Annotated in this window: 57 protein-coding genes (1 of these 57 only partly in view); 27 read left to right on the top strand and 30 right to left on the bottom strand. The window is 70.0% G+C overall.

The genetic code is table 11. The features are described from left to right. Positions 1–167, top strand: the 3' portion of a protein-coding gene (locus AB0M59_RS36145) for a thymidine phosphorylase (RefSeq protein WP_364624418.1). Its footprint begins 1,117 nt before the window's first position; 167 of the gene's 1,284 nt are visible here — the last part of the coding sequence; its start codon lies beyond the left edge, outside the window; its stop codon occupies positions 165–167. A 134-nt stretch (positions 168–301) separates the two neighbouring features. Here AB0M59_RS36145 and AB0M59_RS36140 read toward each other — a convergent pair whose 3' ends face one another. Then, entirely contained in the window at positions 302–1,426 is a 1,125-nt protein-coding gene (locus tag AB0M59_RS36140) for a PA containing protein (RefSeq protein ID WP_364624416.1), read from the bottom strand. Between the two features lie 213 nt (positions 1,427–1,639). On the opposite strand from AB0M59_RS36140, the gene AB0M59_RS36135 reads away from it, so the two are divergent. After that, positions 1,640–2,734, top strand: coding sequence for an adenosine deaminase (locus AB0M59_RS36135; protein WP_364624414.1), 1,095 nt, complete (start codon positions 1,640–1,642; stop codon positions 2,732–2,734). Positions 2,735–2,845: 111 nt separating this feature from the next. Beyond that, entirely contained in the window at positions 2,846–4,051 is a 1,206-nt protein-coding gene (locus AB0M59_RS36130) for an MFS transporter (RefSeq protein ID WP_364624551.1), read from the top strand. A 148-nt stretch (positions 4,052–4,199) separates the two neighbouring features. On the opposite strand, the gene AB0M59_RS36125 is transcribed toward AB0M59_RS36130, so the two are convergent. Next, positions 4,200–5,459 carry a primosomal protein gene (locus AB0M59_RS36125; protein ID WP_364624412.1) on the bottom strand — a complete coding sequence of 420 codons (1,260 nt, stop codon included), beginning with the start codon at positions 5,457–5,459 and terminating at the stop codon, positions 4,200–4,202. A 151-nt stretch (positions 5,460–5,610) separates the two neighbouring features. Between AB0M59_RS36125 and AB0M59_RS36120 the strand changes: the two genes are divergently transcribed. Further along, positions 5,611–8,115 carry a DUF3516 domain-containing protein gene (locus AB0M59_RS36120; protein ID WP_364624410.1) on the top strand — a complete coding sequence of 835 codons (2,505 nt, stop codon included), beginning with the start codon at positions 5,611–5,613 and terminating at the stop codon, positions 8,113–8,115. Between the two features lie 65 nt (positions 8,116–8,180). Here the strand turns inward: AB0M59_RS36120 and AB0M59_RS36115 are convergent, their stop codons facing one another. Then, positions 8,181–8,747: an NAD(P)-binding domain-containing protein gene (locus AB0M59_RS36115; RefSeq protein ID WP_364624408.1), complete on the bottom strand. Its 567-nt coding sequence runs from the start codon at positions 8,745–8,747 to the stop codon at positions 8,181–8,183. A gap of 67 nt (positions 8,748–8,814) precedes the next feature. On the opposite strand from AB0M59_RS36115, the gene AB0M59_RS36110 reads away from it, so the two are divergent. After that, positions 8,815–9,138, top strand: a complete 324-nt coding sequence (locus AB0M59_RS36110) for a helix-turn-helix domain-containing protein (protein ID WP_364624406.1) — start codon at positions 8,815–8,817, stop codon at positions 9,136–9,138. Here the strand turns inward: AB0M59_RS36110 and AB0M59_RS36105 are convergent. Then, entirely contained in the window at positions 9,044–9,700 is a 657-nt protein-coding gene (locus AB0M59_RS36105; RefSeq protein WP_364624404.1) for a hypothetical protein, read from the bottom strand. The two genes, AB0M59_RS36110 and AB0M59_RS36105, sit on opposite strands and share 95 nt — an antisense overlap. A gap of 276 nt (positions 9,701–9,976) precedes the next feature. Next, positions 9,977–10,957 (bottom strand): sugar-binding domain-containing protein, encoded by a 981-nt coding sequence (locus AB0M59_RS36100; RefSeq protein WP_364624402.1) that lies wholly within the window; start codon positions 10,955–10,957, stop codon positions 9,977–9,979. 128 nt (positions 10,958–11,085) lie between these two features. On the opposite strand from AB0M59_RS36100, the gene AB0M59_RS36095 reads away from it, so the two are divergent. The 5 genes from AB0M59_RS36095 to ugpC are packed head-to-tail and all read left to right on the top strand — an operon-like array spanning position 11,086 to position 16,294. Continuing rightward, positions 11,086–12,090 carry a zinc-dependent alcohol dehydrogenase family protein gene (locus tag AB0M59_RS36095; protein ID WP_364624401.1) on the top strand — a complete coding sequence of 335 codons (1,005 nt, stop codon included), beginning with the start codon at positions 11,086–11,088 and terminating at the stop codon, positions 12,088–12,090. Beyond that, positions 12,083–13,417 (top strand): sugar ABC transporter substrate-binding protein, encoded by a 1,335-nt coding sequence (locus AB0M59_RS36090; protein ID WP_364624399.1) that lies wholly within the window; start codon positions 12,083–12,085, stop codon positions 13,415–13,417. The genes AB0M59_RS36095 and AB0M59_RS36090 overlap by 8 nt, the downstream gene beginning before the upstream one ends. Then, a complete protein-coding gene (locus AB0M59_RS36085) occupies positions 13,417–14,349 on the top strand; it encodes a sugar ABC transporter permease (protein ID WP_364624397.1) in 933 nt (310 codons plus the stop codon). Before AB0M59_RS36090 ends, AB0M59_RS36085 begins: the two co-directional genes overlap by 1 nt. Then, positions 14,346–15,218 carry a carbohydrate ABC transporter permease gene (locus AB0M59_RS36080; protein ID WP_364624395.1) on the top strand — a complete coding sequence of 291 codons (873 nt, stop codon included), beginning with the start codon at positions 14,346–14,348 and terminating at the stop codon, positions 15,216–15,218. The genes AB0M59_RS36085 and AB0M59_RS36080 overlap by 4 nt, the downstream gene beginning before the upstream one ends. A gap of 2 nt (positions 15,219–15,220) precedes the next feature. Then, positions 15,221–16,294, top strand: a complete 1,074-nt coding sequence (gene ugpC, locus AB0M59_RS36075) for a sn-glycerol-3-phosphate ABC transporter ATP-binding protein UgpC (protein WP_364624393.1) — start codon at positions 15,221–15,223, stop codon at positions 16,292–16,294. A 75-nt stretch (positions 16,295–16,369) separates the two neighbouring features. On the opposite strand, the gene AB0M59_RS36070 is transcribed toward ugpC, so the two are convergent. From AB0M59_RS36070 to AB0M59_RS36055, 4 genes are all read right to left on the bottom strand, one after another. Next, positions 16,370–17,521, bottom strand: a complete 1,152-nt coding sequence (locus AB0M59_RS36070) for an IS481 family transposase (protein WP_364624391.1) — start codon at positions 17,519–17,521, stop codon at positions 16,370–16,372. A gap of 170 nt (positions 17,522–17,691) precedes the next feature. Beyond that, positions 17,692–17,886 (bottom strand): ferredoxin, encoded by a 195-nt coding sequence (locus AB0M59_RS36065; RefSeq protein WP_285482497.1) that lies wholly within the window; start codon positions 17,884–17,886, stop codon positions 17,692–17,694. A gap of 39 nt (positions 17,887–17,925) precedes the next feature. Continuing rightward, positions 17,926–19,125, bottom strand: a complete 1,200-nt coding sequence (locus AB0M59_RS36060; protein WP_364624389.1) for a cytochrome P450 — start codon at positions 19,123–19,125, stop codon at positions 17,926–17,928. Positions 19,126–19,138: 13 nt separating this feature from the next. Then, on the bottom strand, positions 19,139–20,362 hold the full coding sequence (locus AB0M59_RS36055) for a cytochrome P450 (protein WP_364624387.1): 1,224 nt from the start codon (positions 20,360–20,362) through the stop codon (positions 19,139–19,141). A gap of 179 nt (positions 20,363–20,541) precedes the next feature. Here AB0M59_RS36055 and AB0M59_RS36050 point away from each other — a divergent pair, with 179 nt between their 5' ends. After that, positions 20,542–21,192 (top strand): helix-turn-helix domain-containing protein, encoded by a 651-nt coding sequence (locus AB0M59_RS36050; RefSeq protein WP_364624385.1) that lies wholly within the window; start codon positions 20,542–20,544, stop codon positions 21,190–21,192. Positions 21,193–21,235: 43 nt separating this feature from the next. Here the strand turns inward: AB0M59_RS36050 and AB0M59_RS36045 are convergent, their stop codons facing one another. Continuing rightward, positions 21,236–21,499: a hypothetical protein gene (locus tag AB0M59_RS36045; protein ID WP_364624383.1), complete on the bottom strand. Its 264-nt coding sequence runs from the start codon at positions 21,497–21,499 to the stop codon at positions 21,236–21,238. A gap of 25 nt (positions 21,500–21,524) precedes the next feature. On the opposite strand from AB0M59_RS36045, the gene AB0M59_RS36040 reads away from it, so the two are divergent. Then, positions 21,525–22,124 (top strand): hypothetical protein, encoded by a 600-nt coding sequence (locus AB0M59_RS36040; RefSeq protein WP_364624381.1) that lies wholly within the window; start codon positions 21,525–21,527, stop codon positions 22,122–22,124. Here AB0M59_RS36040 and AB0M59_RS36035 read toward each other — a convergent pair. The 7 genes from AB0M59_RS36035 to deoC all read right to left on the bottom strand — a co-directional run bounded on the left by AB0M59_RS36035 (position 22,121) and on the right by deoC (position 27,774). After that, positions 22,121–22,519, bottom strand: coding sequence for a hypothetical protein (locus AB0M59_RS36035; protein ID WP_364624379.1), 399 nt, complete (start codon positions 22,517–22,519; stop codon positions 22,121–22,123). The genes AB0M59_RS36040 and AB0M59_RS36035 overlap by 4 nt on opposite strands. Before the next feature lie 56 nt (positions 22,520–22,575). Next, the gene (locus AB0M59_RS36030) at positions 22,576–23,322 is read right to left on the bottom strand and encodes a hypothetical protein (protein WP_364624377.1); all 747 of its coding nucleotides are present in this window, start codon (positions 23,320–23,322) and stop codon (positions 22,576–22,578) included. A gap of 21 nt (positions 23,323–23,343) precedes the next feature. Further along, positions 23,344–23,655 carry a hypothetical protein gene (locus AB0M59_RS36025; RefSeq protein WP_364624375.1) on the bottom strand — a complete coding sequence of 104 codons (312 nt, stop codon included), beginning with the start codon at positions 23,653–23,655 and terminating at the stop codon, positions 23,344–23,346. Between the two features lie 33 nt (positions 23,656–23,688). Next, the gene (locus AB0M59_RS36020) at positions 23,689–24,384 is read right to left on the bottom strand and encodes a YbaB/EbfC family nucleoid-associated protein (RefSeq protein ID WP_364624374.1); all 696 of its coding nucleotides are present in this window, start codon (positions 24,382–24,384) and stop codon (positions 23,689–23,691) included. A gap of 123 nt (positions 24,385–24,507) precedes the next feature. Further along, the gene (locus AB0M59_RS36015; protein WP_364624372.1) at positions 24,508–25,374 is read right to left on the bottom strand and encodes an aldehyde dehydrogenase family protein; all 867 of its coding nucleotides are present in this window, start codon (positions 25,372–25,374) and stop codon (positions 24,508–24,510) included. Beyond that, positions 25,367–26,800: an aldehyde dehydrogenase family protein gene (locus tag AB0M59_RS36010; RefSeq protein ID WP_364624371.1), complete on the bottom strand. Its 1,434-nt coding sequence runs from the start codon at positions 26,798–26,800 to the stop codon at positions 25,367–25,369. The genes AB0M59_RS36015 and AB0M59_RS36010 overlap by 8 nt, the downstream gene beginning before the upstream one ends. After that, entirely contained in the window at positions 26,800–27,774 is a 975-nt protein-coding gene (gene deoC, locus AB0M59_RS36005) for a deoxyribose-phosphate aldolase (protein WP_364624369.1), read from the bottom strand. The genes AB0M59_RS36010 and deoC overlap by 1 nt, the downstream gene beginning before the upstream one ends. A 161-nt stretch (positions 27,775–27,935) precedes the next feature. On the opposite strand from deoC, the gene AB0M59_RS36000 reads away from it, so the two are divergent. After that, positions 27,936–28,508, top strand: a complete 573-nt coding sequence (locus AB0M59_RS36000) for a Uma2 family endonuclease (protein ID WP_364624367.1) — start codon at positions 27,936–27,938, stop codon at positions 28,506–28,508. Here AB0M59_RS36000 and AB0M59_RS35995 read toward each other — a convergent pair. Together AB0M59_RS35995 and AB0M59_RS35990 are read right to left on the bottom strand one after the other, a co-directional pair. Continuing rightward, positions 28,505–29,497: an IS481 family transposase gene (locus tag AB0M59_RS35995; protein ID WP_364624365.1), complete on the bottom strand. Its 993-nt coding sequence runs from the start codon at positions 29,495–29,497 to the stop codon at positions 28,505–28,507. The two genes, AB0M59_RS36000 and AB0M59_RS35995, sit on opposite strands and share 4 nt — an antisense overlap. Before the next feature lie 125 nt (positions 29,498–29,622). Further along, positions 29,623–30,237, bottom strand: coding sequence for a DUF1707 domain-containing protein (locus AB0M59_RS35990; RefSeq protein WP_364624549.1), 615 nt, complete (start codon positions 30,235–30,237; stop codon positions 29,623–29,625). Between the two features lie 85 nt (positions 30,238–30,322). On the opposite strand from AB0M59_RS35990, the gene AB0M59_RS35985 reads away from it, so the two are divergent. Genes AB0M59_RS35985 through AB0M59_RS35975 form a run of 3 tightly spaced genes read left to right on the top strand, consistent with a single transcriptional unit; the run spans position 30,323 to position 32,326 of the window. Then, positions 30,323–30,745, top strand: coding sequence for a protein-tyrosine phosphatase family protein (locus tag AB0M59_RS35985; RefSeq protein ID WP_364624363.1), 423 nt, complete (start codon positions 30,323–30,325; stop codon positions 30,743–30,745). 5 nt (positions 30,746–30,750) lie between these two features. Then, positions 30,751–31,374 carry a uracil phosphoribosyltransferase gene (gene upp / locus AB0M59_RS35980; RefSeq protein ID WP_155549038.1) on the top strand — a complete coding sequence of 208 codons (624 nt, stop codon included), beginning with the start codon at positions 30,751–30,753 and terminating at the stop codon, positions 31,372–31,374. Positions 31,375–31,378: 4 nt separating this feature from the next. Then, positions 31,379–32,326, top strand: coding sequence for a pentapeptide repeat-containing protein (locus AB0M59_RS35975; RefSeq protein WP_364624361.1), 948 nt, complete (start codon positions 31,379–31,381; stop codon positions 32,324–32,326). On the opposite strand, the gene AB0M59_RS35970 is transcribed toward AB0M59_RS35975, so the two are convergent. After that, on the bottom strand, positions 32,308–33,714 hold the full coding sequence (locus tag AB0M59_RS35970) for a hypothetical protein (protein ID WP_364624359.1): 1,407 nt from the start codon (positions 33,712–33,714) through the stop codon (positions 32,308–32,310). The two genes, AB0M59_RS35975 and AB0M59_RS35970, sit on opposite strands and share 19 nt — an antisense overlap. Before the next feature lie 70 nt (positions 33,715–33,784). Here AB0M59_RS35970 and AB0M59_RS35965 point away from each other — a divergent pair, with 70 nt between their 5' ends. Both AB0M59_RS35965 and AB0M59_RS35960 read left to right on the top strand, forming a co-directional pair. Continuing rightward, on the top strand, positions 33,785–34,354 hold the full coding sequence (locus AB0M59_RS35965) for an RNA polymerase sigma factor (RefSeq protein ID WP_364624357.1): 570 nt from the start codon (positions 33,785–33,787) through the stop codon (positions 34,352–34,354). Next, positions 34,351–35,610: a hypothetical protein gene (locus AB0M59_RS35960; protein WP_364624355.1), complete on the top strand. Its 1,260-nt coding sequence runs from the start codon at positions 34,351–34,353 to the stop codon at positions 35,608–35,610. Before AB0M59_RS35965 ends, AB0M59_RS35960 begins: the two co-directional genes overlap by 4 nt. Here the strand turns inward: AB0M59_RS35960 and AB0M59_RS35955 are convergent. Then, positions 35,583–36,200 carry a TetR/AcrR family transcriptional regulator gene (locus AB0M59_RS35955; RefSeq protein ID WP_364624353.1) on the bottom strand — a complete coding sequence of 206 codons (618 nt, stop codon included), beginning with the start codon at positions 36,198–36,200 and terminating at the stop codon, positions 35,583–35,585. The genes AB0M59_RS35960 and AB0M59_RS35955 overlap by 28 nt on opposite strands. A gap of 84 nt (positions 36,201–36,284) precedes the next feature. Here AB0M59_RS35955 and AB0M59_RS35950 point away from each other — a divergent pair, with 84 nt between their 5' ends. The 8 genes from AB0M59_RS35950 (at position 36,285) to AB0M59_RS35915 (ending at position 44,860) form a co-directional block, all read left to right on the top strand. After that, positions 36,285–36,686, top strand: a complete 402-nt coding sequence (locus tag AB0M59_RS35950) for a MerR family transcriptional regulator (protein WP_155549043.1) — start codon at positions 36,285–36,287, stop codon at positions 36,684–36,686. A gap of 50 nt (positions 36,687–36,736) precedes the next feature. Then, positions 36,737–37,660: an aldo/keto reductase gene (locus AB0M59_RS35945; protein ID WP_364624547.1), complete on the top strand. Its 924-nt coding sequence runs from the start codon at positions 36,737–36,739 to the stop codon at positions 37,658–37,660. 147 nt (positions 37,661–37,807) lie between these two features. After that, positions 37,808–39,349 carry an NAD(P)-binding domain-containing protein gene (locus AB0M59_RS35940; protein WP_364624351.1) on the top strand — a complete coding sequence of 514 codons (1,542 nt, stop codon included), beginning with the start codon at positions 37,808–37,810 and terminating at the stop codon, positions 39,347–39,349. Continuing rightward, positions 39,349–40,422 (top strand): alpha-hydroxy acid oxidase, encoded by a 1,074-nt coding sequence (locus tag AB0M59_RS35935; protein ID WP_364624349.1) that lies wholly within the window; start codon positions 39,349–39,351, stop codon positions 40,420–40,422. The genes AB0M59_RS35940 and AB0M59_RS35935 overlap by 1 nt, the downstream gene beginning before the upstream one ends. Beyond that, positions 40,419–41,684, top strand: coding sequence for a cytochrome P450 (locus tag AB0M59_RS35930; protein ID WP_364624347.1), 1,266 nt, complete (start codon positions 40,419–40,421; stop codon positions 41,682–41,684). The genes AB0M59_RS35935 and AB0M59_RS35930 overlap by 4 nt, the downstream gene beginning before the upstream one ends. Continuing rightward, a complete protein-coding gene (locus AB0M59_RS35925; RefSeq protein ID WP_364624345.1) occupies positions 41,681–42,961 on the top strand; it encodes a cation:proton antiporter in 1,281 nt (426 codons plus the stop codon). Before AB0M59_RS35930 ends, AB0M59_RS35925 begins: the two co-directional genes overlap by 4 nt. A gap of 64 nt (positions 42,962–43,025) precedes the next feature. After that, the gene (locus tag AB0M59_RS35920) at positions 43,026–43,673 is read left to right on the top strand and encodes a response regulator transcription factor (protein ID WP_364624545.1); all 648 of its coding nucleotides are present in this window, start codon (positions 43,026–43,028) and stop codon (positions 43,671–43,673) included. Further along, a complete protein-coding gene (locus tag AB0M59_RS35915; protein WP_364624343.1) occupies positions 43,670–44,860 on the top strand; it encodes a HAMP domain-containing sensor histidine kinase in 1,191 nt (396 codons plus the stop codon). The genes AB0M59_RS35920 and AB0M59_RS35915 overlap by 4 nt, the downstream gene beginning before the upstream one ends. Positions 44,861–44,951: 91 nt before the next feature. On the opposite strand, the gene AB0M59_RS35910 is transcribed toward AB0M59_RS35915, so the two are convergent. The 9 genes from AB0M59_RS35910 to AB0M59_RS35870 form a co-directional block, all read right to left on the bottom strand. Further along, positions 44,952–46,256 carry a hypothetical protein gene (locus AB0M59_RS35910; RefSeq protein WP_364624341.1) on the bottom strand — a complete coding sequence of 435 codons (1,305 nt, stop codon included), beginning with the start codon at positions 46,254–46,256 and terminating at the stop codon, positions 44,952–44,954. Between the two features lie 32 nt (positions 46,257–46,288). Continuing rightward, on the bottom strand, positions 46,289–47,578 hold the full coding sequence (hisS, locus tag AB0M59_RS35905; protein ID WP_364624339.1) for a histidine--tRNA ligase: 1,290 nt from the start codon (positions 47,576–47,578) through the stop codon (positions 46,289–46,291). 24 nt (positions 47,579–47,602) lie between these two features. After that, positions 47,603–47,992 carry a hypothetical protein gene (locus AB0M59_RS35900; RefSeq protein ID WP_364624337.1) on the bottom strand — a complete coding sequence of 130 codons (390 nt, stop codon included), beginning with the start codon at positions 47,990–47,992 and terminating at the stop codon, positions 47,603–47,605. Between the two features lie 86 nt (positions 47,993–48,078). Further along, complete coding sequence (locus AB0M59_RS35895) at positions 48,079–49,242, bottom strand: amidohydrolase family protein (RefSeq protein WP_364624335.1); 1,164 nt, start codon at positions 49,240–49,242, stop codon at positions 48,079–48,081. A 1-nt stretch (position 49,243) separates the two neighbouring features. Then, positions 49,244–50,371 carry an MAB_1171c family putative transporter gene (locus AB0M59_RS35890; RefSeq protein ID WP_364624333.1) on the bottom strand — a complete coding sequence of 376 codons (1,128 nt, stop codon included), beginning with the start codon at positions 50,369–50,371 and terminating at the stop codon, positions 49,244–49,246. Further along, positions 50,368–50,889, bottom strand: coding sequence for a hypothetical protein (locus tag AB0M59_RS35885; RefSeq protein WP_364624331.1), 522 nt, complete (start codon positions 50,887–50,889; stop codon positions 50,368–50,370). The genes AB0M59_RS35890 and AB0M59_RS35885 overlap by 4 nt, the downstream gene beginning before the upstream one ends. Next, a complete protein-coding gene (locus AB0M59_RS35880; RefSeq protein WP_364624329.1) occupies positions 50,886–51,290 on the bottom strand; it encodes an XRE family transcriptional regulator in 405 nt (134 codons plus the stop codon). Before AB0M59_RS35880 ends, AB0M59_RS35885 begins: the two co-directional genes overlap by 4 nt. A gap of 310 nt (positions 51,291–51,600) precedes the next feature. Then, a complete protein-coding gene (locus tag AB0M59_RS35875) occupies positions 51,601–52,053 on the bottom strand; it encodes an NAD(P)H-dependent oxidoreductase (RefSeq protein ID WP_364624327.1) in 453 nt (150 codons plus the stop codon). Continuing rightward, entirely contained in the window at positions 52,053–53,687 is a 1,635-nt protein-coding gene (locus AB0M59_RS35870; RefSeq protein ID WP_364624325.1) for a phospho-sugar mutase, read from the bottom strand. Before AB0M59_RS35870 ends, AB0M59_RS35875 begins: the two co-directional genes overlap by 1 nt. Positions 53,688–53,717: 30 nt before the next feature. On the opposite strand from AB0M59_RS35870, the gene AB0M59_RS35865 reads away from it, so the two are divergent. Beyond that, entirely contained in the window at positions 53,718–54,878 is a 1,161-nt protein-coding gene (locus AB0M59_RS35865; RefSeq protein ID WP_364624323.1) for a nucleotide disphospho-sugar-binding domain-containing protein, read from the top strand. The last annotated feature ends 97 nt before the right edge of the window (positions 54,879–54,975 follow it).

Genomic DNA, 54,975 nt, shown 5'->3' with positions numbered 1-54,975 from the left:
AGCCCGGTTCCCGGGTGACGGAGGGTGACCCGCTGCTGGAGCTGCACACGGACACGCCTTCCGCGGTCCCCGCGGCCTTGGCAGCCCTCGAAGGCAGCTTCATTGTCGCTGACTCGGCCCCGGAGCCGGGCCCGATCGTCCGGGAGACGATTCGCGGCACGGTGTGATGATCATCGCGAAGATGATCATCCGACTGAGTGACACCCACGGAGCTTTCACGTGAAAGCGAGCCGGAGCGTGGGACTCCACAACGAAAGAGGCCCCCGCCGGATCCCGGCGGGGGCCTCTTCGTGGGGCTGGGTTACTCCGTGGCTTCTTCCGAGCCTTCGCCCGGCTTGGCCTTCGCGTCGGCCGGCTTCGGCGCGCGGCCGTTGCGGGAGCTGCGACGCGGCTGGCGCGGGGCCGGGGGCGGCGGGGAGATCTGCTGCACCGCGGGGCCGCCGCCGAGCATCAGCTCCGCGAACGTCGCCATCGCCTCGTCGAGCTGGCCGCCGATGCGGCGGACGCTCTCGTCGTTGCTCTTGCGGACCAGCGTGTCGACCGAGTCGGTGTCCGGCTGCTTGGACAGCGTGCCCTCGACCTTGGACAGCCCGGCCTTGAGCGCGCCGTCGAGGTCGCCGATGCCGGAGAGGAAGCCGTCCTCCACCTTGTCGAGGCGGCCGGCCATGTCGTCGAGGCGGGTGGTGACCGCTTCGAGCCGGTTGCCCAGCTTCTCCAGGCGGTCCGAGGCGTCGATCATCTCGCCGGTCTCGGTCAGCGCGGTCTTGAGCGCCTCGGTGTTCGCGCCGATCCGCTCGCCGGTGACGCGGTCCAGCTCGCCGATGCGCTCCTGCGTCGTGCGGCTCAGCTCGTCGACCTTGCCCCGCAGCTCGTGGTCGGCGTGGTCGACGCGGTCGCGCAGCGACCCCTCGGCCTGCTCGATCCGCTCGCGGACCGGGCCGCTCACCGACTGCGGGATCGAGTCGAGCTTCGCGTCCTGCTTGTCGAGGTGGCTGCCGACCTCGTCGATCCGGCGGTGGATGTTCTGGAGCTTGTCCTCGAGTCCGTCCATCCGGCCCGCGACGCCCTCGAAGCGGGCGGCCATGCCGTCGAGCCGCCCGTCGAGCTGCGCGAACGGCTTGGCCAGCTTGTCGACGATGCTCTCGACGGCGCGGGTCAGCGCGGCGATCGCGTTGTCCTGGTTCTCGAGCCGGGACATCGTCTCGTCGAGGCGCTCGGCCAGGACGCTGACCTCGGTGCGGTCGGGCATCTCGGACAGCCGCTTGCGGACCGCGCCCAGCGAGTCCACCGGCGCGAGGCGGGCGTAGATGTCGTCGAGCGCGTCGAAGATCTGCTGCTGCTCGCTCTCACGCACTTCGGCCGCGCGCACCAGCATGTTGCGCATCCGGTCGAAGGACGGGGCGGCAATGTGGTTGTCAGTGGTCACTGCTGTGTGTCCTTCGTCGGCGGGGAAATGGGAGGGACGTGCCACGAAGCTTAACGATTGCGAAATTGCTGTGCGTATGGCCCCCGTGAAGCGCGTATTACGGAGGCTGCCCCCGGATGGCCGATTCGTCGCATGATCGTCAACGCTGAGCGTTGACCCGAGCCTGAGAGTTACGGCCATGTAGGGGAATGACAACGAGGTTACCGTTGGGGGATGCCTGACGAAAGCCCTGTTCTGACCAGCGAGACACTCCGCCGCGCGCCGAAGGTCCTCCTGCACGACCACCTCGACGGCGGCCTCCGCCCGGTCACCGTCGCCGAGCTCGCCGAAGCCACCGGCTATGCCGGTCTGCCCACCACCGACCCGGCCGAGCTGGGCAGCTGGTTCCGCCGGGCGGCCGATTCCGGCTCACTCGTGTCCTACCTCGAGACCTTCGCGCACACCTGCGGAGTGATGCAAACGGAGGAATCCCTGGTCAGGGTCGCCGCGGAAGCGGTGGAAGACCTGGCCGCCGACGGCGTCGTCTACGCCGAGGTGCGCTACGCACCGGAGTTGTTCGTCGAACGCGGTCTGTCACTCGATGCGGTGGTTGAAGCCGTCCAGGCGGGGTTCACGGAGGGCACACGGCGCGTGGCCGCGAACGGCGGCAGCATCCGCGTCGGGACGTTGCTCTGCGCGATGCGCCAGCACGCCCGGGCCCTCGAGATCGCGAACCTTGCCGTCCGCTACCGCGACGCCGGCGTCGTCGGCTTCGACATCGCCGGCCCCGAAGACGGATTCCCGCCGACCCGCAATCTCGACGCTTTCGAGTATTTGCGCCAGAACAATGCGCATTTCACCATTCACGCCGGCGAGGCATTCGGACTTCCGTCCATTTGGGAGGCGATTCAGCACTGCGGGGCCGAGCGGCTCGGCCACGGCGTGCGGATCGTCGAGGACGTCAAGACGGACGCGGACGGCACGGTCCACCTTGGACGGTTGGCCGCGTACGTCCGCGACCGCCGGATCCCCCTGGAGATCTGCCCGTCGTCGAACGTCCAAACAGGCACCGTGCGCTCGATCGCCGAGCACCCGATCGCGCTGCTCAAGCGGCTGCGCTTCCGGGTGACCGTGAACACGGACAACCGGCTGATGAGCGGATGCACGATGACCAGCGAATTCGCCGCGCTGCACGAGGCCTTCGGGTATGACCTCGACGACTTCCGGTGGTTCACCATCAACGCGATGAAATCCGCGTTCATCGATTTCGACGCCCGGCTCGCGCTGATCGACGACGTCATCAAGCCCGGTTACGCCGCGCTGAGCTGACGTCCGCGCCTTCGGACCGCTGCCACCCTCGCGGTGGTTGCGGTCCTTAGGCATGCCAACTATCGTTCACTATATAGGAAGCTCATCTCATAAGTTGAGACGGTGAAGACGATGGCGCAGGTCGCGAGGGGTTCGGTCGAGCAGCTGCAGGCGAGTTCACGACGGTGGCTCATCCTCGCGCTCGGCCTCGCCGCGCAGACCGCGAGCTGCTCCTTCCTCTACGGCATCCCGTTCCTGGTCCCGGTCATGCGGGACGCGGAGGGGCTGACGCTGGCCCAGGCCGGCACGGTCGTCGCGGCACCCAGCATCGGCCTGTTGTTCACCCTGATCGTGTGGGGCGCGGCTGCGGACCGTTACGGAGAGCGTCTGATCATGGCGCTCGGACTGGGTGCTTCGGGGTTACTCCTGGTGTACGCCGGGGTCGGAACTCACCCGGTCGGGCTTCTCTTTGGTGTGTTCTTGGCAGCCGGAGCGTGTACGGCTTCGGTGAACGCGGCGAGCGGCCGCGTCGTGATGGGCTGGTTCGCGAAGTCCGAGCGCGGGGTCGCGATGGGGATCCGCCAGACGGCCCAGCCGCTCGGTGTCGGCGTCGCGGCGCTCGGGCTGCCGCCGCTGGCCGCGCACTTCGGGTACCGCGCGGCCATCCTGCTGCCGGCCGGGCTCGCCATCGCCGTCGCGCTGCTGGTGGCGTGGCTGGTCACCGACCCGCCGCGGCCCCCTCGATCGGCTACGGCGGAGAAGCCGCCTTCGCCGTACCGGCACGCGACGCTGTGGCGGGTGCACGGCGCGAGCGCGCTGCTGGTGGTGCCGCAGTTCGCGGTGTCGGCGTTCGCGCCGGCGTACCTGGTGGCGGTGCAGCACTGGAGCCCGCTGGCGGCGGGCTGGTTCCTGGCGGTGGTCCAGGTGCTGGGCGCGGCGGGGCGGCTGGGGTCGGGCTGGTGGTCCGACCGCGTGGGGAGCCGGCTGCGCCCGATGCGTCAGCTGGCGGTCTTGAGCTGCTTCGTGATGCTGCTGGTGGCTTTGGGCGACGCGACGTGGCTGTGGCTGGTGTTGCTGGCCTTGGCGCTCGCGGGGATCATCACGGTGGCCGACAACGGGCTGGGCTTCACGGCATCGGCGGAGCTGGCCGGCCTGGCGTGGTCGGGCCGCGCGATGGGGACGCAGAACACGGGCCAGAACATCGCGGCCTCGCTGACGCCGCCGCTGCTTGGCCTGGTGATCGGCGACAGCAGGTACGCACTGGCCTTCTGCGTGGCGGCGGTGTTCCCGGCGCTGGCGGTGCTGGTGGTCCCGGCCCGCGCGGAGCCTCGAGACTGACCGGCTCCCGGTGTCTTGAATGACTCATTCAGGTCGCCGGAGGTCCTGAATGACTCATTCAAGACGTTCAGTCCGGGCGCACCGCGGGCCCGGACACGACGAAGGCCGCCTCCCCAACCACGGGAAGCGGCCTTCACCCGAGCAAAAATCAAGCCACCGTCAGGCGGTTCTCGAACCCCTCGACGAGCTTCCGCCAAGCGCTCTGCTCGGCGTCGAACGGCTTCGAAGGCTCGAGGCGCGTCGGGTCGGGACGCAGGACGAACGACACCAGCCAGCCCAGGCTTTCGTTGCCCGCCAGGGCCGTCTCGGCCGAGTCGTCGCCCGCCCAGTCCGCCGCGTCCGTGATCAGCTCGACCGCCAGCTCCAGCTGTGTCGGGTCGATCGCCTCGGGGCCCTCCGCGATGTCCGCGTCCAGGCCCGTCAGGACGTACGTGTTCTCGGCGTCGACCTCGACCTCGAGTTCGCCCGCCGTCGCCTTCGCCAGGACCTCGTTCCAGGTGGACACGTCGGCGAGGTCCGTGTCGCCCAGGTCCTTGCCGTCGGCCAGCGCGCGGGCGAGGGCCTTCTCCGACGTGAACACGTCGATCTCGCCCTCGCTGCCGAGGAACACCGGCGCGTCGTCGAGGTAGCAGCGCAGCGTGTAGTACTCCGCGCCGGACGTGATGATCTTGATCGGGTCGATGCCGACCTCGGCCCAGAAGCCGACCGGGGCGTCGTCCTCGTCTTCGGAGTCTTCGTCCGAATCGGCGTCGATGGCTTCGAGGTCCTCTTCACCCTCGGCGCCGGCCTCGGCCTCCGCGGACTCCTCGTGGAACGCCGCCAGCTCCTCGGCCGTCTGCTCCAGCACCTTCTCGTCGACGTCCGGCGCGGTCACCAGGCCGTCGATCGCGTCGAGCACGGTGTCCCACTTCTGCGACACCGTCTCGGACAGGTCGTTCCAGACCTGCACGCCGACGCTCCCGGTGAACGGGAGGGTGCCCTGGTCGAGCAGCGAGAAGCCCTCGGTCGAGTCGAGGATCTCGTGCACCTCTTCGAGGTCGCAGACGTCGGCGAGCGAGCGCACGATGCCGACGATCTCGGCCAGCTCCGCGATGTGCCAGATGTCCGGCTCTTCGGCGACGAGCTCCGGCACGCCGACGAGGTCGTAGGTGTGGTCCTCGTCCGGGATCAGCTCGGGCACGTTCAGCGACGGCACGGCGTCCCACGCCGGGTGGTCGAGCAGGTCGTGCCGCTCGGACGTGCGGACGAAGGCGGCCAGGTGAGCGGCGTCCGGGAAGGCGTACAGGTCGTCCTCGTCGCCGAGGAACGCTTCCCACTCCTCGCCGTCTTCCCGCCAGCGCGGGGCCCACAGGGTGACGACGTCGCCCTGCGGCAGCCCGAGTTCGATCGGGATGATGTCCTGTGCCATTCCTAAACCCTCCGGATTACCGCCCGTGTGCGCGCGAGACCGAATGTATCCCCCGGTCGATGCGCGGTAACGCGAAGCCTACGGGTTTACCACTCGCGATGCGATCGCCCCTGCCGACTTTGCGACGAGCGGATGGCACGATGGACTCCTGATGACTCTCACAGACCTCCTGCCTGCGGATCCCGACCCCGACGCCCTCTTCGAAGCCTTCACGACCTGGACGGCCGATCGGGGCATCGAGCTGTACCCGGCGCAGGAGGAGGCGGTGATGGAGGTCGTCTCCGGATCGAACGTCATCCTCTCGACGCCGACCGGCTCCGGGAAGAGCCTCGTCGCCGTCGGCGCGCACTTCACCGCGCTCGCCCAGGGCCGCCGCAGCTACTACACCGCGCCCATCAAAGCCCTGGTGTCGGAGAAGTTCTTCCAGCTCATCGAGATCTTCGGCGCCGACAGCGTCGGCATGATGACCGGCGACTCCAGCGTCAACCCGGACGCGCCGATCATCTGCTGCACGGCCGAAATCCTGGCGAACATCGCGTTGCGGTTCGGCGCCGAGGCACCGGTCGGGCAGGTCGTCGCCGACGAGTTCCACTTCTACTCCGAGCCCGACCGCGGCTGGGCGTGGCAGGTGCCGATCCTGGAGCTGCCCAAGGCCCAGTTCGTCCTGATGTCGGCGACCCTGGGCGACGTGTCCTTCTTCGAAAAGGACCTCACCCGCCGCACCGGCAAGCCGACCGCCGTCGTCACATCAGCGCAGCGCCCGGTGCCGCTGACCTTCCGGTACGCGCTCACCCCGCTGCACGAGACGATGTCCGAGCTGCTCAACGGCGGTCAGGCGCCGGTCTACGTCGTGCACTTCTCACAGGCCGCGGCCATCGAGCGGGCGCAGACGCTGATGAGCATCAACGTCACGTCCAAGGCCGAGAAGGAAGCCATCGCCGAGCTGATCGGCGACTTCCGGTTCGCCGCCGGGTTCGGCAAGACGCTCTCGCGGCTGGTCCGCCACGGCATCGGCGTCCACCACGCCGGCATGCTGCCGAAGTACCGGCGGCTGGTCGAGACGCTCGCGCAGTCGGGGCTGCTGAAGGTGATCTGCGGGACCGACACCCTCGGCGTCGGGATCAACGTACCAATCAGGACAGTGGTCTTCTCGGCGCTCACCAAGTACGACGGCGTCCGCCAGCGCCACCTCAAGGCGCGCGAGTTCCACCAGATCGCCGGCCGGGCCGGGCGCGCGGGCTACGACACCGACGGCTACGTCGTCGTGCAGGCGCCCGACCACGTCGTCGAGAACGCGAAGGCCCTGGAGAAGGCCGGCGACGACCCGAAGAAGAAAAAGAAGATCGTCCGGAAGAAGGCGCCGGAAGGCTTCGTCAACTGGACCGAGAGCACGTTCGACCGGCTCATCGCGGCCGAGCCCGAGCCGCTGACGTCCAGCTTCAAGGTGACGCACTCGATGCTGCTCAACGTGATCTCGCGGCCGGGCAACGCGTTCGACTCGATGCGCCACCTCCTGGAGGACAACCACGAGGACCGGGCGTCGCAGCGCAAGCTCATCCTGCGCGCCATCGCGATCTACCGCGCGCTGCTCGCCGCCGGCGTCGTCGAACGACTGTCCGAACCGGACGAGCAGGGCCGGATCATCCGGCTCACCGTCGACCTGCAGTTCGACTTCGCGCTCAACCAGCCGCTTTCGCCGTTCGCGCTGGCCGCGATCGACCTGTTCGAGCTGGAGTCGCCGAGCTACCCGCTCGACGTCGTGTCCACTGTGGAATCCACTGTGGACAACCCGCGGCCGGTGCTGTCGCAGCAGCAGTTCAAGGCGCGCGGCGAGGCCGTGAACGCCATGAAGGCCGAGGGCATCGAGTACGACGAGCGGATGGAGCTGCTCGAGAACGTCTCGTACCCGAAGCCGCTGGAGGAGCTGCTGCAGGGCGCGTTCCACAGCTACCGGCAGGGCCACCCGTGGGTCGACGACTACGAGCTCTCGCCGAAGTCCGTGGTGCGCGACATGTACGAGCGCGCGATGAACTTCGTCGAGTACATCGGGTTTTACCAGCTGGCCCGGTCGGAAGGGCTGGTGCTGCGCTACCTCACGGACGTCTACGACTCGCTGCGCCACACGGTGCCGGACGAGGCGAAAACCGAACCGCTGCAGGACCTCATCGAATGGCTCGGCGAGCTCGTCCGGCAGGTCGACTCCAGTCTCCTCGACGAGTGGGAAGCGCTGCGGCACCCCGACGAAGAAGGTCCGGTGTCGACGCGGCCGCCGGAGCTGCCGCCGGCCGTCACGCGCAACGAGCGCGCGTTCCGCGTCCTGGTGCGCAACGAGCTGTTCCGCCGGGTCGAGCTGTTCGCGCGGCGCGCGTGGAACGTGCTGGGCGAGCTGGACGCGGCGTCCGGCTGGGACGCCGAGGCGTGGGAAGACGCGATCGAGGACTACTTCGAGGAGTACGACACGCTGGGCGCCGGCGCGGACGCGCGCGGGCCCGCGCTGCTGCTGATCGACCAGCAACCGGACGTGTGGAAGGTTCGCCAGATCTTCGACGACCCGGCGGGCGACCACGACTGGGGCATCAGCGCGGAGATCGACCTGGCGGCGTCCGACGATGCGGGCATGGCCGTGGTGCGGGTGACCGAGGTGGGCGCGCACTAGCTGTGGTGCCCACGCCCGGCGAGTACGGGACCGACGCCACCGCCATCGAGTACGGCCTCTGATGCTCAGCCGGCGGGCGCGAGGATCGCCTGCGCGTCTTCGCCGGCGAACCACAGGCCGATGACGAACGCCGCGGTGGCTTCCAGCAGCGCGGCGCGGTCCAGGCCGCCGCCGTGCATGGGTTTGGCGCCGACGTCCCGGACCAGCGTGCTCACCGCTTCCAGCGCCGCCGGGTCGTCGCCGCACAGGGGGACCGCGAGGGTCCGGGGCGGGTTCCGCCAGATGTCCACGTGGGCCAGGTTGAACGCCTTGACGACGTGGGCTTGCGTGGCGATCCGCGACGCCACCGGGGTGCCGGTCAGGCCCGGGTGGTTGGTGCAGTCCACCAGGACCTTGCCGGCGAGCGGGCCCGCCTCAGCCAGTACCTCGCCGATCGCTCCGGCGGGGATCGCCAGGAGCAGCACGTCGGCCGCCGACGCCACCTCGCGCCAGGTGCCGCTGGACGCCCCGAGCCGTGCGGCGAACGGCTCCGCGCCGGACCGGCCGGCCACCGTCAGCTCGTGCCCCGCGCACGCCCAGTGCGCGCCGAGCGCCTCGGCCATCCCGCCCGTGCCGAAGATCCCGATCCGCATGCGTCCTCCTTGTGCTTGGCTGTACGAGCACGACGGTAGGGACCCGGGAAGGAACCGAACAGTAACCATGGACTTCCTCGCCGACTGCCGGACGCGGCTCGCCTTCGACCTGGTCGCCAACACCTGGAACCCCGTGGTGGTGTGGGCCCTGCGCGACGGCCCCCGCCGGCACGTCGACCTCCGGCGCACGATCGGCGGGATCAGCGCGAAGGTGCTCACGGAAACCTTGCGGCGCCTGGAGTTCGACGGTCTCGTCGAACGTCGCGAAGTGGCGTACGCGCTGACGCCGCTGGGGATCACGTTGCTGGGGCCGATCGAGGGGTTCGGGCAGTGGGCCGCCGAGCACGGCGACGACGTCGTCGCCGCTCAAGACCGAGCACGATCAGCATGACCAGGGACAACGCGGGCAGCGGGTAGCCGACGAGGATTCCCGCGACGACGTCGACCACGGGCGCGGCGATCCCGGCGGTGAACACCCAGGCCGGCGCGGTCGGCGGCTTCGCGGCCGGGGACCACGACGTCTTCTTCCCCGGCTTCGCGATCGAGAGCCACGCCTGGAACGACAGCGCGCTCGCCATCAGCGACGCGCCGATGATCTGCGTCCCCGTGGCCGTGGCGGTGTCCGCGGACTCCCGCAGCGCGGGGGAAAGCAGGAAGATCCCCGCGTAGAGCTGGACGAAGGTCAGGACGAACTTCGTCAGCACCCACCAGTGCCGGAAGTAGCCCCACGCGGTCGCCCCGGCGAGGAGAAGGCCGGTGAACGCGGAGACGTTCGCCATCGGCGCGAGCAGGACGGAGTCGAGCCGGTCGGCCATCGACGTCGCGGCCGCGTTCGGCGTCGTGACGGCGAGGGACATCAGCACGACGAGGGCAAGGGCCTGGCTCATCCAGGCGACGGACGAAACGACGTGCAGCCAGACGACGGCTTGGCGCCAACGGGGAGAAGTCTTCACGCGGTCCAGGCTCGCCGAGCGGCCGCGACGGCACATCGGGCGCGACCCGGGTTTCGTCCCGGAGCCGGGGTGGCGCCGGCTGCACCCGCCGGAGTACGGCACCGGACGGGTCGTACCGCCGGGGGAGTAGGGCCGGAACCCGGAACTCGCGTGATCAGCGACGGAACTCGCGTGATTGAAGCCGGAACTGGCGTGATTGAAGCCGGAACTGGCGTGATGGGACGGGCATCTCGCGTGATTGAGCGGGCATCTCGCGTGATTGGCGGCGCATCACGGTCAGTGCGGCGGGTTTTTGGCTGCCAGGGCCAGTAGCGGGACCGCGGCGGCCGCGTCGGTGATCAGGGTCGAGACCATGCCGGACCGCAGGACCGCGTCCACCGCCGCCGCTTTCGGCCGGCTGTAGCCCAGGGCGATCACCTCCGGTACCGCCGTCAGCTCCTCGTGGCTGATCGCCAGCACGTGGTGCGCCAAGCCCGTCGACAAAGCGTTTCCGGAAGCGTCGAACAGCCGTGCCGCGACCTCCGCCGTCGCGCCGCGGGCCGCGATCGCCGCCCGCTCGGCCTCGTCCAGGGCGTCGTACACCGTCGACTCGCCCGGCTGCCACGCGCCGATGCTGACCACCGCCTTGGTCAGGTGGCGGAACTGCCCGAACGTCTCCGCGATGCCCGGCTGGCGCCGCAGCGTCTCCGTGGTCCGGCGGTCCGGCAGCACCAGCGGGCCGAAGATCGGGTACGCGTCGCCGCCGGACACCGCCGTCACGCGGCTGACCGTCTCCACCGAGCGGCCGCGCATGTCCATCCCGGCCTGCACGCCGCAGAGCTGGACGATCGGGCACCGCGGCAGCGCCCGGATCGCCTCGGTCATCGCGTTCACCGACCGCGCCCACGAGAGCCCGACGACGTCGGTCGGGCGGACGATCTCCTCCAGCAACCGGGCCGCCAGCGTCCCGATCTTGGCCCGGACGACCTCCCGTGGTTCGCGCTCGGGTGAGCGTTCGAGCACCAGCGCCTGCTTCAGGCCGTAGGCCGAACGGACCTCGTCCGACAGCGCGAGGTCCACCGGTGCGGGCAGCGAGAACTCCACTCTCACCAGGCCGGACTCCATGGCCGTGTCGAGCATGCGAGCCACCTTGAACCGGCTGACGCCGAACTCGTCGGCGATCTCCAGCTTGGAGCGTCCCTGCACGTAGAAGCGCCGGGCGATGGTGGCCAGCTGCATCGCTTCGGTCAGCGACGGCGACTTCTTGGACGCGCTCATATGAGCACTATAGCCCGAAATCTGCCCGAAAGGTTGACGTAACACCGAGGTCAGTCCTGTAATGCCTTCACATGTTCTCGACGCCATAGGTCACCGCTGCTCATATGAGCGCGAGAAAGGGGCAAGGCATGCGTGCCGCCATCGTCGACCGGCCCGGTGAGATCAGGGTCGGCGAGGTGCCCGATCCGAAACCCGGAGAACGCCAGGTCGTCGTCAAGGTCGGAGCGTGCGGGATCTGCGGGACCGACCTGCACATCGCGGACGGGCACTTCCCGCCCACGCCGTATCCCATCGTCCCCGGGCACGAGTTCGCCGGGGAGATCGTCGAGCTCGGCGCGGACGTGCCGGGCGAGTGGAAGGTCGGCGACCGCGTCGCCGTCGACCCGTCCCTGTTCTGCGGCTACTGCGGCCCGTGCCGCGCCGGCCACGGCAACCTCTGCGCGAACTGGGGCGCCACCGGCGACACCGTCAACGGCGCCTTCGCCGAGTACGTCGCCGTCCCGTCGTCCACCTGCTACCGCATGCCCGACTCGATGACCTGGGAACAGGGCGCGCTGGTCGAGCCCGTCTCCTGCGCGGTGCACGGCGTGCGCCGCGTCGGGGTCGAAGCCGGAGAGCGCTTCCTCGTGGTCGGCGCCGGCACCATGGGCCTGATCATGCAGCAGCTGCTGCAGCGTTCCGGCGCGCAGGTCACGGTCGTCGACCGCAACGAGGCCCGGCTGCCGAGGGCCACCAGCCTCGGCGCCGTCGCCACCGCGTCGGATGTCGGTGAGCTGAACGGCGAGAAGTTCGACGTCGCCGTGGACTGCACCGGCGCCGCCCCCGCCATCGAAGCCGCGTTCGACTCGATCCGCCGCGGCGGCCGGCTGCTCGTCTTCGGTGTCGCACCGGCGGAAGCCCGCGTCGCGCTTTCGCCGTTCCGCATCTACAACGACGAAATCACCATCGTCGGCTCGATGGCCGTGCTGCACAGCTTCGGCACGGCGCTCGACCTCGTCGGCAACGGCGCGATCGACACCGGCTCGCTGCTCACGGACACGCTGCCGCTGGAGCAGTACCCCGAGGCGCTCGCCAAGATGCGCAGCGGCTCGGGCCTGAAGGTCCAGGTACTCCCGGGAGGCGGCCGTGCGTAAGCTCCTCACCCTCTTCGCCGCGACGTCCTTGCTGGCCACCGGCTGCGCCGGGGCCGGCTCGGTCGGCACCGGCGGAAGCACCCTCGTCATCGCGATCGTGTCCAACCCGCAGATGAAGGACGCGATCTCCCTCGCGCCGGAGTTCGAGAAGGCCACGGGCATCAACCTGAAGTTCGTCTCGCTCCCGGAGAACCAGGCCCGCGCCAAGATCACCGCGTCGACCGCCACCGAGGGCGGCGAGTTCGACGTCGTCATGATCAGCAACTACGAGGCCCCGCAGTGGGCGGCCAACGGCTGGCTCGAGAACCTCGAGCCGCACATGGCGGCCACTCCGGGCTACGACGAAGGCGACTTCATCCCCAGCATCAAGCAGTCGCTGTCGTACCAGAACCAGATGTACGCGGTGCCGTTCTACGGCGAGTCGTCGTTCCTGGCCTACCGCAAGGACCTCTTCGACAAGGCCGGGATCAGCATGCCGGCCAAGCCGACCTGGCAGCAGATCGCCGACTACGCCGCGAAGCTCGACGACAAGGCCAACGGCGTCGCCGGCATCTGCCTGCGCGGCAAGCCCGGCTGGGGCGAGAGCCTCGCGCCGTTCACCACGGTGGCCAACACCTTCGGCGCGCAGTGGTTCGACAAGGACTGGAACGCCAAGCTGACGTCGCCGGAGTTCAAGGAAGCCGCGAACTTCTACGTCAACCTGATCCGCGACCACGGCGAGGTCGGCGCCTCCAGCGCCGGGTTCTCCGAGTGCGGCACGCGCTACACGCAGGGCAACGCGGCGATGTGGTACGACGCCACGGTCATGGCGGGCACCAACGAGGACCCGTCGAGCAGCAAGATCGTCGGCAAGTCGGGTTACGCGCCGGCCCCGGTCGTCAAGACGCAGGCCAGCGGCTGGCTCTACACCTGGGCGCTCGGCATCCCGAAGGTCGCCAAGGACAAGGACGCGGCCTGGAAGTTCATGGCCTGGATGACCGACAAGGCGTACGTGCAGAAGGTCGGGACGACCTACGGCTGGAACCGCGTCCCGCCGGGCGTGCGCCAGTCCACGTACGACATCCCGGACTACGCCAAGGCCGCGCAGGCCTACGCGAAGCCGACTTTGGACGGCATCGCGGACGCGAACCAGCAGAAGGCCATGGCGAACCCGGTGCCCTACCCCGGCATCCAGTTCGTCGGCATCCCCGAGTTCCAGGACCTGGGCACCCGGGTGAGCCAGCAGCTGTCGGCGGCGATCGCCGGCCGCGAGTCGGTAGACGACGCCCTGAAGCAGTCCCAGGACTACGCCCAGACCGTGGGCGACTCCTACAAGGCGGTGCAGTGATGTCCACGCTCTCCGTAGACACGCCCAAGTCCCAGACGCACGCGAAGGCCGAGGAGAAGAAAGGCCTGAGCACCGCGGCCAAGCGGCGCCTGCCGCTGCTGCCCGCGCTGATCTTCGTCATCGCGGTGACGCAGCTGCCGTTCCTGCTCACCGTTTTCTACTCGTTCCAGTCGTGGAACTTGGTCCGGCCGGGCTCGCGGCACTTCGTCGGCCTCGACAACTACATCGACGTCTTCAGCGACACGACGTTCCTGGTCGCGCTGCTCAACACGGTGCTGCTGACCGTGGTGTGCGTGCTGGTCGCGCTGCTGCTGGGCCTCGGCCTGGCGATCCTGCTCGACCGGAAGTTCTTCGGCCGCGGCGTCGTCCGGACGCTGCTGATCACGCCGTTCCTGATCCTGCCGGCGGCCGGCGCGCTGCTGTGGAAGACGACGGTGTTCGACCCGACCTACGGGTTGCTGCACTTCGTCTTCGGCACCGACACCGATTGGCTTTCGCAGTTCCCGCTGGCGTCGGTGATGGCGCAGATCGTGTGGCAGTGGACGCCGTTCATGATGCTGCTCATCCTGGCCGGCCTGCAGAGCCAGTCCAAGGAGGTGCTCGAAGCGGCCTCCGTGGACGGTGCGAGCCGGTGGCGCACGTTCGCCTCGATCACGCTGCCGCACCTGTCCCGGTTCCTGCAGCTGGCGACGCTGCTGGGCGCGATCTACATCGTGAACAGCTTCGACGCGATCTTCCTGATGACGCAGGGCGGTCCGGGCGTGGCCAGCACCAACCTGCCGTACTACATCTACCAGCGCGCGTTCGAAGGCTTCGACGTCGGCCAGTCGTCCGCCATGGGCGTGATCGTCGTGATCCTGACGATGATCGTCGCGACCTTCGCACTGCGCTTGATGTTCCGCACGTTCTCGGTGGACGGAGGCATCAAATGACCACCCTCGAGACGCGTCCGTCGGCGGCCACCACCGCCCCTCCGGCACGCAAGCCGAAGCGCAAGGCCGGCCCCGGTGTGCTCACGGCCGTCACCTGGATCATCGCGATCCTGTTCGTCTTCCCGCTGCTGTGGATGATCCTCACGGCGTTCAAGCAGGAAGCCGACGCCTACACCGACCCGCCGAAGCTGTTCTTCAGCCCGACGTTCGACCAGATCGCGAACGTGCTGAAGGGCGGATTCCTGCCCTACGTGTCGAACTCCGCGTTCGTCACGGTGCTCTCGACGCTGCTGGTGCTGCTGCTCGGCATCCCGGCGGCGTACGCGCTGTCGCTCGCGCCGGTGAAGAAGACGTCGAACGCGCTCGGCTTCTTCCTCTCGACGAAGATGCTGCCGATCGTGGCGGCGATCATCCCGCTGTACATCATCTCCCAGAACACCGAGCTGCTGGACACGGTGTGGGCCCTGGTCGTCCTGTACACGTCGATGAACCTGCCGCTGGCCATCTGGATGATGCGGTCGTTCTTCCTGGAAGTGCCGCACGAGATGATCGAGGCCGGTCGGATCGACGGCGCGAACCTGCCGACGCTGCTGCGCAAGATCATCATGCCGGTGGTCGCGCCCGGGATCGCGGCGACCGCGCTGATCTGCGTCATCTTCTCCTGGACCGAGTTCTTCTACGCGGTCAACCTGACGGCGGCGCGCGCCGGCACCGTGCCGGTCTTCCTCGTCGGGTTCATCACCAGTGAGGGCCTGTACTGGGCCCAGCTTTCCGCCGCCGCGCTGCTGGCTTCGCTGCCGGTGATGATCGTCGGCTGGATCGCGCAGAACCACCTCGTCCGGGGTCTGTCGATGGGAGCGGTGAAGTAGTCATGGCAGCTGTCAGTTACGAACAGGCGTCGCGGATCTACCCCGGTGCGCACGCGGTGAAGGCGGTCGACCGGTTCGACCTCACGGTGCCGGACGGCGAGTTCCTGGTCTTGGTCGGGCCGTCGGGCTCGGGCAAGTCGACGGCGCTGCGGATGCTCGCGGGGCTGGAGGACATCGACGAGGGCGCCATCCACATCGGCGACCGCGACGTCACCAACCTGCCGCCGAAGGATCGGGACATCGCGATGGTGTTCCAGTCCTACGCGCTGTACCCGCACATGACGGTGGCGGACAACATGGGCTTCGCGCTGAAGCTGCGCGGATTGTCCAAAGCGGACATCGACGCGAAGGTGGCCGAGGCCGCCAAGATGCTGGATCTCTCGAAGTTCCTGGACCGCAAGCCGAAGGCGTTGTCCGGCGGGCAGCGGCAGCGCGTCGCGATGGGCCGGGCGATCGTGCGCGAGCCGAGCGTGTTCCTGATGGACGAGCCGCTGTCCAACCTGGACGCGAAGCTGCGGGTGGAGACCCGCGCGAACATCGCGAAGCTGCAGCAGCGCCTGGGCACGACGACCATCTACGTCACGCACGACCAGGTCGAGGCGATGACGATGGGCGACCGGGTGGCGGTGCTCAAGGACGGCGTCCTGCAGCAGTGCGCGTCCCCGCGGGAGCTGTACGAGAACCCGACGAACTCGTTCGTGGCCGGCTTCATCGGCTCCCCGGCGATGAACTTGGCGACGCTGCCGCTGACCGACTCCGGCGTTCGTCTGGGTGACGTCGACCTGCCGCTGCCGAGGTCGGTGCTGTCCGCCGCGGGGGACTTGCGTGAGGTGGTCTTCGGCGTCCGCCCGGAGTCGCTGGAGCTGGTGTCCGAGGGCGGCTTCGAGCTGGTGGTGGAGCTGGTCGAGGAACTGGGCGCGGACGCGTACCTGCACGGCAAGGTGGGCGACGACCGCTTCGTCGTCCGTGTCGACGGCCGCACGCCGCCCCGGATGGGCGACAACGTCCGGGTGGGCTTGCGCGGCGAAGGCGAGACCCACGCCTTCAACCCGGAGACGACGCTCCGGCTCGGGTAGGCCCAGACCGGTCGTGAGTGAGAAACAGTGTTCTAACCCTGTGTGCTGTCTCAGGACCTCACAGACAGATATGTCTCAGGACTTCTCGGACAGTTTCTGGTTGGTGAGGCGTTGGTAGCGTACCGATCTGTCTAGCGTGAGCTGGCGGGCGACCGTGTCGTCGATCATGACGGTGACCCGGTCGCCTTGCCAGTAGACGGTGGCGGTGCGGTGGGCCCAGGCGCGGCCGAGGACGATGGAGCAGCCGGAGAACGCGATCACGCCGGTGGCCGAGACGGGTCGGGTGGCCATGCCGCTGTGCCGGCGAGGACCGGTGGCGGGAACGGCTTTAGGGCGGGCGTTGTAGCGCTGCTGGGGTGTCTGCCCTGTGAGGCTTTGGTGGCGGCGGTGGTTGTAGATCTGCCGGTATTCGTCGAGAAGTTTTTGCAGCTCGGCGAGGGTTTCGGCGGGTGGTCGGGCGGCGAGCCATTTCTGCAGGGTCTGGTGGGCGCGTTCGTCTTTGCCGCAGGTTTGGGGGTGGTGTGGGGTGGCGGCGATGCTGGTGATGCCCAGTTCGGCGAGGTGGCGTTCGAGTTCGACCATCCGGCCGCGGTGTTTGCCGGTGAAGGCCAGCCCGTTGTCCGACAGCAGCCGGACGGGCAGGCCGTGCCCGGCGAAGGCCTGTTGCAGCGCGGCCCAGGTGGCGGCGGTGGTTTCGCCGGTCGCGGCGTAGGTCCCGACGTCGAGGCGGGAGTGGTCGTCGAGGATCTGGATGATGCAGACTTTGGTGCCGTCGGCGAGGTAGTGCTCCATGTCGTCGATCTGCCAGCAGCCGTTGGGGTCGGTGTATTCGAACCTGCGTCGGGTTTTCGGTCTCTTGCGTGGCTGGGCCACGATCTGGCCGTGGTCGCGCAGGATGCGGTGGATCGAGGCGCGGGAGGGCAACGGCAGTTGCCCGGTGTCTTCGAGTCGCCAGCGGATGGAGATGGGGCCGTTGTCGAGGCCTTCGTCGGCGAGTTCTTTGCGGGCCCGCAGCACCGCCTCGGCCACCGGTGCGCCCAGAGCGGTCGGGTGGTGGTGTGGGGCGGTGCTGCGGCGGGTGAAGCCGTCGGCGCCTTCGGTGCGGAACCGGTTGAGGTATTTGTAGAAGGTGCCTCGGGATAGGCCGTGTTGGTGGCAGAACTGTGCCACGTTGATCTTCTCGCCGTGAGCGACCCGGGCGATCGCGGCGACGAACTCAGGATCCATCGAAAACCCTGCTCTGCCCATCGACGCATGATCACCACATAGGCCCTGGTCATTACGTCGACAGGCCGGTCAGTGTCCGCGATGTCCTGAGACATCAACTGTCGGCGATGTCCTGAGACTCAACACAGTGTTCTAACCCTGTTTCTCACTCACGACCAGCCGCGGCAGACTCACTCCTGCAGGGAGAGGGCCTGGCTGGGGCAGACGTGCACCGCTTCGCGGGCCTTCTCGACCAGCGCGCCCTCGGGCTCCTCGTTCAGGACGATGACCGTGCCGTCGTCCTCGCTCTGGTCGAACAGTTCGGGCTCGGTGAGCACGCACTGACCGGCGCCGACGCACTTGCCGGTGTCCGCGATGATCTTCATGGTTCTTCTCCTGTGGTGGGAGGGCCGTCCGGTCGATCTCTACCAGGTCACCGGCAGCCGGTACAGGCCGTAGATGTTCGCGTCGTCCTTGAACGGCAGATCGTCCACCGAAGCGCCCAGCGCCAGCGTCGGGATGCGCCGGAAGAGCGTGTCGAACACGATCTGCAGCTCCATCCGGGCCAGGTTCTGGCCGAGGCACTGGTGCGGCCCGAAGCCGAACGCGACGTGGTGGCGCGCGCCGCGCTCGATGTCCAGCTCGTCGGCGTTCTCGAACGCCCGCGGGTCGCGGTTCGCCGCGTAACCCAGCGCCAGCACGCCTTCCCCGGCGCGGATCAGCTGCCCGCCGACCTCGACGTCTTCGACGCACAGGCGTGCCGTGGCCGCGTCGACGATCGTCCAGTAGCGCAGCATTTCCTCGACGGCGTCGAGCGTCTTGCCCGGGTCGGCCTTGATCGCGGCGAGCTGCTCCGGGTTCTGCAGGAACGCCACCGTGGACAGCGAGATCATGTTCGCCGTCGTCTCGTGCCCGGCCACCAGCAGCAGGAACCCCGTCGCGGCCAGCGAAGCACGCCGGTAGGTGCCGTCTTCGCGGAGCTTGACGATCTGCCGCCCGAGCAGGTCGTCCGGCGGGTTCTCCTCCTTCTTCGCGATGAGGTCTTCCATGTAGCCGCGGATGGTGTCGAACGCCGCCCGCCGCTCCTCCGGCGTCGTCGAGCGCTTGATCAGCTTCGCCGTGTGCTCTTGGAAGAAGCCGTGGTCGGCGTACGGGACGCCGAGCATCTCGCAGATCACCAGCGACGGCACCGGCAGCGACAGCGCCTCGACCAGGTCGCCGGGCTTCGGCCCGGCCAGCAGCGCGTCGATCTGCCCGTCCACGATCTCCTGGATCCGCGGCCGCAGGGCCTCCATCCGGCGCACGGTGAACTCGCCGAGCACGGCCTTGCGGGCCGGCCCGTGCTCGGGCGCGTCCATGGTGATCATGGTGCGCTCGTCGCCCTGCCGGCGGAACCCGCCCTTGATCAGCTGCGGGAAGTCGGGGTGCTGCCGGTCGGCGCTGAACCGCCGGTCGTTCAGCACGGTCCGGACGTCTTCGTGCCGGGTGACCACCCAGGCCTGGCCGCCGTCGGGCAGCCGGACCCGCGTGACGGCGTCCTCCTCGCGGATCTCCTCGTACGCCGGCGGCGGCGAGAACGGGCACGTGCGCGTCATCGGGAATTCGTGCTTCTCGACAGTCGTCATGACTTCCCCCTTGTCACCAGGTCACGGGCAGGCAGTACAGGCCGAAGATCGACGAGTCGTGCTTGAACGGCAGCTGGTCGACCGGTGCGGCCAGCTTCAGCTCCGGGATGCGGCGGAAGAGCGTGTCGAAGACGATCTGCAGCTCCATCCGGGCCAGGTTCTGGCCGAGGCACTGGTGCGGGCCGAAGCCGAACGCGACGTGGTGGCGCGCGCCGCGCTCGAGGTCGAGCTCGTCGGCGTTCTCGAACGCGGCCTCGTCGCGGTTGCCGGAGTAGCTGAGGCCGAGCACGCCCTCGCCTTCGCGGATCAGCTGGCCGCCGATCTCGACGTCTTCGGTGGCGACGCGCGAGGTCGCGAACTCGGCGATCGTGAAGTACCGCAGCAGCTCCTCGACGGCGTCGAGCGTCTTGCCGGGGTCGTTCTTGATGAGCTCGAGCTGGTCCGGGTTCTCCAGCAGCGCGACGGTGCCGAGCGAGATCATGTTCGCCGTCGTCTCGTGGCCGGCGATGAGCAGCAGGAAGGCCAGGGACACGAGCGAGTCGTGGTCGGCTTCGCCGTGCTCTTCGCGCTGCTTGACGATCTGGCGGCCGAGCAGGTCGTCGGTCGGCTCGGCCTCCTTCTTGGCGACGAGCTGGTCGAGGTACTCCTGCAGCTCGTCGACGGCCTTGATCCGGGTGTCCTGCTCGACGTCCCGGTTGAGCAGGGTCGAGCTGCGGACCTGGAAGAACTCGTGGTCGCCGTAGGGCACGCCGAGCAGCTCGCAGATGACCAGCGACGGCACCGGCAGCGACAGCGCGGTGACCAGGTCGGCGGGCTTCGGGCCGGCCAGGATCGCGTCGATGTGCTCGTCGACGATCTGCTGGATGCGCGGCTCGAGGGCCTTCATCCGCCGGACGGTGAACTCGCCCACGACCTCGCGGCGGGCCGCGCCGTGCTGCGGCGGGTCCATGTTGATCAGCGACACGGTGAAGTTGGTCCGCCGCACCGGCCGGCCCTGCTTGGTCAGGAACGGGAAGCCGGGGTTGAACCGGTCGGAGCTGAACCGCGGGTCGGTGAGCATCTGCCGGACGTCCTCGAGCCGGGTGATCGCCCACGCCTCCTGGCCGGACTGCAGCTCGACGCGCTGGACCGGCCCCGCTTCGCGCAGCTTCTCGTACGCCGCCGGCGGGGCGAACGGGCAGGTGCGTTCGAGCGGGAAGACCTCGCCCTTCGTGGTGGGATCAGCGACTTCGGTCATTTCGGGCCCCCTAAAACGGACTAACAGTATGCGGAGGATTACATTCCGGTTCTGCAATCCAACGTACCGAAGTGGAGGGAAGTCGTCCACTAGCTAACGGGTGACTCGTTGCGGATCGAGTGTGTGGCCGCCTGACCATGCGAGAATCACTCCGCGCGATCCAGCGAGAGGCGAACGGCATGACGGCAGACCCCGAGACCCCCCTGCGGGCGGACGCGCGGCGCAACCGCGACCAGATCCTGGCCGCCGCGAGGACCATCTTCGCCGCCTCCGGTCCCGAGGTGCCGATGGAGGAGATCGCCCGCGCGGCCGGCGTCGGCGTCGGGACGCTGTACCGCCGGTTCCCGGACCGGGACGCGCTGGTCCGCGCGGTCGCGATGGACAACTTCGAGCGGGTGCTGATCGACGCGCGCGCGATCGCCGCCGAGGAGACGTCGTCGTGGCGGGCGCTGGAGCGGTTGCTGCGGCAGTCGGTCGAACTGCAGCTGGTCGTCCAGCTGGCGATGGTGTCGCACCGGGCGCTGGTGATCCTGAAGGGCGACCCGGAGGTCCGGCGCCTGCGGGACGAGATCCTGGTGGTCCTCGACGACTTCGTCCGCGGCGCCCAGGCCGAGGGCAAGCTGCGCCCGGACGTCGGCGCGGGCGACATCGCGATCCTGTTCGCGACGCTGCTCCGCCAGATGCGGGCGAAGGTGCCGGAGGTGGCCGAGATGGCGGCGCGCCGCTGCGTCGGCATCATGATCGACGGCCTCAGCGCGCGCCCGGGCACGGCGCTGCCGGGGCGCCCGATCACGGCGGAGGATCTGGACCCCGTCGACGAGCACAGCTGATTCTTTGGTTTCCGTGTTAGGGTTCCGCCTCGTTCTGCCGAATTCAGGTTGCGGGCGGGAAAATGCGACGAAGAATGCTGGCCGTGGTGTTGACGATTCCCTTCTTGGTGGTCGCAGGCTGCGGTGACGGCCCGGTCGGCGGCGCCGCGGCGCCGGCTGCCTCGGTTCCCGCCTCGACGACGGCGCCGAGCACGACGTCCGCGTCTGTTGCTTCGACCGCCCCGACGCCGTCTTCCCGTGCGCTGGTACCAACTCCGACGCCCCCGTCGACGACGCCGGTGCGCGGCTGCCGCAGTCCCGAGTTCACGACGTCCGACGCCGACGGGGGCTGGTTGGACGGTGGCTACTACGTCCACAACAACATGTGGAACGCGGACGAGGCGGGCCCGGAAACGCTGCGCGCGTGCGCGTACGACAACTGGTACGTCGAATCCACCCAACCCGATTCGACGTCGGTGAAAACCTATCCGAACGTGCACAAGGACATCAATGACCAGAATGGAAAACCGTTCAACGACTATTCGGTGATCAAGACGACGTTCGCCGGCCGCGGCCCGGGCGTGGGCATCTACGACGTGGCGTACGACCTGTGGCTGAACGGAGTGGGCGACGGGGCCGGCGTCAGCGAGTTGATGGTGTGGACGGAGAACCTGAAGCAGCAGCCCTCGGGCGACAAGCTGGCGACGTACACGGCGGGCGGAGCGACGTACGACGTCTGGGCGGACGACGACGGGTACGTGGCGTTCGTTTCGCGCGCGACGCAGTACTCGGGGAGTCTCGACCTGAAGGCGATGATCGCCTACGCGATCGGCAAGGGGCTGATCCCGCCCAATCCGACGGTCAACCAGATCGGGTACGGCATCGAGTTTTGTTCGACCGGTGGCGGCAAGGCGAGGTTCACGCTGACGGACTTCTCGGTGACGATGAGCTAGCGGTACCGCCGCCGAACGGAGAACGACGTCGCCGCGGCCAGCGCCGGCGTGAGAACGGCGATGACCGGTGTCGCGACAGTCATCCCGGATGGCAGCGGGGCTGTGCCCCCACGTCCGGCGGTCCCGAAAACGATCAGGCACCCGAGGACGTCGACGATGACTGCGCACCACCACATGGCGAGCACGAGGTTCCGGATCCCGGTGACGAACGACGGCGTCAGCTGTCCGGTGATGGCTCGTGAGCGCAGTGTCAGCGCACCGGCTCCCGAGAGCAGAAGGGCGAAGCCGCCCGCGCCGAGGAAGATGAAGCCGAAGTAGACGAGCGGATGGGTGTGCCGCGGCGCGGCCACACCCAGCCAGACCAGCACCACCCAGCTCAGCGGTGCGACCACCACGGAGGCGATCCCCGTCGGGAACGCGAGGGATCCACGGGTACCGGGGCGGGGAGTGGTCACTGCATCACGTGCCAGTCGGACTTGTCCTGCATCGCGCCGACGTTCGACTTGGACCACTCGCCGCCGAGGTCGTGCACCTTCTGCGCGATCGTGTTCTGCTCGGTCGAGATGGTGTTCACCAGCGACATCACCGAGACGATGGCCGTGGTCACCAGGCCGATGGCGACGCCGGCGGCGGTCGCGATCGCGGCGATCGCGGCCGGGATGCCGACGACGGTGCACGCCGCGGCGATCGCGCCGATCGCGCCGACCAGGAAGACGCCGCCGGCGACACCCATGGCCACCCAGAAGGTCTCGATGCCGTTCGCCAGGTTGTCCAGCGAGCTCCGCAGCTGGTTGGCGAGGTCCTTGACGGAGTTGAGTCCGCTCGCTTGAGGCGGAACGGTGGCTTTGTACGCTTCGGCGCCGCGTCCCTCCCAGTCCAGGTTGGCTTGGAGCTTGTCCAACGTGATGTCACCGGAGATGTCGCCGACCACGTTGCCGACCCGGTCCACCCAATCGGCTGCCACCTGGTGGAGCCGGTCGGGGCTGCCGGGCTGGTCGATCAGCTGGTTCACCCGGTCCCAGAACTCCTTCGCTTTCTGCTGCAGGAAAGCCATGCCCTGCTTGATCGGCTCGATCAGGTCGGACAGGAAGCCGGGGACCCAGCTCAGCGTGTCGTTGACCTTGTCGAGGAACTCCTGGATCTTTTGCGACAGCTGGTGAAAGGTGTCCGTGCTCTGCTGGATCGCCGTGCTCGTCAAGGGTTCGGGCCCCTCGCTGGATCAGTGACCGGACGCGCGCTGGACGCGCTGCTGGTGGGCGGCCTCGGTCTCGTCATACATGTCCGCGGCGTGCCGCAACGCTCCGGCGAGGTTGTGGAAGTTCTCCGCAGCCTGGCCGAGCATGGACATCAACGCGTTCTGGGCGTTCGCGTAGGTCTTGTCGATCCCCTTGTCGACGCCGAACATCATCACGTCGGCGGGCGTGAGGCCGAGGCCGCCGATGGCCTGCTTGGGCCCGTCGACCTCCTGTCCCGCCTGGTCCCATACGCCCGCGTCGGAGCGCAGGGCGGCGACCGCGGTCTTCAGGTCCATCGTGTTCGCGCTCCTGTCGATCGGTTCCGGCGGTCAGCCGGCCGGCATGCCCAGTCGGCGCATGAGCAGCCGCGGGTCTCGGGCCAGGTCGATGAGCTCCGTGATCGCCGTTCCCCGCGGGCCGGCCGCCAGTTCGCCCGGCGTACTCGCCGAGTGCAGCTCGCGGAGTACCTCGGTCAGCTCGCCGGCGATTTCCGTGTGCGGTACTCGCGCCGCCCACGAGGGGTCGATGGTCAGCGTCGTGAAGTGCCCCCGCTCGGCCGACCCGCTCACATGGCCGCCTGAGCTTTCCACCTGTGCCGGGCGATCGACGACGGCCGAGAGCTCTTGGGTGAAGCCTTTGAGTTCGACCGAGACGCTGTCGAGCAGTCTCTGAACGTCGGTGGTGGTCAGGGGCCTGCTCTCGCCACGGGCTTCGGGCGGCTGGTCGTGCGCGACGTCGATCTCGGTGTCTTCCACGCTTTTCGCGAGGGCGCGCATCACGGCCGCGTTGGCAGCTGTCAGCACAGCCTGATCGAGCACCCGCGGGTCGAGGGACCTGCGCCATTCCCGGGAGAGCCGGACCTCGACGATCTCCGCGGCGGCCGTGACGAGCACCTCGACCACGCCGTCCGGATCGGTTCCAGCGAGCGTCGGACCTTCTGTCTCGGGTTCCCCGGCTGGAACCGACGAAGGCTCGTCCCAGTTCTGGTACTCCTGCTCGAAAGCCCAGCGGTCGTCACCGTCCACCAGCGTCCCTCCCCGTGTCGCTGTGTGATCGGGACGTTACCACCGCGCCAAGTGGATGTCTTGCCACCGCCGTTCGGTCGTACAAGCGAGGGCTTCCCGCGCTTGCCGGAAGCCCTCGCCGGATCAGACGCCCAGCGGGTGCCAGACCGTCTTCGCCTCCAGGTACCTCCGCAGCCGCGTCAGGTCCGGCGCCGCGGTCCAGTCCGGTTCCGTCGAGGGGACTGTCAAAACTCGCTTCACCGTGTTCGCCGCTTCGCGCGCCAAGCTCGGGCGGTCCTCCGGGGCGGCTCCCGTCGGGTCCAGCGCATTCACGTCGCCGTGCGAGGCCAGCCACGACCCCAGCTCGGACGCGCGGCCCGTCAGGATGTTCGCCACTCCGCCCGGGACGTCCGACGTCGCCAGGACTTCCGACAGTGTGATCGCCGGCAACGGACGCTCCGCGCTCGAGACCACCACCGCCGTCGAGCCCGTCGCGAGGACCGGGGCCAAGACCTCGACCAGGCCCAGCAGGGACGACCCCTGCGGCGCCAGGATGCCCACCACGCCCGTCGGCTCCGGCATCGTGAACGAGAAGTACGGACCCGCCACCGGGTTGGCCGAACCCAAGACCGACGCGATCTTGTCCGTCCAACCCGCGTACCAGACCCAGCGATCGATTGCCGTGTCCACAAGGGACTCGGCCTTCTTCGCGGCCAGGCCCTCGGACGCCGAAACCTCCGCGATGAACTGGTCGCGGCGGCCTTCCAGCACCTCGGCCACCCGGTAGAGCACCTGGCCGCGGTTGTACGCCGTCGCCGCCGACCAGCCCGGGAACGCCTTGCGGGCCGCGACCACCGCGTCGCGGACGTCCTTGCGGGACGCGTGGGCCGCGTTCGCCAGGAACTTGCCCTTCGCGTCCGCCACCGGGTACACCCGGCCGGATTCCGAACGCGGGAACTTGCCGCCCACGTACAGCTTGTACGTCTTCGCGACGGAGATTCGGTCAGACATTCAGGTATGCCTCCAGCCCGGTGCGGCCGCCTTCGCGCCCGAAGCCGGATTCCTGGTAGCCGCCGAAGGGGGCGGTGGGGTCGAAGCGGTTGAAGGTGTTGGCCCAGACCACGCCGGCGCGCAGCTGGTTCGCCATCCACAGGATCCGGGAACCCTTTTCGGTCCAGATGCCGGCCGAAAGCCCGTACGGCGTGTTGTTCGCCTTCGCGACCGCCTCGTCCGGCGTGCGGAACGTCAGCACCGACAGCACCGGCCCGAAGATCTCCTCGCGCGCGATCCGCATCGACTGCTGGACGTTCGCGAACACCGTCGGGGCGAAGAAGAACCCGCGGTCCGGCACCGGGCACGGGCTGGTCCAGCGCTGCGCGCCCTCGGCGTCACCGGACTCGACGAGCCCCTGGATCTTCGCCAGCTGCTCGGCCGAGTTGATCGCGCCGACGTCGGTGTTCTTGTCCAGCGGGTCGCCGACACGCAGCGTCGAGACGCGGTAGCGCAGCTTCTCGAGCACCTCTTCGGCGATGGACTCCTGCACCAGCAGCCGCGAGCCCGCGCAGCAGACGTGGCCCTGGTTGAAGAAGATGCCGTTGACGATGCCTTCGATGGCCTGGTCGAGCGGCGCGTCCTCGAACACGATGTTCGCGGCCTTGCCGCCCAGCTCCAGCGTCAGCTTCTTCGGCGTGCCCGCGACCTCGCGCTGGATCGCCTTGCCCACCTCGGTCGAGCCGGTGAAGGCGATCTTGTCGATGTCCCCGTGCTCCACAATGGACGCACCGATGTCACCCGCGCCCGGCAGGATGTTGACGACGCCCGGCGGCAGCTCCGCCTGCTGGCAGATCTCGGCGAAGACCAACGCGGTCAACGGCGTCGTCTCGGCCGGCTTCAGCACGACGGTGTTGCCGGTGGCCAGCGCGGGCGCGATCTTCCACGCCAGCATGAGCAGCGGGAAGTTCCACGGGATGATCTGCCCCGCGACACCCAGCGGACGCGGATTCGGGCCGTAGCCCGCGTACTCCAGCTTGTCCGCCCAGCCGGCGTGGTAGAAGAAGTGCGCCGCCGCCGTCGGGATGTCGGAGTCGCGCGACTCCTTGATCGGCTTGCCGTTGTCGAGGCTCTCCAGCGCCGCCAGCTCGCGCGAGCGCTCCTGGATCAGCCGCGCGATGCGGAAGAGGTACTTGGCGCGCTCGGTGCCCGGCATCTTCGACCAGACGGTGTCGTACGCCTTGCGCGCGGCCTTGACCGCGGTGTCCACATCGGACTTCGACGCGGTGCCGACCTCGGCCAGTACCTCTTCGGTGGCCGGGTTGATCGTCTTGAGCGGCTCACCCGAGCCGTCGACGAACTCGCCGTTGACGAACGGCTTGTAGTGGTCCTTCAGGTTCGCGATGGCGCGCGACTCCGGCGCCGGTGCGTACTCGAAAACAGGCATCAGTCCACCGTCACGTAGTCGGGGCCGCTGTAGTGGCCGTCCACCTGGGTGCGGCGCTGCAGCAGCAGGTCGTTGAGCAGGCTGGACGCGCCGAAGCGGAACAGGTCCGGGACCAGCCACTGCTCGCCGGCGACCTCGTGCACGGCGACGAGGTACTTGATCGCGTCCTTCGTGGTCCGGATGCCGCCGGCGGGCTTGACGCCGCGCAGCTCGCCGGTCTGCGCGTGCCAGTCGTGGACGGCCTGCAGCATGATGTGGGTGACCGGCAGCGTCGCGGCGGGGGACACCTTGCCGGTCGACGTCTTGATGAAGTCACCGCCGGCCAGCAGCGCCAGCCACGACGCGCGCCGCACGTTGTCGTAGGTCGCCAGCTCGCCGGTCTCGAGGATGACCTTGAGGTGGGCGTCGCCGCAGGCGGCCTTGATCGCCTGGATCTCCTCGAAGACGTCCATGTAGCGGCCCTCGAGGAAGGCGCCGCGGTCGATCACCATGTCGACTTCGTGCGCGCCGGCGTCGACGGCGATCTTGGTGTCGGCCAGCTTGATCTCGCGGCTCGTGCGTCCGGCAGGGAAGCCGGTGGCGACGCTCGCGACGTGCACCCCGCTGCCCTTGAGCGCTTCGACGGCGGTGGCGACCATGTCCGGGTACACGCAGACGGCGGCGACGCGCGGGGTGTCCTGGCGTTCGGGATCGGGGCGGACGGCCTTCGCGGCGAGCGCCCGGACCTTGCCGTGGGTGTCGGCGCCCTCCAGCGTGGTCAGGTCGACCATGGAGATGGCGGTGTCGATGGCCCACCGCTTGGCGTCCTTCTTGATGCTGCGCGTGCCGAGGCCCGCCGCGCGCTGCTCGACGCCGACCTGGTCGACACCGGGCAGCCCGAGCAGGAAGCGGCGCAGGCTCGCGTCGTCGCGAGTCGCGTCCACCAGCGGTGCCGGGGTGGCCGGCGCCGCTGACGTGCTGGTCGTGGCTGTCATGGGCCTGAGTCTAGGCGGCGGGTCCGACAGTGCGAGGGGTCCGGAGGTGGGTCACCCGGTGTGACGTTGTTGACGTGTTGTGTCACGTCGGCGCTTTCCAGTCGAGGAATGTCGCCACGACTGTGGTTCTATTTCCTTGACGGTATGCGTTGGGAGCCGAGATGACTGCTCTGCCTGACTGGATGGACCTTCCGGTCACCGGCTTGAGTGCCGACGATTACGATGCGTTGCCGGAAGAAATCTGCCGGCGTATCGAGATCGTCGATGGAGCCATCCTCGTGAACCCGTCCCCGCGCCGCTCTCACCAGAACTTCGCGCGGCGCTTGGCCCAGGCCTTCGAGGATGCCTGCGGGCCGGAGCTCGAGGTCTCGACCGACGTCGACCTCCGGCTGCGCGATCTGCCGCTGCTCAACCGGCGGCCGGACATCGTCGTGTACGACTCCTCGCTGCCCGATGAAATCGTGCTGAGGCCGGAGTACTGCGCACTCGTCGTCGAGGTCATGTCGCCGGGTTCGGTCACCGCTGACCAGATCGACAAGCCCGGCGAGTACGCCGCCGGCGGTATCCAGCACTTCTGGCGCGTCGAGAACACCGACGATCCTGAAAAGCTTCGCGTGTTCCGCTACCTGCTCGACCCCACGACCAGGACCTACGTGCCGGCCGCCGTACATGACGGGCCGTTCACCGTGACCGACCCCTTCACGGTGAACGTCGACCTTGCCGAGCTGCTCTAGGTGTGATGTCCAGGGAGGTTGGTCAGCCGGGTGATGGGTGGCTTGCCTCCGACGGATGAGTGGGGTCGGTGGTGATTGTAGAAGTGCAGCCACCCCGGTAGCGCCGCGCGCCGCAAGGTTTCGGACGGGTAAAAGCAGACGTAAGCCCAGCCCTCGGCCAGGGTGCGATGGAACCGTCCGATCTTGCCGTTGGTCTGCGGCCGGTAAGGCCGGGTCCGTTTCGGAATGATCCCCAGCTCGGCGCAGGTGTCACGCCAGGCGTGGGAGCGGTAGGCCGACCCATTGTCCCACAGGACCCGTTCGACGGTGACGCCGAGATCGGCGAACCACGCGACCGCTCGCTTCAGCACCGCGGTGGCGGTGACCGCGGTTTCGTCGGCGTGGATCTCGGCGTAGGCGACGCGGGAGTGGTCGTCGATGACGGTGTGGATGAAGGCGGTGCCGGTGCGTGGGTTGCGGTCAGCGCCGTCGGGCAGGCCGGGAGTAGCGCGTTTGTTGCGGGCTCCCTGCTGCCGGCCGAGGTATCGGTGGCCGCCGCCGTCGGGGATGTTGCCGAACTTGGTGACATCGACGTGGATCATCGAGCCGGGGTGGTCGTGTTCGTAGCGGCGTAGTGGTTCGCCGGTGACCCGGTCGACGCGGGAGAGGCGGTTGATCCGGCAGCGCACCAGCACCGCGTGCACTGTGGATGCGGGCAGGCCGAGCCGTCCGCCGATCTGGACCGGGCCCAGCCGTTTGCGCCACCGCAGCCGCACGATCGCCCGCATCAGGTGTTCGGGCGTGCGGGCTGGGCTGCGGTGTGGGCGTGAGCTGCGATCAGCCATGCCGGCGGGGCCTTCGGTGCGATAGCGCTGTGCCCACTTCGCGGCGGTTTTGGTGGCGACCATGAACATCTTCGCCGCTGCTGCGCAGGTCCAGCCTTGTTCGACGATCAGGCGGGCGAGTCGTAGCCGGGTGCGTGGGGTGAGGGTGGCGTTAGGGTGGGACACGAAGGCCTCCGGTGGGTGATGTGGTTCCTAGACAGCTCCACTTCACATCCGGAGGCCTTCACCTGTCTGCACGACAGGCCGTCACCGGTCACCGCAATCCGGGACAACGTCCCTGGACATCACATCTAGGCCCCTTCGATCTGCGGCGGTTCCGACCGCTGAGCCGGCTTCCGGTACACCACGACCCCACCCCAGAACCCCAGCCCGTTGATCTTCACCGTCGGTGCCGTCGGCGGTGCGGGCGGCGCCCCCGACTTGTCCTCCAGCATGAACCCGCCCATGAACCCGATGCCCGTCACGTCGACGTTGATGTCGTCCGGGACCGTGATCGTGATGCCGCCCATGATCGCGATCGCCGTGATCGTGCACTGGCGGTCCGCGAACCGGGCCTGGCGCAGGTCGATCTCGGCGCCGCCCCAGAAGGCGAAGCTCGTGTGCTGCGGGGGCAGGACCCAGCTGCCCTTGCGGACCGCGCCGGACATGACGCCGATCGACACCGGGGAGCCCGGGTGGCCGCCGATGCGCTGGTCCGGGAAGCCGAGCGCCCGCGTCATCGCCGGCTCGATCGCCGCCGACGTCGACGGGAGGTCGGCCGTCACCGGCTTGAGCTCTCCTACCATTTTCGCCGCGTACACCGTCGTGAGCCGCTCTTCCAGCTCGTTCACGGTGATTCGCCCTTCCGAGAGGGCGTTGTGCAGCACCTGCGCGACGCGCTCACGGTCGGCGTCGGAAGCCCGCATCTGGTCGGGCGTCAGTTCGCTCACCCGGCGGAGCTTAGCGGCGAAAACCACCCTGCGTGTCCATCTTCTGGAGGACACTGGGCCGATGGTCGAATTCCCTGACGGCATCCAGGTCCGAGGGCGCGGGCTGGGTCGCCCGCGGCCCGACGAACCGGAGCCGGACTTCGGGCTCTACCTGGGGACGAGCCGGCTGCGGCGCAAGCACGGCGGGGGCATCACCTGGCCGCACGAATGGATCACCTGGCCGGACTTCCTGCTGCCCACCAAGCCCGCGGAAGCACGCCGGAAGATCAGGGACCTCCACGAACGAGCCAAGACTCAAACCGTCGAAGTCGCCTGCTACGGCGGCGCCGGGCGGACCGGCACGGTGATGGCCTGCCTGGCGATCCTCTCCGGCGTCCCGGCCGAGGAAGCCGTCGCCTGGGTTCGGGAGCACTACAACGAACGCGCCGTCGAAACGCCCTGGCAGCGCGGCTGGGTGAAAAGGTTCGCGGGACGGCTAGATTGACCCGCATGGATGTGCACGTCGTCGATCACCCCCTCGCGAAGGCCCGGCTCTCCACGATGCGCGACGCCCGCACGGACAGCGCCGCGTTCCGGGCCGCGCTGCACGAGCTGACCGTCATGCTGGTCTACGAAGCCACGCGCGACGTGCCGGTCAAGACCGAGCGGATCCACACGCCGGTCGCGCGCACCGAGGGCTACAAGCTGGCCAAGCCGCCGCTGCTCGTCCCGGTCCTGCGGGCCGGGCTGGGCATGGCCGACCAGGCGCACAAGCTGATCCCCGACGCGCAGATGGGCTTCGTCGGCCTCGCGCGCGACGAGGAGACGCTGAAGCCGACGCCGTACCTCGAATCGCTGCCCGAGTCGCTCGCCGACCGGCCGGTCATGGTGCTCGACCCGATGCTCGCCACCGGCGGCTCGATGGAGTACACGATCCGGCTGCTCACCGACCGCGGCGCCGATGACGTCACGGCCATCTGCGCCCTGGCCGCGCCGGAAGGCTTGGCGCACCTGGAAAAGACCGGCCTGCCGGTCCGCGTCGTCACCGCCAGCATCGACGAGCGCCTCAACGACTCGGGCTTCATCGTCCCGGGCCTCGGCGACGCCGGTGACCGCCAATACGGCGCCGTCTGAAGCCTTGCCCCTCCTGAAGTGGCGGTGGGTGGCCGTCGCCGGCGCGTCGGTCGCGGTCGTCACGGCCGGGCTGCTGTGGCTGCTGCTGGGCTGGTCCGGGTCGCCGGAAGCGCCGGTGCGCATCGACGCCGTCAAGACGGCGTTCGGCATCGGCGCGGGCGCCGGCGGCGTCTTCGCGCTGTGGCTGGCGACGCGCCGCCAGCGCACGATGGAGCTGCAGCTCGCCGAGACGACCCGCGTCGCGGGCGTGACCGAACGCGATCTCGAGGAGCGGCGGGTCACCGAGCTGTACACGAAGGCCGTCGAGCAGCTCGGCAGCGACAAGGCGCCGGTGCGGCTCGGCGGGCTCTACGCGCTGGAACGGCTCGGGCAGGACAACCCGAAACAGCGCCAGACGATCGTGAACGTGCTGTGCGCCTACCTGCGGATGCCGTTCAAGGCCCCCGTCGTCGGACTCAAGGGCAGTGCGGCACGTGACCTGGCCGACGACCCCGGGGAGGGTGAACTCCTCGTCCGGCTGGCCGTGCAGGAGCTGCTCAAGACGCATCTGAGCCACAACGCGGCGGGCTACTGGCCGGGGATGTCGATCGACCTGCAGCGAGCCACTCTCGTCGACTTCCGGCTGAGCGGCTGCACCTTGGCCGCCGCCGACTTCAGCCGCGCGAGGTTCGTCGGTCAGCTCCACATCCGCGGTACGCACTTCACCGGCCAGGTGGGGTTCTACGGCACGGAGTTCCGCGACATCGTGAACTTCGACCGGTCGGTCTTCGAGGAAGGCGCTTTCTTCTCCCGGGCGCACTTCGCCGGCAGCGTCCGCTTCACCCGGATCCGATCCGGGGGCCGGTTCGAGTTTTCGCGCACGGTCTTCGAAGAGGGAGCCGACTTCGAGGGCGGCGAACACCAGGAACTCGACCTGACCGACGCGCAGTTCCCTCAGGACGGCACCAAGTAGAGCTCCTGCTTCCCGAGCGTCGGCGCGTCGAGCGTCCAGTGCGCGAGGGCGTCCGGCGGCGGGCTCGGCAGCCGGCGCAGCACCAGGTCGGGACGCCGCGGCCGGACGTCGAAGTCGAAGAACGCGTAGTCCACCCGCAGCGCCGCGCGGACCCACCGGTCACCGGCGCCGCGGGCGTCGATGGCCGCCGGCAGCAGTCCGCGGTCGGCGAAGACGTCGACGATCGCGCACCCGCACGTGTAGGCCAGCACGCCGATCTCCCCGGCGCTGCCGACGACGCGTGACCCGGCCAGCGCGTGCAGGTCGCGGCCGATCTCGGCGTACTTCGCCGTCGAGGCGTAGTTGGACGTCAGCGGCGCGAACTCCCGGGGCAGTCCCGGCGCCGCGTACGCGATCACGCTCGCGCCCACCACCGCGAGGACCACGCCGGTTGCGAGCCGCCCCGAAAGCCACGCGCAGGCGAAGATCGTCGCCGTCGTGATCCCCGGGCCGTAGTACCAGTGGTAGGGCGGGACGGTCAGCAGCACGTACGCGAAGTGGTAGACCGCGCCGCCCAGGGCCAGGAGCGCGAACGGCCGCAGTGCGGGTGACCGCCGGAAGGCGAAGGGCACCGCCAAGAGCGGCAAGAACGACAGCGCCGCCGTCCACGGCGAGGTCCGCGCGTAGAAAAGCGGGCCGTTGGCGAAGGTCCAGTCGCCCCAGGTTCGTTGCGCGCCCTGCAGCGTCTTGATCACGAAGGTGTCGGGCACCGCTGCGCCGAGCACGACCCAGCTGAAGGCGAACCACGGCAGGGCGACCAGCGCGGCGCCGAGCAAGGCCCGTCCGGAACGCAGTGAGAAGCCCAGGACGACGGCGAAGATCAGCAGGTCCAGCCGTACGAGCGCGAGTGCGCCGGCGGTCAGCCCGAAGGCGAGCGGCCGCCGTTCGGCGGCGAACACCGCCAGCCACGCGAGCACCGCGGCGCCCAGCGCGACCTCCAGCCCGATCGACGAGAGCAGCAGCGGGTTCACGGTCAGTGCCGCGAACGCGAGCACCGGGAACCAGCGCGGCAACGCCGTGCCGAGCCGGCGCAGGGCCAGGACGAGCGCGACCTGGCACAGCACGTACAGCACGCCGGCCGCGACGACGGCGTCGCGCACCACGAAGGTCAAGGCGGCCAGGGCGAGGACGTTCGCCGGTGACGTCGCCGAGTTCGACGTCGCGTCGGCCAGCAGCCCCCAGTGCCCGTGGAACGCGAGGTTGCGCGCGTAGGCGAGCGTGATGAACGTGTCGTCGACGAGGTGCGGCCGGGCCAGCAGGAACACCACCGCCGACACGCACGCGACCGCCGCGGGAAGGCGCCAAGGCCGGGTCTGCTTGTCCGTGGTCCGGACCTGCTCGATGATCACGAGGGGAAGTGGCCGTCCGGTTCGCGAAAGTTGCGCGCAACATCCCGGCCGGTGCCGGCCACTGAAGGGTGTGACAAGCCATGCGACGGGGGCGCCGGTGGATGATCGGGCACTGTGGGACAAGGCTTCCGGGGGTGACGAAGCAGCCTTCAGTGAGCTGTTCGAGCGGCACGCCGAAGCCGTCTGGAACCACGCCTACCGGCTGACCGGCTCGTGGTCCGCCGCCGAGGACCTCACCTCGAACACCTTCCTCATCGCCTGGCGCCGCCGCGCCGACGTCACGCTGGTGCGGGACAGCGCCCTGCCGTGGCTCTACACGGTGGCCGGCAACGCCGCCCGCGACGAACACCGCGGCGCGAGACGGCGGCTGCGGCTGATCCGCAAGATCCCGGAGCCGCCGGTGGTGTCCGACCACGCCGACGCGGTGGCCGAGCAGCTCGACGGCGAGCGGCGGCTGCGCGAGGTCGTCCAAGCCGTGCGGACGCTGCCGAAGTCGCAGCGCGCCGTCGTCGAGCTGTGCCTGCTCGGGGACCTGAGCGTCGCCGACGCGGCCGCGTTGCTGGCCGTCGCCGAGGTCACCGTCCGCGCCCACCTGTCCCGGGCGCGCGCCCGGCTGCGCACGCTGCTGGAGGAGAAATGAGCGACGACCTCCGAGGGCTCCCGCCGCGGCGCGCACTGCCGGAGGACGTCCGTGACCGGCTGCGCGCGGAGGTCCGCGCCGGAATCGGGAAACCCCGGCGGCCCCGGCAGGTCTGGTACGTCGCCGCGGCGGCCGTCGTCGTGCTGGCCGCGGGCGCGGTCGTCGCGACGCAGGTGATCCGGCAGCCGGTCGCCACCCCCGGGCCGCCGCCGGACCCGGGAGACCACCTCACCCTCGACGCGAAGGTGGCGACGGCCGCGCTGGACCGCTGCTGGGCGGCCGTGGAGACGGCGGGCAAGACGGACCGCGTGCCGCCGCGCGAGGAGTGGGTCCCGCTGTTCACTGAGGTCTTGGGGCCGGAATCGGTGGTCGCGGCGACCGCCGCGGGCAAGCCGATGTTCTGCGACACCACGGAGACGACCGTGACGCTGTCGGACCCGGCGGCCACGCCCGCGTACGCGCCGGGCACGCGCACCGGGTTGCTGCTGCAGAGCCCGACCGGCGTGGTCGCCGGGGTCGTGGATCCTCGTGCGGCGACCGCCTTCCTCGGGTCGCGGACCGAGGCCGGGGACACCATGTCGCAGTCGATCCGCCCCTCTTCGGTCACCGGTCAGTTCATCGCGATGACCCGGACCGCCGTGTGGGCGACGACGCTCACCGTCGAAAGCCCTCCGGCACCGGGCGCGACCGTGCTGCCCCAGCCGCCACCCTGGCTGCTCATGGCGGTCGACCGGCCGGTCACCGCCGAGCGGACCTCACCCGCGGGCCGGGCGCTGGACGAGTGCCTGAACACCTCCGAAGAGGTGATTCCGGACGCGGCCGCGTACGTGCCGGGACCGCTGCTCGCAACCGGGGACTTCCGCGTGGTCATGGGGCGCCGGGGCGACCGGGTCGTGGTCTGTGAGACCCAGCCCGACTACTCGCGGCCGGCCTCGAGGTCTCGCGCGTTCCCCGACTTCGCCGGGCCGCAGACCCCGGCGGCGCGCACGTTGACCGTGGACACGCTGGGCGCGGTCGAGGCGGGCGCCCCGCGGGGGCACTCGCGGCACCCGTTCGTCGCGGCGCTGCCGCTGACGGCGACGAAGGCGACGATCGACTTCGGCATCGGGACGAGCGTCGAGGCCGACGTCGTCGACGGCATGGTCGCAGCCTGGGTCCCGGAGAACATCGACCTCTCCCCGGATGCGACGGTCCACGTGCGCGCGCGTGACTCGCTCAACCGGACCGTCTACGACGGTTCGTTGCGGCTGAGATGAGGCCGCAGCCAGCCGGAGGCGTTCGCGCGCAGGGCCGTTTCGTACGAGTCGGTCACGTCGAACTCCTCCGGCAGGTTGCCGGTCAGCTCGAGGGAGACGAGCCCGTGCACGAAGGCCCAGCAGCCGACCGCGACCGTCTCCGGCGGGACGTCGAGGAAGACGCCGTCGGCGATCGCGCGGCGGATGATCGCCTCCAGGGGTTCGAGGGTCTTGCGGGCCAGCTTTTCGGCGTCTTCGTTGGGCTCGAACCCGGGGACCGACCTGGTGAACATGATCCCGTACAGGTTCGGGTCGGCCAGCGCGCTGGCGCGGTAGGCGCTGCCGAGCGCGACGAGATCGCCGACCGGGTCGCCGGTCAGCACGGTGCTGGCCATCCGGGCACCGAAACGGCGAAAGCCCTCGGTGTACAGGGCGTTCACCAGATCGGGTTTGCTGCCGAAGAGGGAGTACACGGCGGTGGTCGACGTCCCGGCGTCGGCGGCCAGCTTCCGCAGGGAAAGCGCCTTCGGCCCGTCCGCGGCGATGAGCTCCCCGGCGCGGTCGAGGAGCTTCAGCCGGAGCGCTTCGTCGTGTGTCCGTGGTCGAGCCATCTACGCAGCGTATCGGAACGCTGTTATGAATGGCCAGGGTGAAGAGTTGACCTGGAGTGCACTCCAGGTCGTAGTGTCGAGCGCATGAGCTACTCGATAGCGGAAGCCGCGCGACGTAGCGGACTGTCGATCGACACTCTCCGGTACTACGAGCGCATCAAACTGCTCGACCCGCCCGCGCGGGACACCGCGGGCCGCCGGGCCTACTCCGACGACGACCTCGGCTGGCTGGGGTTCCTGACCAAGCTGCGCACCACCGGGATGCCCATCAAGAGCATGCGCGAGTACGCGTCGCTGCGCCGCCACGGCGTCGCCAGCGCGGGCCGCCGCAAGGCCCTGCTGGTGGAGCAGCGGCGGTCGGTCGCCGAGCGGATCGCCGAGCTGCAGGGATGCCTCGACATCCTCGACTACAAGATCGACAACTACGCCCAAGTCGAGCGCAACGTGCTCGGCGTGGAACCCGGCAGGGAGGAAATTTCCGCGTGAAGACCAGGAAGCTCGGCGGTCTGGAGGTCAGCGCCCAGGGCCTCGGCTGCATGGGGATGAGCCAGGCCTACGGCGTCCGCGACAACGACGAAGAGTCGATCGCGACGATCCACCGGGCCCTCGACCTCGGCGTCACGCTGCTCGACACCGCGAACGTCTACGCCGACGGCGTCAACGAGGAGCTGGTCGGCCGCGCGATCGCCGGCCGCCGCGACGAGGTCGTGCTCGCGACGAAGTTCGGCATCGTGTGGACTGACGGCGCGATGGGCGCCCGCGGCGACGCCGAGTACGTCAAGCAGTCCTGCGACGAGTCGCTGCGGCGGCTCGGCGTCGACCACATCGACCTGTACTACCAGCACCGCGTCGACCCGGACACGCCGATCGAGGAGACCTGGGGAGCGCTGGCTTCGCTGGTGGAGGCCGGAAAGATCCGGTACGCCGGGATTTCCGAGGCGAGCGCGGCGACGATCCGCGCCGCGCACGCGGTGCACCCGGTGACCGCGCTGCAGAGCGAGTGGTCGCTGTGGACCCGCGGCATCGAGGGCGAAATCCTGGACACGTGCCGGGAGCTTGGCGTCGGTGTCGTGCCGTTCTCGCCGCTGGGCCGCGGTTTCCTGACGGGCGCGGTGAAGTCGATGGCGGACCTGCCGGAGGACGACATGCGCCGCGGCCTGCCGCGGTTCGCCGAGGGCAACTTCGAGCGCAACATGGCGATCGTCGACGCGCTGCGCGAGCTGGCCGAGGCCAAGGGCGTCACGGCGGGGCAGCTGGCGCTCGCGTGGGTGCAGTCCCACGGCGAAGACGTCGTCCCGATCCCGGGGACGAAACGCCGCAAGTACCTCGAGGAGAACGTGGCGGCGGCTTCGCTGGAGCTCACGGCGGACGACCTGGCGGCCATCGCGGCAGCCGCGCCCGCCGAGGCGATCGCGGGGGAGCGTTACCCGGAGCGCCTGGCCCGCGCCGCCGGCAAGTAAGCAGTCTGCCGCAGCCCTCGTGAGTGAGAAACAGGGTTAGAACACTGTTTCTCACTCACGACCGGGCCACCTTCTGAGCCTTTTCTGAGATCTCCGGAGCAGGCTCGGCGCCGATCAAGGTCGGTGCCGAGCCTGCAGGAGGTCGTCGTGGAGGAAGTGCTCGATTATCTGGTCGTCGGGGCCGGGCCGGCGGGGTTGCAGCTGGGGCAGCACCTCGGCCACGCTGGCCACCGGTACCTGGTGCTGGAAGGCGGTTCCGCGCCCGGCCACTTCTTCGAGACCTTCCCCCGGCACCGGACGCTCATCTCCATCAACAAGAAGCACACCGGGTACGCGGACCCGGAGCTGCGCATGCGGATGGACTGGAACTCGATCCTGACCGAGGGCGACGAGGACCAGCCCGTCTTCACCGACTACAGCGAGAAGCTTTTCCCGGACGCCCCGGACTTTCTGCGCTACCTGGCCGACTACGCGGCGAAGCACGAAGTCAACGTCCGCTACGACACCCGGGTGACGCGCATCCGCCGAGACCCGGAAAGCGCTGTCTTCATCCTCACCGCGGGTGACGACGAGTTCAAAGCGCATCGGCTGATCATGGCCAGCGGCGTCACCAAGCCGTACATCCCGCAGTTCCCCGGTGTCGAGCTGATCGACCAGTACGTGGACGTCGACGTCGCCCCGAAGAGCTTCACCGACCAGCGCGTCCTGGTGCTGGGCAAGGGGAACTCCGCCTTCGAGACCGCCGACAACCTCATCGAGACCGCCGCGGTCGTACACGTCGGCGGCCCGCGGCCGGTGAAGCTCGCCTGGCGCACCCACTTCGTCGGCCACCTGCGCGCCTACAACGCGGGCATCCTCGACATGTACCAGCTGAAGCTCCAGCACGCGATCCTCGACGGCGACGTCCGCGAGGTCCGCAAGGACGCCGACGGCTACCACGTCAAGTTCGCCTTCGCCCGCGCCGAAGAGGTCATCAAGGAAATCCGCTACGACCGCGTGATCGGCTGCACCGGCTTCCGCTTCGACGCGGAGCTCTTCGACGAGGACTGCCGCCCCCAGCTCACCATCAACGACCGCTTCCCCGCGCAGACGCCGGACTGGGAGTCGGTCAACGTGCCCGGCCTCTACTTCGCCGGCACCATCACGCAGGTCCGCGACTTCAAGAAGGCCACCAGCGCGTTCATCCACGGCTTCCGCTACGGCGTCCGCGCGCTGGCCAAGGTCCTGAACGAGCGTCACCACGACACGCCGTGGCCGGCCACCGAGCTGCCCGCCAAACCGGACGCCATGACCGACGCCATGATCACCCGGATCAACCGGACTTCCGCGCTGTACCAGCAGTTCGGCTTCCTCGGCGACGCGCTGGTCGTCGACGCCGACACCGCGCGCTACCTCGAGGAGGTGCCGGTCGACCGCCTTCTCCGGGACGCGCCGGAGGAGGCCTACGTCGTCACCCTCGACTACGGCCCCGACCACGACAAGGTCGACCCGTTCGACTTCGTCGCGCGCGCCGCCCAGGACCAGGCCAACGACCACGGCGAAGGCCACTACCTGCACCCGATCGTCCGGCACTACCGCCGCGGCGAGCTCGTCGCGACCCACCACGTCACCGAGAACCTCGAAAACGAGTGGGACAACGAAGAGGTGCACGTCGAGCCGCTGACCGCGTTCTTCGCCCGGGAGCTGTGATGCGCACGATCGCGGAGTTCGAGGCGGCGGCCCGCCAGCGCCTCGACCCGGTGCACTACGACTACTTCGCGGGTGGCGCGCAGGACGAGATCACCGTGGCGGAGAACGAATCGGCGTTCAAGAAGCTGCGGCTGCTCCCGCGGGTCCTGCGCGGCAGCGACAAACGCGACCTGAGCCTGACGCTGCTCGGGACGCCGTCCTCGATGCCGATCCTCGTCGCGCCCACGGCGTTCCACCGGCTCGCGCACGCCGACGGCGAGCTGGCCACCGCCCGCGCGGCGGCGCGCGCCGGCACGATCATGATCGTCAGCATGGCCTCGACCACCGCGATCGAGGACATCGCCGCGGCGGCTCGCGAGGTCGCCCCGGACCCGGGCCTGTGGTTCCAGCTCTACCTGCAGCCCGATCTGGAGTTCACCGAGGCGATCGTTCGGCGCGCCGAAAACGCGGGCGTCAAGGCGTTCGTCGTGACCGTCGACTCGCCGGTGCTCGGCCGCCGCGAGCGTGACGACCGCAACGACTTCCACGACCTGCCGCCGGGGCTGGTCGTGGAGAACCTCCGCAACCTCGAGCTGGAGAACCGCAGCGGCGGCAACGCGAGTCACGTCCGCGAGATCGTCATGTCGGCCGGGTTGAGCTGGGACCACATCGCGTGGCTGCGGTCGAAGACCAAGCTCCCGGTGCTGATCAAGGGCGTGCTGCACGCCGAGGACGCGCGGCTGGCCGTGCACCACGGCGTCGCCGGGATCGTCGTGTCCAACCACGGCGGCCGTCAGCTCGACACCGTGCCCGCGACCATCGACGTGCTCCCCGAGATCGCGGCGGCCGTCGGCGGGGCGATCTCGGTGCTGCTCGACGGCGGGATCCGGCGCGGCACCGACGTCGTCAAGGCCCTGGCCCTCGGCGCGGACGCGGTCGGCGTCGGCCGGCCGGTCGTGTGGGGGCTTGCCGCGGGCGGCCGCGAGGGCGTCACGCAGGTCCTCGAACTGCTGCGTGACGACTTCGACCAGGCGCTGGCCATGTGCGGCGGCCGGCACCCGGCCGACCTGACTCCGGACCAGGTGCGGCGATGATCGGGAAAGCGCTTGCGGCTGCGGCCCTGGTCACCGCCCCGGCGTGGCTGCCGGCCCGGGTGGTCGCGCTGCGGATGCGGATCTTCGAGCTGGTCAACGGCCAGGACGTGGTGACGATCCCGGGGGAGCAGGTCGGCGTCGGGGACTTCCGGCGCGTCTACGCCGACCCGGCGGCGAACGGCCGCAGCCGCGGCGCCGCGCTGTCCGACCTGTTCTGGTACTGGCTCGCGCCCGGGCCCGAGGTGCACCAGGAGCACCTCGAAGCCGGGTCGCGCTACGACGAGGTCGCCAAGTGCACCCGGCACATCCTGGTGCGGTCCAAAAAGGACTCCGAGGAGCTGGCCCGCCGCGTGGCCGCCCACGTCCTGGACGACGTGCGGCCCGGGCTCGTCCGGTTCCGCGACGAGATGATGCCGATCTGGGCCGAGCTGTACTACGAGTTGGTGTTCGACGAGCCGTGCCCGCCCGAGGCGCGTGACCTCATCGTGGCGCACGCCGACGACGTCGTCTCGGCCCTGAAGTGCGTGCGGCCGCGGAACATGCGCCGCCGGGCCCGGCTGACGAAGTACCTGCGGCGGCGCCTCGCCGACGTCCCGCACCCGCTGCCGCAGTCCCTGACACCGGCGGAGCAGGTCTACTACCTGCAGGGCACGTTCTTCAACACCGCCGTCGTGCAGATGTCCGAGGCGATGGCGCACCTGCTGATGATCGTCGCGCAGCGCCCGGAGGTCCAACGAAGGCTCGTCGAGCACCCGGACGACGACGCCTACCTGGACTGGGTCATCGACGACGGCCTGCGCGAGTACCCGCTGTTCGGCATCGCGCACCGGATCTCCACCGCCGACATCGACCTGGCGGACCTGACCATCCCGGCGGGCACGGTGCTGTGCTTCAGCTACCCGGGCTTCGCGGCCCAGACCGCGAAGGACGAGTTCATCCCGTTCGGCGTCGCGCAGAACCGCGCGTGCCCGGCCCGCGGCCTGGCCCCGCCGACCATGCGGGTCGTGACGCGCGAAGTCCTGCGCCGCTTCAGCCTCGCCTCTACGGCCGGCCACACGCGCTCCATCCCCAACCGCGGCCCGGCACTGCTCACGCCCCGCGGTGCGCGCCGCCGGCGTGCGCCCCTGGTGTGGCTCGCGGTCCGCGACCGCTGGGAAGACGTCTGGCGCAGCTTCGCCCAGCTCGTCTTCGGCACGTACATGGTGCTCGACGCGCGCAAGCAAGCCCTCTGCTCGACCTACTTCGCCGGAGGTAACTCATGAGCCCGTCCGAGGCGGCACCCACGTTCTTCCTCGCCGTCGTGGCGATCCTGGTGGTGGTCCGGCTGGTCTGCATGGCCGCGGTCAAGCTCGGCCAGCCACCGGTGGTCGGGGAGATGATCGCCGGGGTGCTCCTCGGCCCCTCGCTGTTCGGGCTGCTGCTGCCGGACGTCCAGGCGGCGCTGTTCCCGGACGCGATCCGGTCGCTGCTTTACGTCGGCGGCCAGATCGGCCTGGTCATCTACATGTTCGGCGCCGGCTACGAGTTCAACCTGGGCAGCATCGTGAAGTCGCGGAAGTCGGTCGCGGCGATCTCGTCGGCCGGGACACTGGTGCCCTTGGTGCTCGGGATCGGCGTCGCCGTCCTGGGCACGTCGTGGGTCGGCATCGGCAAGGAAGGCGTTTCGCTGGTGACGTCGGCCGCGTTCGTCGGGGTGGCGGTGGCGATCACGGCGTTCCCGATGATGGTCCGGATCATCACCGAACGCGGGATCGGGTCGACGCGGTTCGGCTCGCTGGCATTGGCCTGCGGCGCGCTCGACGACGTACTCGCGTGGCTGCTGCTGGCGGTCGTGCTGGGGATGCACGCCGGGTCGCTGGGGCCGATCGCGCTCGCGCTCGGCGGCGGGCTGCTGTTCGCGCTGCTGGTGTTCATCGTCGGGCGGCGCCTGCTGGCCCGGGTGATGGGCAGTGACCGGGTGAGCGTCGACCAGCGGGTGCTCATCACCGCGATGACGCTGTTCGCGGCCGCCTGGTTCACCGACACCATCGGGCTGTACGCGGTGTTCGGCGCGTTCACCGTCGGGGTGGCGTTCCCGCGCGGCGCGGCCTCCGACGCCGTGCTCGCGAAGATCATGCCGATCGGGTCGATCGTGTTCGTTCCGCTGTTCTTCACCTATTCCGGCCTGAACACCCGGTTCGCGCTGCTCGCCGACCCGAAGCTGCTCGCCTTCGCGCTGGTGACGGTGGCGGTCGCGATCGTCGGCAAGCTGGGCGCGTCCTGGGGCGCAGCGCGGCTGGCGGGGGAACCGCCGGAGATCGCGACGCGCGTCGGCGTGCTCGTCAACGCGCGCGGGCTGATGCAGCTGATCGCGCTCAACGTCGGGCTCGCCGCGGGGATCGTCTCGACGGCGTTGTTCACGGTGCTGGTGCTCGTCGCGCTGGTCACCACCATCATGACCGCGCCCGTGCTCAGCTGGCTCGACCGGCGCGATGCCCGCAAGGGGAGCAGCGAGGTGCTCCTGATGGCCGAACCGGTCCCGGTGACCGGGAAAAGTTGATAGTTCAATTTCGGAAAATCACTGCCAGTATGGGTTCGTGCACGATGGGGCTGCGAAATCGCGAGTGCTCCTGGTCGAGGACGACCGGGAACTGGCGGGCATGCTCGCCGAGCTGCTCGCGGACGAAGGCTACGAAACCGACGCGGCGCACGACGGGCAGCGCGGTCTGCACCTCGGGCTCACCGGGCGGTACGACGTGATGATCATCGACCGGCGCCTCCCGGTGCTGGACGGCCTCGAACTGATCGCCCGGCTGCGGGCGCGCGCGGTGACCACGCGGGTCCTGGTGCTCTCGGCGCTGGGCGAGCTCGCCGACCGCGTCGGCGGGCTCGACGCCGGCGCCGACGACTACCTCGTCAAGCCGTTCGAGGCCGAGGAGCTGCTGGCCCGGCTGCGCGCGCTCGGCCGCCGTGACATGGAGGGCGCGGAGTGCCTTCCGCTCGGTGCGGCGGCCCTGGACCTGCAGCGGCACGAGGTCGTGCTGCCGCGCGGGGAGCGGATCACGTTGTCCGGCCGGGAGTTCGAGCTGCTGCGGACGCTGGCGCAGCGGCCGAAGGCGATCCACCCGCGGGCGTCGCTGCGGACGAACGTCTTCGCCGACTCGACCGGTGAGTCCATTGTGGACACTTATGTGTACTACCTGCGGCGCAAGCTCGGCCGCGACGTCGTCCGGACGGTGCACGGCCTCGGCTACCAGATCGGCGCGGTATGAGACCCGACCCGGAAGAGCGGGCCCTGCGGCGGGCGCGGTGGGCGATCACCGCGCAGATCGCCGTCGTGGTGTCGATGCTGGTCGCCGTCGCGGGCGGAATCGCGTACGCGATGCTGCTGACGCGGCAGCACGCCGAGGCCGACCGCACGCTGGCCAGGACGGCCGAGCTGGGCCCGGCCGCGACCCCGCCTGGCTGCGTCTGGCTGTTCACCCCGGTCCTGCACGCGCCCGCGGGCCCGTCCCCGGCCGGAATGCCGATCCCGGCGCTGGACGCGACGGTGCCCTCACCCGGGGACGTCCACACGGAACGGCGCCCGATCGGCGGCATGACGTACACGATCCGGGTCGAGAACCGCGGCGGCGTCGTTTCGCAGGCGTTCTTCGAGGAGCTGTACCAGATCCAGGACCGCTCGTCGCTGGTGTCCGGGCTCGTGGTCGCCGAGGTGCTGGCGCTGCTCGCGGCCGTGCTGTGCGGCCGGGTGCTGGCCTGCCGGGCGATCCGGCCCCTGGCCGACGCGCTGCGGCGGCAGCGGACGTTCGTCGCGGACGCGTCCCACGAACTGCGCGCCCCGCTGACCCGCCTGCACACGCGGGCGCAGCTGCTGGCGCGGCGCGCGTCCGGCCGCGACGCGGACGATCTGGACCAGCTGGTCCGCGGCACGCGCGAACTCGGCGAAGTCGTCGAGGACCTGCTGTTGTCGGCGCAGGCGTGCGACCGGCCGGAGTTCGAGCTGGTGGAGCTGGGCGGGCTCGCCGAGGAAGCGGTCGCGGCGGAGGCGGTGCGCGCGGGGGAGGGCCGGGTCCGGCTCGCGGTGTCGCGGGAGCGGCGGCCGTACGTCGTCCAGGGCGTCCCGACCGCGCTGCGGCGCGTGCTTTCGGCGTTGCTGGACAACGCTTTGGGCCACACCCCGCCGGGCGGCTCGATCGAGGTGTGGCTGGGCGTGCCGGACGAAAGACACGTGGAGCTGCGGATCCGCGACACCGGCATCGGCTTCCCCTCGGCCGACGCGGACCGCATCTTCGAGCGGTTCGCCCGCGGTTCCGACGGCGACGGCCGCCGGTTCGGCCTGGGGCTGGCCCTGGTCCGCGAGGTCGTGACGGGCCACGGCGGCACGATCGCGGCAGCGGGCCGCCCGGGCGACGGAGCCACGTTCACCCTGAGGCTGCTCCGCGCCGACCCCGCGTGATCAGGGCCGGAACTCGCGTGACGGAACCCGGAACTCGCGTGACTTAAGCCGGAACTCGCGAGTTCCGGCCCCAATCACGCAAGTCACGTCTTCAATCACGCGAGTTCCGGGTTTGGAGCAGGGCGAAGCGGAGCTGCCGGGCCACTTGCGGTGGGGCCGGCGGGAGGAGTGACTCGATTTCGGCTGCCAGGGCGGGGGACGGGGTCGTGTACGTCGCCGCCGTGTGGTGCAGCCAGGCGTGCAGGTCTTGCTCGGCGTCGGCGCCCAGGGCTTCGTCGGCCAGCAGCGTGAGGTCCGTGTGCAGGCGTAACCACGTGTCGCGGTCGCGTAGCAGCGCCGCGGCGGCCCGTCGTGTGTGGAGGGATTCCGCGGCGAGCGACTCCCGCAGCGCGGGCACGCCGACCAGCGCGGGCTTGCCGCGCAGGAACTCCACCACCTGGCGGGTCACCGCGGGCGACGGATCCGTCAGCAACGGCGCGACCGCCGCCGACTCCGGGGCGATCCGTCGCAGGCCGCGGACGGCCGCGCGCCGGATCCGCGGGCGCTCGTCGGTGAGCCGGTCCTCCAGCAGTCCGGCGTCGGCGGCGGTCCCGGTCTCGCCGAGCCCGGCAAGCACGCCGAAGGACACGTGCATCGCGCGGTAGTACGCGGCCGGGTTGCCACCTGCCTTGACCACCAGCGCTTGCGCCATCGACCGCACCGCCGACGACCGGTCGGCCAGGTGGGCCACCACCGCGTCGGGCCCGAGCAGCGTCAACGCCCGCATCCGGACCTTCGGCGCCCCGGCCGCGAGGAGCTCTTCGACGCACTCACCGCGGTCGAGCAGCGCGTTGCCGCACACCGCGCGGACCACGAAGTCGTGGTCCCGCACCGCGATGTCCAGCAGGCGCGCCCGGGAAAGGCGCCCGAGCGCCTCGGAGTGGACCCAGCGCCGGATGTCCCGGTCGTCGATCGCCAGCGCCGCGTCGAGGTGGTCCGGCAGCGCCCGCCGGAACAGCGCCGTCATCCAGTCGTCGACCTGCCGGCGCCGGAGCACGCAGATCAGCGGCAGCATCGCCCGCAGGGTCGCGGAGTCCAATCTGGCCACTGCCGCTTCCCGGGCGCGCTCGCGGATCGCCGCGACCCAGTCGACGGACCGGATGAGCAGCAGCGGCACCGCCTCGGGATCGGCGCTGACGGCCAGCCGCTCGACGGCCACTTCGCGCATCCGGCCGTTCCCGTGGCACGCGGCCTCGGCCAGCTTTTCCCGCGAAAGGGGCACGAGCTCGCCACCGGGGAAGCGGTACCAGTTCTGGTCGGTCCACCACGCTCGCCGCACGGCGACGTCGAAGTCCGCCCAGCGCCGCACGTCACCCGCGGCGAAGGCGTCCAGATCGGGCAGCCCGGTTTCGAACACGCACCCAGCCTGTCAGGCGTGTCGAACCGGTTTCAGCTCAGCAGGGCCTGGACCGCGGCGGGGGCGTCGGCGATCGCTACCGGGTTCTGCTCCCGCGTCGAGAGGCTGCGGACCGTGACGTTGCCGGCCGCCCAGTCCTCCTGGCCGACGATCACCACCGCGACCGCGCCCGCCTTGTCCGCGCGGGTCAGCTCCTTGCCCAGCTTGCGGTGCTCGATCGGCGTCGACGTCCGGAGCCCGGCGGCGCGCAGTGACGACGCCACCGAGCGGGCCGCGTCCGAGAGGTCCTCGGTCACCGGGATCACCATGACGTCGACCTCGCTGCGCGGTGCCGGCGTGAGGCCGTGCGTCCCGAGGAAGTCGATCAGCGTGACGTCGCCCATGCCGAACCCGATGCCCGGGATCTGCTGCGGCGTGAACATCGACGCGAGGTCGCTGTAGCGGCCGCCGCCGAAGAGGGCGCGGCGGTTCTCCGGCGAGGTGTCGAAGACCTCGAACACGGTCGACGTGTAGTACGCCAGCCCGCGTACGATCATCGGCTCGTACTTCACCAGGCTGCCCGCGCTGCTGTTCAGCACGCGCACGAGGTTCGACTGCTCGCGCACCTCGGCCGGCAGCTCGTCGAGCAGGGCCTCGCCCGCGCCGAGCGTCTCGGCCAGCTTCTCGAACTGCTTGTCCGAGAGCCCGATCTCCGCTGCGCTCTCCGCCAGCTTCTCGCGCGGGTACTTCTCCCAGCGGTCGACGAGCGCGAACACCTGGGCCAGGTGGTCTTCGGAAACCCCGGCGACGTCGGTGAGCGCCGACGTCAGCAGGTTCCGGTCGTTGACCCGCAGCACGAACATGTCCGGCGTCGCGCCCAGCGCGGCCATCATGTCGTGGACCAGCTCGAAGATCTCGATCTCGCAGTTGGCGCTGTCCGAGCCGAAGATGTCGGCGTTGATCTGCCAGTGCTCGCGCACGCGGCCGCGCTGCGGCGCCTCGTACCGGTGGCAGTTCGGGTGGCTGTACCAGCGGACGGGGAACGACAGCGACTTGGCGCTCCCGGCGATCATCCGCGCGACCGACGGCGTCATCTCCGGGCGCAGCGCGAGCCGCCGCCCGCCCTTGTCGGTGAGGGTGTACAGCTGCTTGTCGGCGAGCTCCTGACCCGATTTCCGCTCGTAGATCTCGGCGGATTCGAGGATCGGGCCGTCGTAGCGGAGGAAGCCGCGGCGCTCGAGGACGTCGTAGAGATGACCGAACACCTGCGTCCGGACGGACATTTCGGCGGGCAGGAAGTCCCGGGTCCCCTTGTAGGGCGCGGTCGGCAGGTATTCAGGCACGTCACCCAGCTTAACGACCGGCGCTCAGGCGAAGGCGACCCCGTACGCGGTGAGCAGCGTGCCGGCGCCCAGCAGCACCGCACCGGCGGACGTCACGCGGCCGCCGAGCTTGCCCTGGTTCGGGATCAGGTGGAGGAAGAAGCCGCCGGACTGGGCGAGGATCCCGAAGAGCAGCAGGAAGCACGTGATCCACAGGGTGGCGTCGGACAGGGTGGTCCGGCTGAGGATCTGCAGCGCGACCAGGGCGAGGATCAGCAGGACGCCGGCGTGCGCGTGGCCGGCGCGGAACATCGAGCGCTGGTGTTCGGTGAGCTTCCGGTCGCGCATGACGCCCATCAGGGCGTAACCGCCGTACATGACGGTGGGGAGTGAGACCAGGGCGATCACGGTGAAGAGCTGGGTGGGTCCGTGCATCGGGGGACTCCTTCGAGGTGGGCTGGGCTCACGATAACACTGTTTTAAAACGGTGTCACCAAACCGGGCATTCCCCGAACGTGGAACTAGGCGACGCGGCCCTGGGCCAGCACCAAGAGGGGGTTCCGCAGGGCGGCGAGCGACGCCAGCGGGTCACCCTCGACGACGAGCACGTCGGCGGCCAGGCCCGGCTCGAGCCGGCCGGTCACCGAAGTCAGGCCGAGCCCCGCCGCGGAATCACACGTGGCGATCTCCAAGATCCGCCGCCGCGGAAACCCGAGCCACTCGTACAGTTCCAGCGCTCCCACCGGATCGTCGAACACCGATCCCGGCAACCCCGCGTCGGTCCCCGCAAGCAGCCGGACCCCGTGCTCCTCCAGCCACGGCAGCCGCCCGTACATCGCCTGGGCCGTCTCGTCGCCGAGCTTCTCGACGATCGTCCGCCAGTTGCGGCTGCTCGTCGAACACGCCGAAATCCCCGCCGAAGCCATCCGCTTCGCCACCGGTTCGCGTCGGTCGAAAGACCGTGGCCCGGTCAGGAAGCTGCAGTGCTCGATCGTCGACACCCCGGCCTCGACCGCCGCCTCGATCGCGTCGGCGCCGTGGGCGTGCGCCGCCACCGGCAACCCGTGGGTGGCCGCGTGGTCGACGATCAACGACAGCTGCCGGGCGTCGAACTGCGACTCCCACATGTCCGCGCCGCCCTCGGTGATCTGGCCGCCGCTGGCCATCACCTTGATCACGTCCGCGCCCGCCGCCGCGTTTTCGTCGATCAACGCGCGGATTTCGCCGTCGGAAGAGGTCGCGCCGCCGAAGAAGTGGCAGTGCCCGTCCGGCACCGTGATCGGCGGGCCCGACACCAGCAGCCGCGGGGCCACCTCGTCCGAGAAGGACTCGCGGACCGCCGCGCCCAGGTGCCCGCGGTCGCCGAGGTCGCGCACCGTCGTCACCCCGCTGCGCAGCATCGACGACAGCCGCGAGCGCGCGCCATCCAGAAGCGAACCGGCCTGAAAGTGGGCCAGCATCTCCCGCGATGCGTCGAAAGCCAGGTGCACGTGGACGTTGAACAAGCCGGCGAGCGCGGTTCCGGTGGGGAAGTCGCGCCGGATCGCGTCCGGCGCGGCCTGCGCGACGACCTCCGCGCGCGGACCTGCCGCCACGATCACGCCGCCGCGCACCAGCACCGCGCCGTCGTCGACCGGCGCCGACGGCCGCGGCAGCACCCGGCCCGCGGTGATCAGGGTGTCCACGTCACTCCCCGTTCCCCATCGCCGCCGACAGCGCCAGCAGCGGCCGGACGTCCGATTCGATGTCGTCCGCCGGCGCGGGCAGGACCTGCTTGGCGTGGCCGTCGCTCTCCTCGCCGGCCGCGTGCCGCGCCAGCGCCGTCTTCAACGCGTTCGCGGCGGCCCCGGGATCCGTGGCGACGACTTCGCCGAAGTCCGCGGTCAGGTACGGCGACAGCTGCACCAGGCCGTCCCGGATCTCGATCACCCGGCGGTAGTGCACGCGGTGGATGCTGCGCGGCGAAAGGAGTTCGCCACGCCGGCGCGGCGGTGTCCGCAGCACGATGCTGGGGAACGCCTGGACCAGGACCGTCCACAAGGGACCGAGCGCGTCGTGTTCGCGGCGGTGCTGGCGGCGCCGCCGCAACGCCGAGAACCGCGCCCGCACGCCGGGGTAGGTGACGCCGAGCAGGAACAGCATCCCGCCGACGATGACGAACGGCACCCCGAGCAGCAGCAGCACCTTGACGACCGGGCCGAACGCCCACGCCACCACGATGTACAGCGCGCGGCAGATGCTGCCCACGGCCGCGCAGGCCATCCCGGCCGCGCCCATCCGCAGCCCGATCCGCAGGTTCCGGTCGGCCACCCGCAGGTAGCGCACGATCCACGCCGTGCAGGCGATCAGGCCGTAGATCAGGTACAGCCCGGCGCCGAGGTAGAACAGCGCGATCCCGGTGTCGTGGATCGTCGACGGCCCGAGCGGCAGGCCGCGCAGCTCCGGCGCCGTCAGGGCCATCGTGACGATCATCAGCGTGATCGCCGCGGCCAGCGGCACCAGTTCCACCACCACCCGGCGGTAGCGCCGCGGGCCCAGCGCCGAGCCGAGGAAGAAGATCACCAGCGCGCACACCGCGCACGCCAGCAGCGCGTTGTTGGCCACGCGCGCCGCGCCGAGGCCGAGGACCGCGTCGATCTCGTCCGACACGACTTCCTGTTGCAGCAGGAACGCGGCCGCGAACCCGGCGATGCACGCCGTGACGGCCCAGTTCGGCACCGTCGGTGCGCGCTGCACCTGGTAGATCCGCCACGCCAAAGCAGCGGCGAACAGCACCATCGCGACAACGTTCACGGGGCTGAAAAGTGTGCTCACAACCACCCTTGGTGATCGCCGAGCGCCCCCTGGATCCGGCGGAGATCCCGGTCCGCAGCGCGCCGCGGGATCGTGTAGTTCAGGACCGACGCCCACTCGAGGATGATGGTCGCGACGGTCTCGGCTTCCCACTCGTGCGCGTCATCGTAGGACGTCCGCCGCAGTGCGCGGTGTACTGCATCCGGGTCAAGATCCGGAGCGGGCCCGCGCAGGAAGTCCGCCGGCTCGGCGTCGCCCTGCGGGTGGTGGTCGGCCAGCATGTGCCCGAGCTCGTGCAGGATGATGTGGTCCTGGTGGGATTTCGTCGTTTCGGCCTGGTAGAAGATGTAATCCGCTGCCGACGTCGCGATCCAGCAGCCGAACGGCCCGGGTACTTCCAGCGGGTAGGCCATCAGCCGGATCGGCTTGCCCCGTTGGTCCCCCAGTCGCGCGCACAGCACTTCGACGTCGAGCGGCGGGCCGATGTCGAGCTGCTTCAGCAGCTTCCGGCACCGGCGGCGCAGCTCCCGTTCCTTCATCGCGCGGCGTCCTCCGGGTTCCGGCCTTCGCGTTCGGCCCGTTCGTAGCGCTCCACCAGCTCCAGCAGGTCCATCACCTGACGCCGGCCCTGCGGCGAGAGCTCCTGCGCCCGCATCGCCATCAGCTGTGCTTCCCCGGCCGGGGGCGCGGCCGCCTCTTCGTCGAAGAAGTACGTGACAGGCACGCCGAACAGCCTCGCCAGGGCTTCGACGTAGTGGATCTTCGGGTTGACGCGTTTGCCCGTGGCCAGCTGCTGCAGGTAGGCGGGCGACATCGCCGGCCCGCCGGCGCGCTCGACGGCGGCCGAGATCTCCCGGTAGCTGTGCGGCGCGCGGCCGTCCACCCGAGCCGCCTCGATCAGGGCGCTCAGGCGTTCCGCGAAAGTGCGTTCCCGTGTCATACCCGCCCCCTAGGTTTCCACCGTGAAAATTCTAGCCGGGAAACCACTGTACGCACATGTTGACAGCTATCGTATGCAGTGGTTTACAGTTGACGCGCCTCTCGTCTTGCTCTCCGTACCCTGGGGGTGTACGGAACCGCAAGACGAGAGGCTGTCATGTCCGCCGACTCGTCATGATCCGCGGTCTGTAGTACGCTTCGGGTGCCAAGGTCGAACGCCCTCGCGGCGATCCCTTGGTCTCGGCCTGTTGCCGGAGGTCGACCCCCAGGGCTTCCGGTGACAGGCCCCTTACTTCCTCGGGACACCCTTTTCAGGACATCAGCGTGGCGGCCAGCGTGCCGCCCAGTTCGGTGCACGCCTCGAGGGTCTTCTTGTCCGGGTCGCCGGTGGCGATCACCGGTTCCGCGACCTTCTCCCAGGCCAGGCCCGTGGTGATCGAGAGCAGCTGGCGTTCCGTGCCCGACGTGTCGCTGTTGCCGTGGATCCAGTACCCGAACGGGCGGCCGCGCGTCGCGTCCAGGCACGGGTAGTAGACGGTGTCGAAGAAGTGCTTCAGCGCACCGCTCATGCTGCCCAGGTTCGCCGGCGTGCCCAGCAGGTAGCCGTCCGCCTCGAGGACGTCGGGGACGGTGGCCGCGAGCGCCGCCCGGCGGACCACCTCCACGCCCTCGATGTCCGGGTGCGTCGCGCCGGCCAGCACCGCCTCGAACAGCGCTTGCGTCGACGGCGACGGCGTGTGGTGCACGATCAGCAGCCTCGGCATCAGGCGAGCAGCTCGTCGACGGCCGTCCGCAGTGCGTTGAGCTTGGCGTTCGCGGTGTCGCGAGCTTCGGTGAGCGAACCCGTCACCGGCGCCACGACCTGCAGGTACGCCTTCAGCTTCGGCTCGGTGCCGGACGGCCGCACGACGACGCGCAGTCCCTCGCCGGTCAGGCGCAGGACGTCCGCGTCCGGCAGCAGGTCTTCGAGCGTCACCTCGACGCCGCCCAGCTCGGCCGGTGGCGTCTCCCGCACCTTCGCCATCAGCTGCCCGCGGACGGCGAGATCGGTGACCCGCAGGGAAACCTGGTCGGTGACGTGGACGCCGTGGCGCTGCGCGAGCTCGTCCAGGACGTCCAGAGGGGTGCGGCCCCCGGCCTTCAGCCGCGCGGTGTACCCGGCGGCCAGGGTCGCGGCGGCGATGCCGTCCTTGTCGCGCACGAAGCCCGGGTTCACGCACAGGCCGAGTGCTTCTTCGTAGGCGAACACGAGTCCTTCGCCGGCGCGGACCAGCCACTTGAACCCGGTCAGCGTCTCGGCGTAGCGGGCGCCTTCGGCCTTCGCGATCTCGCCGAGCATCGACGACGAGACGATCGTCGTCGCGACCAGCGGGTCCGGCAGGAGCGTGCGGTCCACTGTGGACAGGATGTACGAGCCGAGCAGCACGCCGGTCTCGTCGCCGCGCAGCATCCGCCACTCGCCGTCGTGCCCTCGCACGCCCAGCGCGCACCGGTCGGCGTCCGGGTCGAGCGCGACGGCCAGGTCGGCGTCCACATCGGACGCGAGCGCCAGCAGCAGGTCGGTCGCGCCGGGTTCTTCGGGGTTCGGGAACGAGACGGTCGGGAAGTCGGGGTCCGGCGCGGCCTGGTCGCCGACCAGGTGCAGGTCGGTGAACCCGGCCCGCTCGAACGCCGCGCGCAGCGTGTCGGCGCCGACGCCGTGCAGTGCCGTCGCGGCCACCCGCACCGCGCGCTCGGCTCCCATCGGCAGCGTCGCGACCTCGTCGAGGTAGCGGTCCAGCAGGTCGACGACCTCGGCGCCGGGCGCCCGCGGCACGCTCACCGCGGCGGGCGCGGCCTGGATGGCGTGCTCGATCTCGCCGTCGGACGGCGGGACGATCTGGCCGCCGGTCGCGTCGTAGAGCTTGTAGCCGTTGTCCGCCGGGGGGTTGTGCGACGCCGTGATCTGGATCCCGGCCACCGCGCCGAGCCGGCCGACGGCGAACGCGAGCACCGGCGTCGGCAGCGGCTTGGGGAACACCTTGACGTCGAACCCGGCTGCGACGAGGACCTCGGCGGCCGCGGTAGCGAAGGCCTCCGAGCCGTGCCGCGCGTCGCGGCCGACGACGACCAGCGCGCCCGCGTGCCCCTGCGCCTTCAACCACTCCGCCACGCCCGCGGTGGTCCGCGTGACGACGGCGACGTTCATCCCGTTCGGCCCGGCGCGCACCGGGCCGCGCAGGCCGGCGGTGCCGAACTCCAGCGGTCCGGCCATCCGGTCGGCCAGCTCGGCGGCCGCACCGGCCTCGCCGCCCATCGCCTTCGCCAGGACGTCCTGCAACTCGGCGCGGGTGCTTTCGTCCGGGTCGTCGGCAATCCAGCGGAAGGCGGTGTCACGCAGCGTGGGAGTCAGTGTCACCGCGTCAGCCTACGGGCTAGGGTCGGGGGAGTGCGCTTGCTCTTCACCTCACTGGGGTCCTTCGGTCACACGTTCCCGCTCGTCCCGCTGGGGGTCGCCGCGCGCGACGCGGGCCACGACGTCGTTTTCGCCACCTCGGAAGACTTCCTGCCACAGCTGACGAAAGCCGGGCTCGAGACGGCCGCCGCCGGGCTCGCGATCAAGGACGCGTTCGGCCAGGCGTTCGCCTCGGCCGGGCCGCCCGGCCCGCGGCGGCCGCCCGGAGAGATCCCGCCGGAGGTGCTGGGGCCGATCGTCGCGAAGGTGTTCGGCGAGCTCATGCCGCAGCGGTTCGTCGCCGACCTGCTGCCGCTGTTCTCGCGGTTCCGGCCCGACCTCGTCGTGAGCGAGGCCGGCAACTCGGGCGGCGCGTTCGCCGCGATGAAGGCCGGGATCCCGGTGGTGGCGCACGGGTTCGGCCGGGTGTCGCGAGACGACCCGATGGTGACGCGGATCCGCGACGCGATCCGTTCGCACGGCGCGGCGCTGGGCATCGACGTCGGTGAGGACCTGGCGTTCGCGGGTCCGTTCGTCGACATCTGCCCGGAGTCGGTGCAGGACCCGGGGTTCCTGGCGCGCACGACGCGCGTCCCGCTGCGGCCGGTCGGCTGGAGCGAGCCGGGTGAGCTGCCGTCGGGCGTGCTGGAGAGGTCGCGGCCGCTGGTCTACCTGACGCTCGGGACGGCGATGGGCCACGCGGGCGTGCTGGGCGCGGCGATCGCCGGTCTGTCCGGTTTGGACGTCGACGTCCTGGTCGCGACGGGCCCGACGGTCGCCCCGGCGGACCTCGGCGAGATGCCGCCGAACGTCCGGCTCGAGTCCTGGGTGCCGCAGTCGGAGCTGCTCCCGCACGTCGACCTGGTGGTCCACCACGGTGGCAGCGGCACGACGCTCGGCGCGTTCGGCGCGGGTCTCCCGCAGCTGCTGCTGCCGCAGGGCGCGGACCAGTTCAGCAACGCGGACGCGGTCGTCGCGGCCGGCGTCGGCTCGCGGCTGCTCGCCGCGGAGGTCACGGCCGACGCCGTGGCTGCAAAAGCCCGTCACCTGCTCGCCGACACGTCGGTCGCCGACGCGACCCGGCAGCTCGCGGCCGAGGTCGCGGCGATGCCGTCCCCCGCCGAGGTGGCCGCCCAGCTCCCCGGTTACGTCTGAAATCACGCGAGTTCCGGCTTGAATCACGCACTCACGCGCTGATCGCGCTGCCGATGACGTTCATCATCGTCACCGGCGAGATCGACCTCTCGGTGGC

The organism is Amycolatopsis sp. NPDC051371 (genome assembly GCF_040682155.1).
Lineage (GTDB): Bacteria > Actinomycetota > Actinomycetes > Mycobacteriales > Pseudonocardiaceae > Amycolatopsis.
The sequence above is the reverse complement of the archived record's forward strand: the minus strand, read 5'-3'. Positions and strand labels throughout refer to the sequence as shown.

Excerpts from the sequence above, each read along its gene's own strand:
- AB0M59_RS36135 (WP_364624414.1), top strand. The coding sequence starts at position 1,640 with ATGCCTGACGAAAGCCCTGTTCTGACCAGCGAGACACTCCGCCGCGCG.
- AB0M59_RS36130 (WP_364624551.1), top strand. The coding sequence starts at position 2,846 with ATGGCGCAGGTCGCGAGGGGTTCGGTCGAGCAGCTGCAGGCGAGTTCA.
- AB0M59_RS36125 (WP_364624412.1), bottom strand. The coding sequence starts at position 5,459 with ATGGCACAGGACATCATCCCGATCGAACTCGGGCTGCCGCAGGGCGAC.
- AB0M59_RS36120 (WP_364624410.1), top strand. The coding sequence starts at position 5,611 with ATGACTCTCACAGACCTCCTGCCTGCGGATCCCGACCCCGACGCCCTC.
- AB0M59_RS36115 (WP_364624408.1), bottom strand. The coding sequence starts at position 8,747 with ATGCGGATCGGGATCTTCGGCACGGGCGGGATGGCCGAGGCGCTCGGC.
- AB0M59_RS36110 (WP_364624406.1), top strand. The coding sequence starts at position 8,815 with ATGGACTTCCTCGCCGACTGCCGGACGCGGCTCGCCTTCGACCTGGTC.
- AB0M59_RS36100 (WP_364624402.1), bottom strand. The coding sequence starts at position 10,957 with ATGAGCGCGTCCAAGAAGTCGCCGTCGCTGACCGAAGCGATGCAGCTG.
- AB0M59_RS36095 (WP_364624401.1), top strand. The coding sequence starts at position 11,086 with ATGCGTGCCGCCATCGTCGACCGGCCCGGTGAGATCAGGGTCGGCGAG.
- AB0M59_RS36085 (WP_364624397.1), top strand. The coding sequence starts at position 13,417 with ATGTCCACGCTCTCCGTAGACACGCCCAAGTCCCAGACGCACGCGAAG.
- AB0M59_RS36080 (WP_364624395.1), top strand. The coding sequence starts at position 14,346 with ATGACCACCCTCGAGACGCGTCCGTCGGCGGCCACCACCGCCCCTCCG.
- ugpC (WP_364624393.1), top strand. The coding sequence starts at position 15,221 with ATGGCAGCTGTCAGTTACGAACAGGCGTCGCGGATCTACCCCGGTGCG.
- AB0M59_RS36070 (WP_364624391.1), bottom strand. The coding sequence starts at position 17,521 with ATGGATCCTGAGTTCGTCGCCGCGATCGCCCGGGTCGCTCACGGCGAG.
- AB0M59_RS36065 (WP_285482497.1), bottom strand. The coding sequence starts at position 17,886 with ATGAAGATCATCGCGGACACCGGCAAGTGCGTCGGCGCCGGTCAGTGC.
- AB0M59_RS36060 (WP_364624389.1), bottom strand. The coding sequence starts at position 19,125 with ATGACGACTGTCGAGAAGCACGAATTCCCGATGACGCGCACGTGCCCG.
- AB0M59_RS36055 (WP_364624387.1), bottom strand. The coding sequence starts at position 20,362 with ATGACCGAAGTCGCTGATCCCACCACGAAGGGCGAGGTCTTCCCGCTC.
- AB0M59_RS36050 (WP_364624385.1), top strand. The coding sequence starts at position 20,542 with ATGACGGCAGACCCCGAGACCCCCCTGCGGGCGGACGCGCGGCGCAAC.
- AB0M59_RS36025 (WP_364624375.1), bottom strand. The coding sequence starts at position 23,655 with ATGGACCTGAAGACCGCGGTCGCCGCCCTGCGCTCCGACGCGGGCGTA.
- AB0M59_RS36015 (WP_364624372.1), bottom strand. The coding sequence starts at position 25,374 with ATGTCTGACCGAATCTCCGTCGCGAAGACGTACAAGCTGTACGTGGGC.
- AB0M59_RS36010 (WP_364624371.1), bottom strand. The coding sequence starts at position 26,800 with ATGCCTGTTTTCGAGTACGCACCGGCGCCGGAGTCGCGCGCCATCGCG.
- deoC (WP_364624369.1), bottom strand. The coding sequence starts at position 27,774 with ATGACAGCCACGACCAGCACGTCAGCGGCGCCGGCCACCCCGGCACCG.
- AB0M59_RS36000 (WP_364624367.1), top strand. The coding sequence starts at position 27,936 with ATGACTGCTCTGCCTGACTGGATGGACCTTCCGGTCACCGGCTTGAGT.
- AB0M59_RS35990 (WP_364624549.1), bottom strand. The coding sequence starts at position 30,237 with ATGCGGGCTTCCGACGCCGACCGTGAGCGCGTCGCGCAGGTGCTGCAC.
- AB0M59_RS35985 (WP_364624363.1), top strand. The coding sequence starts at position 30,323 with ATGGTCGAATTCCCTGACGGCATCCAGGTCCGAGGGCGCGGGCTGGGT.
- upp (WP_155549038.1), top strand. The coding sequence starts at position 30,751 with ATGGATGTGCACGTCGTCGATCACCCCCTCGCGAAGGCCCGGCTCTCC.
- AB0M59_RS35960 (WP_364624355.1), top strand. The coding sequence starts at position 34,351 with ATGAGCGACGACCTCCGAGGGCTCCCGCCGCGGCGCGCACTGCCGGAG.
- AB0M59_RS35955 (WP_364624353.1), bottom strand. The coding sequence starts at position 36,200 with ATGGCTCGACCACGGACACACGACGAAGCGCTCCGGCTGAAGCTCCTC.
- AB0M59_RS35950 (WP_155549043.1), top strand. The coding sequence starts at position 36,285 with ATGAGCTACTCGATAGCGGAAGCCGCGCGACGTAGCGGACTGTCGATC.
- AB0M59_RS35945 (WP_364624547.1), top strand. The coding sequence starts at position 36,737 with ATGGGGATGAGCCAGGCCTACGGCGTCCGCGACAACGACGAAGAGTCG.
- AB0M59_RS35935 (WP_364624349.1), top strand. The coding sequence starts at position 39,349 with ATGCGCACGATCGCGGAGTTCGAGGCGGCGGCCCGCCAGCGCCTCGAC.
- AB0M59_RS35930 (WP_364624347.1), top strand. The coding sequence starts at position 40,419 with ATGATCGGGAAAGCGCTTGCGGCTGCGGCCCTGGTCACCGCCCCGGCG.
- AB0M59_RS35925 (WP_364624345.1), top strand. The coding sequence starts at position 41,681 with ATGAGCCCGTCCGAGGCGGCACCCACGTTCTTCCTCGCCGTCGTGGCG.
- AB0M59_RS35915 (WP_364624343.1), top strand. The coding sequence starts at position 43,670 with ATGAGACCCGACCCGGAAGAGCGGGCCCTGCGGCGGGCGCGGTGGGCG.
- AB0M59_RS35900 (WP_364624337.1), bottom strand. The coding sequence starts at position 47,992 with ATGCACGGACCCACCCAGCTCTTCACCGTGATCGCCCTGGTCTCACTC.
- AB0M59_RS35885 (WP_364624331.1), bottom strand. The coding sequence starts at position 50,889 with ATGAAGGAACGGGAGCTGCGCCGCCGGTGCCGGAAGCTGCTGAAGCAG.
- AB0M59_RS35880 (WP_364624329.1), bottom strand. The coding sequence starts at position 51,290 with ATGACACGGGAACGCACTTTCGCGGAACGCCTGAGCGCCCTGATCGAG.
- AB0M59_RS35875 (WP_364624327.1), bottom strand. The coding sequence starts at position 52,053 with ATGCCGAGGCTGCTGATCGTGCACCACACGCCGTCGCCGTCGACGCAA.